Raw genomic sequence first — 43707 nt, 5'->3', positions numbered from 1 at the left:
CACGGAAGTTAAGCGCTTCAGCGCCGAAAGTAGTTGGGGGTCTCCCCCTGTGAGGATAGGACGTTGCCAGGCCAACGCGAAAGACGATCAAGCATCCGCTTGATCGTCTCTTTTTGTATATAAGTCGCATCTATTTCGGATAGGAAGGTTGCCTATATGACTCGAAAACCTAAACATAATCCTTTCACATTTATGGAAACATTGGAGCAACATGTACGCGAAGATCGTGTCTCTTTTCATGTACCTGGTCATCACAATGGAACAGTAAGAGATGAGAAACTTCCGACTGTATTCCAAAAAATAATGCCATACGATTTAACAGAACTCGGACACTTGGATGATTTACACCATGCTGAAGGTATTATTCTAGAAGGAGAGAGGGCACTAGGATCTCTTTATCAAAGTAAAAGTAAATGGTTAGTGAATGGGTCAACGGCGGGAAACTGGAGTCTGTTGGCAGCAACTGTGAAACGGGGAGAACGAGTATATGTACAACGTAATTCCCACAAATCCGTGTGGAACGCCATTGAGTGGCTCGGTTTAGAACCCATTTTACTCACTCCTGAATTAGATAGGGGGAGCAGTTTACCGACTGTCGTCGCATTAGAAACAATTCAAGATGCTGTCACGCAGTACCCAGGTGGGAAGGCCCTCCTACTGACATCTCCTACTTATTACGGAGATATGGCAAACATCCCGGAGATCAGTGCTTATTTGCGTCCGTTGCATATTCCTCTCTTAGTTGATGAAGCACATGGCGCTCATTTGATTCATCCTACATTTCCAAAGCGATCCGCTATTTTCGAAGGAGCTAGCGCCGTTGTCCAGTCTGCTCATAAAACCCTTCCAGCGCTCACGATGGGTGCTTGGGTCCACTATAAGGAAGAGATTAATGAGAAACGTTTATTTCATGCACTCTCTTCTTTTCAAACGTCTAGTCCGTCTTATTTGATTATGGCTTCACTCGATTACGCTAGAGAGTATCTCGAAAATTTGAGTGAACGAGATTGGACACATATTCAAAAAAGTCATTTCGCATTCATCATGGAAATGAGACGAGCTGGCTTTTCAATCAAAGTGGGCGATGATTTTACCAAAATGACCGTGCTGACATATCCGAAAAATGGTCTCATCTTTAGTCAACATTTGGCGTCAATCGGTATTGATACGGAACTAGCTGCAGAAGATCATGTGTTATTCTGCCTGCCGTTAAGGGAATTAAAAAGCCAAGAGATTCAACATTGGGTAAAACTGATTAAAAATGCATCACAACATGTCCCGCTCATTGTCGAAGATGAAACAATCTATCCTTACCCGATGACAGAACGTGTTTCGGTGTTGAATGCTATTTCAGATGATGCAGATATCATTCGCAAATCATTTGAACAAGCAATAGGAGCCGTCGCTGCAGAAACTGTTATCCCTTATCCACCAGGAATTCCGTGGATACTAAGAGGAGAAGTCATCACACACGAGAAAATTAGAGTATTGAATGAATGGATTTCACTAGGACGGAACCTGCAAGCGAGTAGGCATGTTATGATGAAACAAATTGATGTTATCGTAGAGGAGTTTTAATCGTGAAAGGTATGTTTATTACTGTAGAAGGTCCCGACGGTTCGGGGAAAACCACGCAGTTGCAATTGTTAGTTCGTTCATTGACTGAAAAAGGATACGAAGTAGTCGTCACTCGAGAACCAGGAGGGACCAAAGTCGGAAACAGTATTCGAGAGGTCTTATTATCACCAGAACATGATGAAATGACTCCACGCGTCGAGATGATGCTGTATGCCGCGTCCCGTGCCCAAAACATCGATCAAGTGATTCGACCTGCTCTTAAACGAGGGGCGATTGTTGTGTGTGATCGATTTGTCGATGCCTCGATTGCCTATCAAGGATATGGACTCCAATATGATTTGAATCAAATTCTATCACTGAACGAGTGGGCAACGGCCGGGATTAAACCCGATTTGACTTTCCTCTTTGATTTGACCCCTGATCAAGCGAGCCGTCGCATGAAAGATCGAGGTCAATTAGACCGTATCGAGAGCCGAGATGAGTCTTTCCATCAACGCGTATACGATGGGTTCAAAAAAATATTAGAACAACATCCGGATCGGATGGTTCGTATCGATGCGAACGCTACAATTGAAATGATTCAAGATGAAGTGTTAGATATTACGTTAGAACGATTAAATGAAAGAGGAGTGACGCAATGATGAAGATGGTAATCGCGATTGTACATGATAAGGACAGTGCTCGGTTGTCAGATGCTTTAATCGAAGAGGACTTCCGCGCAACAAAATTAGCCACAACGGGAGGCTTTTTGAAAGAAGGTAACACAACGTTCATGATTGGTGTACCAAAAGAAAGGTTAGACGATTTGCTCGCGCTAATCAAATCGAATTGCTCGAGCCGAGATCAAATGATCACGCCGATTTCACCGATGGGCGGTCATGCTGATTCATATATTCCGTATCCGGTAGAAGTACAAGTTGGCGGAGCGACTGTGTTCGTCTTGCCGATTGAAGGATTCCATCAGTTTTAATGGGAACGGTCACGAATATGAGCTTTCAAGAGTTAGCGAAATCTCAAACGGTTATCGCCAAAGTGATTGAAAATTCGATTGTCGCTCAAAAGGTGGGTCACGCCTATATTTTCTCAGGAGATTATGAACCTTATTTAATTGAGACGGCGCAACTGTTTGCAAAATCCCTTTTTTGCGAGTCGCCTGACGGAGTAGAGCCGTGTGGCAGTTGTCGAAACTGTAGACGGATGGATTCGGGGAACCTCGTCGACTATATGGAAGTGGAACCGGATGGGGCCAGTATCAAAAAAGAACAAGTTCAACAATTGTTGAGCGACTTGTCGCTACGTGGAGCAGAAGGGGACCGTCAAATATATGTCATTCATCAAGCGCATAAAATGACACCTCAGGCGGCCAACAGTCTCTTAAAATTTTTCGAAGAACCGGGCATTGGGAAACTGGCCATCTTGGTCACGACCCAGCCGCAACTCTTATTACCAACCATTCGCTCGCGGGCTCAGCATTTAGTGTTTCGACCGATTGATCGAGAACGACTTGTGGAAACGTTGGTCGCAGACGTGCAATGTACGAGCGATTTAGCACGTCTTGCTTTAGAGACATATCCAAAATTCGAAGACGCCCGTGAGGCACTTCACAACGACTGGTTTGTACAGGCGTATGGGCTAGTGGTACAATTAGTTGAAGTGTTGACAAAACGCCAGCAAGAATTGCTTTTATTCGCCCAAGAAAAATGGTTCGGTCATTTTAAAGGGCGGAATGAATTGCGAGTCGGTCTCGAGCTGTTCGGAAATTGGTTGGAGCAAGCGCTCCACTTCAAAGTGCGAACAGACTATGTTCCGGAGTTGTTTACGAAAGAACAAGCGCTATATACCGCGTTTGTAAAAGATCGTCCGGTTCATAAAATCGTCCATGCTATTGAATCTGTCCATGAGGCGATTCGACGGCTTGAGGCAAACGTCAATCCTCAATTAACGTTCGAACGGTTAACGTTCGATTTGCAGAAAGGATAGGAGAGCGTGCTTGAAGTAGTCGGAGTCCGTTTTAAAGAAGCGGGAAAAATCTATTACTTTTCACCAGGCGAAGCAACGCTTGAACGTGGAGACCATGTCATCGTAGAGACGGTACGAGGCATCGAATACGGTGAAGTCGTCCAAGTTGGTAAGCAACTGGGTGAAGACGAAGTAGTATTGCCGTTAAAGACAATCCTTCGTGTCGCCGATCAAAAAGATGCCGAAATCGTTCAAGACAATCGATTGGCAGCATTTGACGCTCACGCCGTCTGTGAAGAAAAAATTCGTGAACATCGACTTGAAATGAAGTTAGTAGATGTTGAGTATACATTTGATCGTAATAAAGTCATCTTTTATTTCACGGCAGAGGGGCGCGTTGATTTTCGGGAACTCGTCAAAGATTTAGCAAGTGTGTTTCGCACCCGGATCGAACTCCGTCAAATTGGAGTTCGGGACGAAGCGAAACTGCTGAGCGGAATCGGGCCTTGTGGTCGTGTGTTGTGTTGCTCCTCGTTTTTAGGGGAATTTGAGCCGGTATCGATTAAGATGGCCAAGGATCAGAACTTATCCTTGAATCCGAATAAAATCTCCGGTGTGTGTGGTCGTCTCATGTGCTGTCTGAAATACGAGAATGATACGTATGAAGAATTGAAGCGGGATTTACCAGACGTCGGAAAACGAATCAAAATTCCAGAAGGTGACGGACGTGTCATCGGTCTCAATATCTTGGATCAATTGATTCAAGTCGAGTTGAATGATCGGACCCGTGTTGTGACGTATACAATCGACGAGCTCGTCGAGGTCGGTGCAGTCAAACGAAAACCGTCGAAACAGTGATGGGGTGCTGAGCAGTGGAAAGAATGGATAAAAAGGAAGTCATGATGCGGGTCGATGCGATCGAGCAACAAATGCAATTGTTGACGGAGCATTTAGGGGTGCTCAAAGAGCAACTCGCCTATTTGCTCGAAGAAAACCAACACATGTATCTCGAAAACCATCATTTGCGTGAAAAAGTGGAGCAACTTGCAGAAGTCGAGACGCCTGATGGGGATCCCCAAATTGCGTTGTCCGGAAAAGGACAGAACAATCTGGCGGCGCTATACCAAGAAGGATTTCACATTTGTAATTTGCATTATGGACAAGTTAGAAAAGACGGAGACTGTCTCTTCTGCATGTCGATGCTAAATAAACATTAATAAGGGGCGATAGACGGGGGTATTCCCGTCCGTCGCCTTTGTACGTTATGTAGGAGGGAAATGGCGTGACTGTTAAACAAGGTGAACGTCTTGATGATTTGTTAGGGCGTCCCGGCAAGATCATTCAAAGTGATGACGTTTTTTCATTTTCATTGGATGCCGTATTACTCGCCGAATTTGTATGGGTGCCGATTCAAAAAGGGAAGCTCGTCGATTTGTGCGCCGGCACGGGGGCGATTCCGCTCTTTTTATCATATCGAACGAAAGGGACGGTCACGGGTGTTGAAATCCAGCCTCGCCTCGTCGACATGGCCAATCGCAGCATTGCCATCAATGAGTTGGACGAGAGGCTCCACATCGTTGAAGGGGACGTGAAAACCGCTGCAAGTCGATTAGGACATGCCCGTTATGATGTTGTCACGTGCAATCCCCCTTATTTTTTGGCGAACGAGACATCGTTACGCAATCAAAATGAACATCATACGATTGCACGCCATGAAGTCCTTTGCACTCTAGAAGATTGTATTCGTTCAGCCAGTCAACTCGTCAAACCGGGTGGGAAAGTGGCCTTCGTCCATCGTCCAGAACGATTACTCGACATTCTGACGCTCATGCGGGCGTATCGGATTGAACCAAAGCGAATGCAACTCGTTTATCCGAAGCAAGGTCGAGACGCGAACACATTGTTAATAGAGGGGTCGAAAGATGGAAAAGCAGGGCTCACAATCTTACCTCCGTTTATCGTTTATGAGGAAGATGACACGTATACGAGCGACATGCGGGCAATCCTCGATGCGTAAGCACTTTGCCTATATTCTCGAGTGCAACGATGGCACGTACTATACCGGATATACGACGGATGTGGATAAGCGGATGGAAGTGCATAACAACGGAAAAGGTGCGAAATATACACGGGCTCGTCTCCCGGTGACGTTGCGATATGTCAGGTCGTTTGCGACCAAACGCGAAGCCATGCAGTACGAATGGTCCATCAAACAACTCACGCGGGCTCAAAAACAGCAATTGATGGAGGGAACGAGTAATGAACTCACAGAAAAGTTACCAGACTGATGGGCCCACGCTCTATGTTGTGCCGACGCCGATTGGAAATTTAGAAGACATGACGTATCGGGCGGTTCGAATTTTAGGAGAAGTCGATTTGATTGCGGCTGAAGACACGCGCCAAACGATGAAACTCTGTCGCCATTTCGGCATTGAGACGAAACTGGTCAGCTACCATGAGCATAATAAGCACGTGAGTGGCCCTCGCTTAATCGAAGATATCGAGGCGGGCAAGTCGGTCGCCGTGGTCTCAGACGCTGGCATGCCGGGTATCTCAGACCCTGGGAGTGACCTCGTGAGGTTGGCCATTCAAGCGAGGCTCCCCGTCGTCGTACTCCCTGGAGCGAACGCAGCATTGACGGCTCTTGTCGCCTCTGGTCTTGCGACCGAGCGGTTTTTGTATTATGGATTCTTGCCCCGTAAAAAGAAAGAGCGCCTCGATGTGTTGTCATCCTTACAATATGAACCGGGCACTATCATTTTTTATGAAGCGCCACATCGGTTAAAAGAGATGCTGACCGGGATTCAAGACGTGTTCGGCAACCGGCAACTTGTTCTCGGACGAGAGTTGACGAAAACGTTTGAAGAGTTTTTACGAGGGACGGTAGAAGAAGCGTTGGTCTGGTGCGAAGGCGAAGTACGCGGCGAATTCGTCGTCATGGTGGAAGGATCGACGGAAGCGGCACCGACACACGATTGGTGGGAGGCACTATCGCCCCTCGAGCACGTCGACCGTTACATTGAAGATGGCTTAAAACCGAACGCTGCCATTAAACAAGCCGCTAAAGAGCGGGGTCTGTCACGGAGTGAAGTGTATGACGCGTATCATCAAGTCGACAAAAAAGAGTAAGCAAGGAATCCCTTGCTTACTCTTCGCTATAGTAGTTTTCGAGCATGTTTTTCAACTCGACGAGAACGCGTTGTGCGCCTTCTGGTGAAAGGATCAATTTACCGTCAGCCAACTTGAAGTTGTCATCCGATACTTCGCCCGTCACTTGGCAAGTCATGTTCGGTTTGTATTTTTTCAACACGATTTGATCGTTGTCGACGTAGATTTCAAGTGCATCTTTCTCAGCGATCCCAAGTGTGCGGCGCAATTCGATTGGAATGACGACACGACCGAGCTCATCAACTTTCCGTACGATACCTGTAGATTTCATTTTGTGTTTCCTCCTCCAATGGTGTCGAAATCTCTTGGTGACATGAGTCGTCAAAATTCGACAATGTTACTACAGCAAAAAGCATACTAAACTTTCCAATTGTAGTCAACTGCTTACTATTGGAAATCTACATTTTCGAAAAATGACGATGTAGGAGCGATATATACCTAAAATTCCCCGAAAGTTAGGACCTGAAACAAAGAAAGGGTTTTTTTGGAACATATTTTATGAGATAACAACAAAAAAATTCCAAACAATTGGTTTGGAAATTCTTTTGTCGAACCGTGTATAATGGAAATTGCAAATGTCGAAAGGATGGAGAACATACAATGGCGAAGCCTACTTTTTATATTACGACTCCGATTTACTATCCGAGTGCCAAACTACACATCGGTCACGCTTATACGACGGTGGCCGGCGATGCGATCGCGCGCTATAAGCGTTTGAAAGGTTTTGACGTTCGTTATTTGACTGGGACGGATGAACACGGTCAAAAAATTCAAGAAAAAGCGAAAGAAGCCGGTGTGACACCGCAAGCGTTCGTGGATGAAGTTGTCAAAGACATCAAAGTGTTATGGGACCGTCTCGAAATCTCATATGATGACTACATCCGTACAACAGACGCACGCCACAAAGCTGTCGTCGAGCATGTGTTCGAGACGCTTCTTAAAAATGATGATATTTATCTCGGAGAGTATGAAGGTTGGTACTCGATTCCTGATGAGACGTATTATACGGAGTCTCAGCTCATCGACGGGAAGAGCCCGGACAGCGGCCACCCAGTCGAACTCGTACGCGAAGAGTGTTACTTCTTCCGTCTCAGCAAGTATGCGGATCGTTTGATCGAGTACTTCGAGTCGCACCCTGACTTCATCTTGCCAGAATCGCGCAAAACGGAGATGATCAACAACTTCTTGAAGCCGGGTCTTCAAGACTTGGCTGTCTCACGGACGACGTTTGACTGGGGTGTACAAGTCCCATCGAACCCGAAGCATGTCGTATACGTATGGGTCGATGCCCTTACGAACTATATCTCTGCCCTCGGCTACGGGTCGGACAACGACGAGTTGTTCAACCGCTATTGGCCAGCCGACGTCCATTTGGTCGGAAAAGAGATCGTCCGGTTCCATACAATCATTTGGCCAGCGTTGCTCATGGCGCTTGACCTCCCGTTACCGAAACAAGTTTTCGCACATGGTTGGTTGCTCATGAAAGACGGCAAAATGTCGAAATCAAAAGGCAACGTGGTCGACCCGATTCCACTGATCGACCGATACGGACTCGACTCGCTCCGCTACTATCTTCTTCGTGAAGTTCCATTCGGGGCAGACGGCACGTTCACACCGGAAGCATTCGTTGATCGCTTGAACTTTGATCTTGCGAACGACCTCGGGAACCTGCTCAACCGGACCGTGGCCATGATTAAGAAGTATTTTGATGGTGAAATTCCTGCTTATGCGGGCAATGTAACGGAATTCGATGCCTCATTGCTTCAAGTCGTCAACGAGACGAAAGCGAAGACGGAAGCGGCTATGGAACACATGGAGTTTTCGGTAGCGCTCACAAGCATTTGGCAACTCGTCAGCCGTGCCAACAAATACATTGATGAGACGCAACCGTGGGTTCTCGCGAAGGACGAAACGAAGCATGACGAACTGGCGTCGGTGATGACTCACCTCGCCGGCGTCCTCCGTCACGTCGCGGTGATGATTCAGCCGTTCATGACACGGGCGCCGAAAGAGATGTTCCGTCAGCTCGGTCTCGAAGGAAAAGATATGTCATGGGAAGCGCTCGATACGTTCGCAGCCTTCGATGGAGCCGTCGTCACAGACGGGACACCGATTTTCCCGCGTCGTGACGTCAAAGAAGAAGTCGATGCGATTCAAGAAATGATGCGTCAAGCGTCGCAAGCTCGTGTCGAAGAAGCCGAAGCGGAAGCGGGCGACGTCGAAGATGAGGACATGCGTCCGGAAATCACGATTGACGTCTTTGACCAAGTCGAGTTCCGCGTCGGCCAAATCGTCGAAGCCGATAAAATCAAGAAGGCGAAGAAGTTGTTGAAACTTCAAGTCGATCTTGGCGGGGAGACGCGTCAAATCGTCTCGGGTATCGCGGAATGGTATACGCCGGAAGACTTGGTTGGCAAGAAAGTCATCGTTGTCGCCAACTTGAAGCCGGTCAAACTGCGTGGCGAATTGTCACAAGGGATGATTTTAGCGGCTGATAAAGACGGCAAGCTTGAACTTGCGACCGTATCTGAGAATATGCCGAACGGGGCCATCGTCAAATAATCGTTTGGGGGAGACTTCGGTCTCCCTCTTTGTCTATACAAGGAGGAACCATCATGTTGATTGATACACACACACATATCAATGCCGAACAGTTCAATGAAGACGTCGAAGCGACGATTGAACGGGCTCGTGCTGCGGGCGTTTCCCCGATGCTCGTCGTCGGGTTCGACAATCCGACCATCACGCGTGCCATCGAGCTCGCGGAAACGTATGAAGACATTTACGCGATCGTCGGCTGGCACCCGGTCGACGCCGTCGATTGCACGGAGGCCGATTTGGCAAGAATCGAGATATTGATGGATCATCCGAAAGTGATGGCGCTCGGGGAGATCGGGCTCGACTATCATTGGGACAAATCACCTAAAGATGTCCAACAGCGCGTGTTCCGGCAACAAATCGCCATCGCGAAACGGACGAATATGCCGATCGTGATTCACAATCGGGAAGCGACCGCCGACGTACTCGATATTTTAGAGGAAGAACACGCCGAAGAGGTCGGTGGTGTGTTCCATAGTTACAGCATGTCCGTCGAACTGTTGGAGCGCTGTCTGCGTTTGAACTTCTATATTTCTCTTGGGGGACCGGTGACGTTCAAGAATGCGAAAGTACCGAAAGCGGTGGCACAACAAGTCCCGCTCGATCGACTCCTCGTAGAGACAGACTGTCCGTATTTAACGCCGACGCCGTTCCGTGGCAAGCGGAACGAACCGGCTTACGTCACGTATGTCGCCGAAGAGATTGCATCGCTACGTGACATGTCTTACGACGCACTTGCTGAGGCGACGACCGCTAATGCGAAGCGCCTGTTCCGTCTCCCATGATGTTCAGACGGATCGTGTTAAGCGTCGGCGTCGTGGCCACCGCTGTGTTCGCCTATATGGCGATGCAACCAGAACCTGTCACCATCATCGATGACGGAGTGACGATGGTGCATGAGAGTCGGGGCGAGTCGGTGTTAGATGTGCTTGAAGAGACGGGGATTGTCGTTGACGAGTCAGACGTCGTGACGCCGGCTTTGAGTGCGGATATCCCGCTCGACCGAGTTATTCAGATTGAGCGGGCCCGTACCGTCTCGCTACAAATTGGTTACGGACAAATCGAAACGGTTGAGACGCGTGAACGGACTGTCGAAGACGTGTTGCTTCGTTATGGAGTGAGTGTCCGTGACGGGGACGATGTGTACCCGGGCGTCCGTACCCCGATTACATCGGGTATGACCATCCGGTATCAGCCTGTCGTCGCACTCGATGTCATTGTCGGCGCTGAGGCGAAGACGGTTCATACGATGGCTCAAACTGTCGAGCAGGCGCTACAGGAGGCGAATGTGACGGTTTCTGACAAGGATACTGTCGAACCGGCTCTGGCGACACCAGTGCGAGACGGGATGACAATCACGGTCAACGTGAGTCGAGACGTCGTGCAGTATGAGAATCGACTCATCCCATTTGAAATCGTCAGAGAAGAGGACGACACGCTTGCGCTCGGAGAAACCGAGGTTGTTCAAGTCGGTGTCCCTGGACTCGAACGGACGCGGTATGCACTGACAGTGGAAAATGGTACAATTACAAATCGGACCGAAACAAGCGTGGAAACGCTGCGAACCGTGCGCCCTCAAATCATAAAACTTGGAACGAGAATCGTAGCTGAACCAGAGGCGAATCAAGAGACCGAGCAAGAACAAGAGGAGACGGCAACGACCGAACCGTCGAGCCCGTTTCGAGAGGAAGCAGAGATTAAAATCGAAGAGACGCCTCGAGCCGAGGACGTCTTAGATTTCACCTCTGCGAAACAGCTTCTCGTCGAGGCGACGGCGTATACGAACAATGCGGAAGATACGATCACGTTTGACGGCAGGGTACTGACGCGCAGCGGTTATGATGTGACGGACACGATTCTGTATGAAGGCATGCGAATCATTGCAGTCGATCCAGCCATCATCCCGCTCGGCACACGCGTGTACGTTGAAGGGTTTGGGATGGCGATTGCCTTAGATACAGGCAGTGCCATCAAAGGCAATAAAATCGATGTGATGATGGATTCGAAAGAAGAGGCAGTGACGTTTGGGCGTCAGCCACTCACGATTTGGGTCATCCCCAAGCAAGAAGAGAAAGAAGGAACTGATGATGCGTGAAAAGATACAAGAAGTGATTGTCGTCGAAGGTCGAGACGACACGACGCGGCTACAAGAAGTGTATGACGTCGATACGATTGAGACGAACGGGTCGGCCGTTTCGAAGCAAACAATCGAGCGAATCAAACGTGCCCAAGAGACACGGGGCGTGATTATTTTGACGGACCCGGATTATCCGGGTGACCGAATCCGGGCCATCGTCGAGGAGCAAGTCAAAGGGTGCAAGCATGCCTATCTCCCTCGAGCCGAAGCGAAAGACAAGCGCGGTAAAATCGGGGTCGAGCATGCTTCTCCAGCGACGATTCGCCGTGTGCTCGAAGCGTTGTATGAACAGCGGGTTGAGACGGACATGCCGCTCGTCACCCGTCAGATGGTGCTCGAAGCTGATTTGATTGGCGGACCAGACGCGGCGCGGCGGCGCAAACGACTCGGGGTGTTACTTCGCATTGGTGAACCGAACGCGAAACAGTTTGTGAAACGAGTGGAAGCGTTACGGGTCACGATTGAAGAATGGGAACGAGCACTGGCTCAGTTAGAGGAGGAAAATCATTGAAAGACATCGCCACAATTCAACGCACGAAATCAATTCTAGAACGTCACGGCTTCTCGTTTAAAAAGTCGCTTGGACAGAACTTTTTAATCGATTTAAATATTTTGAATAAAATCGTAGACGCCGCGGAGCTAAGTGAAGCGAGCGGGGTGCTCGAAATCGGTCCCGGTATCGGGTCATTGACGGAACAGTCTGCCAAGCGGGCTAAAAAGGTCGTCGCCCTCGAAATCGACCAACGTCTGCTTCCGATTTTGGAAGACACGATGTCTCCTTATCCACACGTGCATGTCATCCACGGCGATGCGCTCGAACTCGATATTCAATCCATCGTCGAGCGTGAGTTTTTCAGTCAAGGTATCGAAGACATCTCGGTCGTGGCGAACTTGCCGTATTACGTGACGACGCCAATCATCATGCGTTTACTGGAAAGCCAAATCAAGTTCCGTTCACTCGTCATGATGATTCAAAAAGAAGTTGCCGAGCGGATCGGAGCGAAGCCTGGGACAAAAGCATACGGCTCTCTCTCGATTGCAATTCAGTATTACGCAGAGGCGAACGTGAGCTTTATCGTCCCGAAAAGTGTGTTCATGCCGGCGCCGAACGTCGATTCAGCGGTCATCACGTTGAAAATGCGCCCCAAACCGGCGGTCGACGTGAAGGATGAAGCCTTCTTCTTTGAGATTGCCCGTGCCAGTTTCGCGCAACGTCGGAAAACGATTTTGAATAACTTGACGAATCACCTGGGCAAAGATAAAAAAATGGAAATCGAACGTCTCTTGGGTGAGGCTGAAATCGATCCAAAACGGCGAGGCGAAACGCTTTCGCTTGAAGAGTTTGCACGGTTAGCGGACACAATTTTACCACTTAAAAACAGTTGACGACCGGATAGCGAATCGATATAATATTAATCTTTATTTTCATTTCTGAATGTGTTATACTTGTAACAGTGAGGTGAAGCGTATGCCAAAGACGTTGCAAGAAATCAGACAGAAACTCGAATCGCATGTTGGAGAACGATTGACGTTGAAAGCAAACGGCGGTCGTAAGAAAGTCGTTACTCGGTTTGGAACGCTCGTTGAGACGTATCCCGCGGTGTTCGTCGTCAAATTGGATGAAGACCATCATAACGTGGAACGTGTCTCATATAGCTACGCTGATGTCCTAACGGATACAGTTAAAATTGAATTCAGCAATTGAACGATAAATGAGAGGCGGATGCATTGGCAGCTGCTTCTTTTTTTGTGCGCTCGTTTACGGTACAATGGCGAACAGGAGATACATGGGAAGGGTGAACGATATGCGCACGATCAGTGTGAAAGCGCCGGCAAAAATCAATTTGACGCTTGACGTCCTTGGGAAGCGGGCAGATGGCTATCATGAAGTAGAAATGGTAATGACGACAGTGGATTTATCGGATCGACTGGAATTGACCGTCCTTGATACAGACGAGATTCGGATTCAATCTGAACATGCCTATGTGCCGAATGACCACCGGAACTTGGCGTATCGTGCAGCCGAGTTGTTGCGGAAGCGATTTGGCATCAAGCAAGGTGTCGAAATCGTATTGGATAAGCAGATTCCGGTCGCGGCAGGGCTAGCTGGCGGATCGAGTGACGCTGCCGCGACGCTTCGAGGTATGAACGACCTGTTCGACCTCGGCCTGTCGTTAGAAGAGTTGGCCGAACTTGGGGCCGCCGTCGGATCGGACGTATCGTTTTGTGTCATGGGGGGAACAGCCATCGCGCGCGGACGCGGTGAACAGTTAGAGACAATCCCGTCACCGCCACCGTGTTACGTCGTCTTGGCGAAACCGAAAATCGGGGTATCGACGGCCGACGTCTATCGCGCGGTAGAGATGGAGAAGATTGTGCATCCAAACACCGAGGCTATGGTCACGGCGATTCGTGATCGTGATTTTGATGGTATCTGTTCAAACTTAGGCAATGCCCTTGAGGCGGTCACGCTCGAACTTCATCCGGAAGTTCGCCAAATCAAAGAAACGATGCTCCACTGCGGAGCGGATGGGGTGCTCATGAGTGGAAGTGGTCCGACCGTATTCGCACTAATTGAGCATGAACAAAAAGCACATCGTGTCTATAACGGGCTGAAAGGATTTTGTCCTGAAGTGTTCGTCGTTCGGATTCTCGGCAAAAAACATTGAACAAAGACGAATGAGAATGATATATTCTGTTTAGAACATTCGTCTATTATTGAAGAAGTGAAGGGGAATCCGTATGAAAATTCGTAGAAGTGGTCGTCTCGTTGATATGACCCGTTATTTGCTGGACCATCCGCACCAGCTCGTCTCGTTATCGATGTTTTCGAGCCGTTATAAAGCAGCCAAGTCATCCATCAGTGAAGATTTGGTCATTGTCAGTGAAATGTTGGCCCACGATGGCACGGGTAAACTGGTCACGGTGCCAGGAGCGGCCGGTGGCGTCATGTTCATCCCAGGGTGGAGCAAAGACAAGTCGCTCTCGATGATCGACGGGCTATGTGAACAGTTGTCGAAGCCAGAACGGTTGCTCCCAGGAGGTTATCTCTATTTGACAGACGTCCTCGGTAACCCGCGTCAAGTGAAGCCGATGGGCCAAGTCTTCGCCTCGGTGTTCGCTGATCGGAAAGTCGATGTCGTCATGACGATTGCGACGAAAGGGATTCCGCTCGCCTACGCTGTAGCCGAGCAACTCGGGGTACCGTTTGTCATCGTTCGGTCCGATAGTCGTGTCACCGAAGGTTCGACCGTGAGTATCAACTACGTCTCCGGTTCGTCGAAGGCGATTCGCACGATGGCGCTCGCGCGTCGCAGTTTGCCACGTGGCGCGAACGTGCTGTTGATTGACGATTTCATGAAAGCTGGCGGAACGATTCGCGGAATGATGAGTCTCTTGAACGAGTTCGAAGCGAACCTTGCCGGTGTCGGCGTACTTATGGAAGCAGAAGGCGCCGAGAAGAAAATGGTGAGCGAATACGTCAGTTTAATGAAATTGACGAACGTCGACTCGGATGAAGGTCTCGTCACGATTTCGCGTGGAAACGTCGAACAGTTCTTAAAGTGATTGGCAAAAAATTGATTTCGTTTTATGATGAAAGGGTATAAGATTCGTACGAAGTCAATCGGTTCGCTTGGAATCATCTCAGCCTTTTAGAAAGTACACCACGGTCCAGACAACGATGAAAAGGGGATGCGAAACATGCAGATCACAGACGTAAAAATTCGCAAAGTCGCGACGGAAGGTAGAATGAAGGCACTGGCCTCCATTACACTCGACCACGAATTTGTGGTACACGACCTTCGAATCATTGAAGGGAGTACCGGTCTGTTCGTAGCGATGCCGAGCAAGCGGACGCCAGAAGGGATTTTCCGTGACATTGCTCACCCGATTAATGGAGATATGCGTCAGAAAGTCGAGGCTGCCGTTTTAGAGGCGTACGGTCAAGAGGACGTCGCCATCGCCGAGACGCAAGCCCAATATAATGCCATGAACGAGTAATATTTGACAGCGGATGGGGATCCTTCCGCTGCCTTTTTACGTTTCATTGGTTACGAATAGGTACAACGGTTGAAACCGCGTCATGGTTTCGATATAGTAGATACGGTGTAAATAAGGTTTGAATGTATAAAAAACCGAACATTTGAGTATATTACAGTCGATATGAGATAGGAGCGAATCAAGAATGGATCGTTTTGCAGTCATTTTGGCAGCAGGTAAAGGGACGCGCATGAAGTCGAAGCTTTATAAAGTACTTCATCCGGTCCTTGGAAAACCGATGGTCGAACACGTCGTCGATCAACTCGACAAAATCGGGGTCAGTCGTCAAATCGTCATCGTCGGCCATGGGGCTGAAGCGGTACAAGAGACGTTGGGCTCACGCGTGGAGTATGCGGTCCAAGAACAACAGCTCGGTACGGGCCATGCGGTACAGATGGCAGAAGCTGAACTCGCAGGCAAACCTGGCGCGACGCTCGTCGTTTGCGGCGATACACCGCTATTGACAGCGGAAACGCTCGAGGCGTTGTTGGCCCATCACGAGGCGCAACAGGCAAAAGTGACCGTGTTGACTGCGATTGCTGATGATGCGACTGGATATGGCCGCGTCATCCGCGGGGAAGACGGAAATGTCACAAAAGTCGTCGAGCATAAAGATGCGTCTGACACTGAACTAGAGATTCGTGAAATCAACACCGGAACGTACGTGTTCGATAACGAGCTCTTGTTTGATGCATTGAAGCAAGTCGGGAACAACAACGCTCAAGGCGAGTACTACTTGCCGGACGTCATCTCGATTGCGAAAGAAGCAGGCGAAGTCGTGGCAGCACACACGGCGCCGACATTCGATGAAACGATCGGCGTCAACGATCGTGTCGCTCTCTCACAAGCTGAAGCGGTCATGCGCAAGCGGACGAACGAACGCCTCATGCGTGAAGGTGTCACATTCATGGATGCAGCTTCGACATACATCTCACCAGATGCCGTCATCAGTTCGGATACGATCATCTATCCAGGGACGGTCATTCTCGGGAAAACGATTATCGGTTCAGAGTGCGTGATTGGTCCAAATTCAGATATCCGCAATAGCGTCATCGAAGACGGTGCGACGGTTCGTCAATCGGTCGTAAGTGACAGCCGTGTCGGAACTGAAGCACAGGTCGGGCCGTTCGCCCACCTTCGTCAACAAGCAGTCCTCGGCGCGAATACGCGCGTCGGTAACTTCGTGGAAATCAAAAAATCAACGTTCGGAGACGGTGCGAAAGCATCACATCTCAGCTATATCGGAGATGCTTCGATCGGGGAACGCGTCAACCTCGGCTGTGGCTCGATCACGGTCAACTATGACGGCAAGAACAAGTTCGAAACGGTCGTCGAAGCCGATGCATTCGTCGGCTGCAATGTGAACTTGATCGCTCCGGTGAAAGTCGGAAAAGGCTCAATCGTAGCAGCCGGTTCGACGATCACGGATGACGTTCCTGAAGAGGCGCTTGCGATCGCACGCGAACGCCAAACGAATAAAGAAGGTTACACGAAACGATAAGTTGCTGCCTATTATTATGGAAAACGATGGAGGAGAATCCTAAACATGTCTACTGTATATGAACGTGAAATTCGCCTATTTAGCTTAAACTCAAACCGCCCACTCGCCGAAGAGATTGCCAAGGAAATTGGCATCCCGCTCAGCGATTGCCAAGTGAAGCGGTTTAGCGACGGAGAACTTTACATCAACATCGAGGAGAGCGTGCGAGGCGATGATGTGTACATCATTCAATCGACGAGCTCACCGGTGAACGAAACGCTCATGGAGTTACTCGTCATGATCGATGCGTTGAAACGAGCATCGGTTCGGACGATTAACGTGGTCATGCCATACTACGGTTACGCTCGCCAAGACCGCAAGGCGCGCTCACGTGAGCCGATCACAGCGAAACTTGTCGCTGATTTATTGACGGTTGCAGGTGCCACGCGTTTAATCACGATGGACTTGCATGCTGCTCAAATCCAAGGTTTCTTCAATATCCCAGTAGACCAATTATTAGGTGTTCCACTCATCTCGACGTATTTTGAGACAGATGAATTTAAAGCGAAAGACATTGTCGTCGTTTCACCGGACCACGGTGGCGTCACGCGTGCCCGTAAGCTTGCCGAACGCTTGAAGGCTCCAATCGCCATCATCGACAAGCGTCGTCCTGAAGCGAACGTGGCTGAAGTCATGAACATCGTTGGCAGCGTTGAAGGCAAGACGGCCATCTTGATCGATGACATCATCGATACAGCTGGAACAATCACGCTCGCGGCCGATGCCATCGTCCAAGCTGGTGCAAAAGAAGTGTACGCCTCGTGTACACACCCAGTGTTATCTGGACCGGCGATGGAACGGATCGACAACTCGTCAATCAAGGAACTTGTTGTCTTGAACACGATCGATTTAGAAGGTCGCGAATGTTCAAGCAAAATCAAGCAGATGTCGGTTGCCCGTTTGCTTGGAGAAGCGATCATGCGTGTCCACGAGCACAAATCGGTGAGCACACTGTTCGATTAAAAAAACGAGGCCCGAAGGCGTTCGCCTTTGGGCTTTTTTGTTCAGGAGGAATAAGATGAAATGTATCGTCGGCCTCGGGAATCCAGGCAAAAAGTATGAGATGACCCGTCACAACGTCGGATTTTTGGCGATTGATCGCCTTGCCGACAAGCATGGGATCAAACTCGATGAAGCCAAGTTTAAAGCATTGATTGGAACGGGAAGAATCAATGGAGAACGTGTCGTCCTCGTCAAACCGCTCACGTATATGAATTTATCAGGCGAGTCGGTCCGTCCGATTTTAGATTATTATAAGATTGAGATTGACGACTTGCTCGTCATTTATGATGACTTGGACATGGTCCCAGGAAAGCTGCGGTTCCGTCCGAAAGGCAGTGCCGGCGGACATAACGGCATCAAGTCGTTGATTCAGCATTTAGGCACACAAGACTTTAAACGTCTGAAACTGGGGATTGGCCGTCCGCCGCATCCGATTAAAGTGGTCGATTGGGTGCTTATGAACTACCGTAAAGAAGACATGCCAGAATTAAATGATACGCTCGATCAAGCTGTGTCCGCCGCAACCGATTTTGTGGATACTGAATGGATTGCGCTCATGAATCGATATAACTAAAGGGTCAACGTACCCTTTTTTGTCGTATGAGGTGGAGGAAAACAAATGAATGCTCTAGAGAAATTCATGGTGACGTTACCTGAGACGAACGTGATTCGGGAGCGGTTGCCAAAAGTCGATCGACAACTCGTCACCGGATTGACAACAAGTGCCAAGGCGCTTGTATTGGCGGGTTTGGCGAAAAATTCGCCAAGACGTCTCGTCGTCGTCACGCATAACATGTATCAAGCACAAAAAATGTACGATCAACTCGAGTCGCTCATCGGTCCGAGCAAAACGTTGCTTTATCCGATTGATGAGACGCTCGCTGGCGAACTATCCCTCACATCGAGCCCAGAATTGCTTGCCGCTCGGATTGAGGCTCGGACACGTCTCCTTGACGAAACGGGAGGCGTCCTTGTCGTGCCGCTCGGTGGCTTGCGCCGTTATATCCCGAACCCGTCAGACTGGCAAACGAGTCATCATCACATCAAACCTGGACAAGAGCTCGATTTAAAGCCGTTCGCCGAGACGCTCATCACGCTCGGTTATGAACGGACGGCCACCGTGACGGCACCGGGTGAATTCTCCGTCCGCGGCAGTATTTTAGACGTCTATCCGCTCACGGCAGCGCGCCCGTATCGCATCGATTTGTTCGACACCGAAGTCGATTCCATCTTTACGTTTGATGCCGAGACGCAGCGTTCGCTAGGTGTCGTCGGCGAAGCGGTCATCCCACCCGCCACCGAGTTCATCGCCTCACGCGACCAGTTGCAGCAGGCCGGACAAGCACTCGAACGTCAATATGAGCGGACGCTTTCGCTCATTGAGACCGAGACGATCCGGCAAGCGCTCGAGGACGGAATCGCCCGGGACATCGAACAGTTCGGTCGAGGCGAGGTTCCTGAAAAAGTTGGGAAGTACACACCGCTCCTGTATAGCTCGACGCTCCTCGATTATGTTGGGGCGGAAGCGGTGTTGATGTTAGATGAAGTGGCACGGATTGAAGATGCTGCCGACGTGCAAGACCGCGAAGAAGCGGAATGGTTCTCGTCGCTCATCGAACGAGGGGAATCGGTCAGCAACTACACGCTCGCCGTCCCGATGCATAAAGTATTCCGTACGTTGAAGCAAGTCGCGTTCTCCTTGTTGCCGTCACGACGGTCCGGAATTCCGGAGACGAACACGGTCCACCTCAGCTGTCGCCCGCTCCCGGCGTTTCATGGCCAGATGCACTTATTGAAACAAGAAGTCGAACGGTGGCAACAAGGTGACCATCGCATCGTCTTCTTGGCAGGGGATCAAACACGGGCCGATAAAGTGGTGGAGTTGCTTGACGATTATGGAATCTCATCCACGTTCACAAATGTGGACGGTGAGCTGTTGCCGCGTCACGTCCATGTCATGATCGGACAAATCGAAGGCGGCTTTGAACTCTCGACGAGCCGTCTCGTCGTCGTTTCCGAAGAAGAACTGTTCAAGCGCGTCACGAAGCGGAAACGTCAGACGAAGAATTTGACGAACGCCGAACGGATTAAAAGTTACCAAGAATTGAAGCCGAACGACCATGTCGTCCACATCCATCACGGAATCGGGAAGTACCTAGGCATCAAGACGATTGAAGTCGGCGGCATTCATCAAGACTACTTACATCTCGTCTATGCCGGCGACGATGCGCTGTACGTCCCCGTCGATCAAATCGATCTCGTTCAAAAGTATGTCGGGACCGAAGGTAAAGAGCCGAAGATTTACAAACTCGGCGGAACCGAGTGGAAGAAGGTCAAATCGAAAGTCGCCAAATCGGTGGAAGACATCGCCGATGAACTGATCAAGCTGTACGCGGCGCGTGAAGCGTCCGTCGGCTATGCGTTCCCAGGTGATGACGAAGAGATGAGCCAGTTCGAAAGCTCGTTCCCGTACGCAGAGACAGAAGACCAAGTCCGCTCCATCGCCGAAATCAAAGCGGACATGGAACGGTCGCGGCCAATGGACCGTCTCCTTTGCGGCGATGTCGGTTACGGCAAGACGGAAGTGGCGATTCGAGCCGCGTTCAAAGCCGTGCTCGCCGGGAAGCAAGTCGCGTTCCTTGTGCCGACGACCGTGCTGGCGCAACAACATTACGAGACGATGCTCGAACGGTTCAGTGAATTTCCAATCAACGTCTCTGTCATGAGCCGCTTTCGCTCGAAAAGCGAGATGGCGGCGACGAAAAAAGGCTTGAAAGAAGGGACGATTGACGTCGTCGTCGGGACGCACCGCGTCTTGTCGAAAGATGTGACGTTCGCCGATCTCGGTCTCGTCATCATTGATGAAGAGCAGCGGTTCGGGGTCAAACATAAGGAACGACTCAAGCAGTTGAAGACGAATATCGACGTCTTGACGCTGACGGCGACACCGATTCCGCGGACACTCCATATGTCGATGATCGGCATCCGAGACTTGTCGGTACTCGAGACGCCGCCAGAGAACCGCTACCCGGTGCAGACGTACGTCATGGAATACGATGGTATTGTCTTGCGGGAAGCACTTGAGCGCGAACTCGCACGAGGCGGACAGGCATTCTTCCTCTACAACCGCGTCGAAGGCATCGAGCGGAAGGCAGAAGAGATTCGCGCTTTGTTACCGGAGGCACGCATTGCGACGGCACACGGTCGGATGACCGAGACAGAACTCGAGAGCCAGCTCATCAGTTTCCTAGAAGGGGAAGCGGATGTGCTCGTCTCGACGACGATCATCGAGACCGGCATCGATATCCCGAACGTGAACACACTCATCGTTCACGATGCGGACAAGATGGGGCTGTCACAGCTGTATCAGTTGCGCGGACGTGTCGGTCGTTCCAACCGGATCGCCTACGCCTACTTCACGTATCGGAAAGACAAGCGTTTGACCGAGGTCGCGGAGAGCCGGCTACAGGCCATTAAAGAGTTCACGGAGCTCGGGAGCGGGTTCAAGATTGCGATGCGCGACTTATCGATTCGCGGCGCCGGAAATCTGCTCGGGGCCCAACAGTCCGGGTTCATTGATTCGGTCGGATTCGACTTATACTCACAAATGTTGTCTGAAGCCATCGAGGAACGGAAAGACCGGATGCGCGGACAGGCGAAACAAGTCGTCTTCAAACCGGAAATCGCGTTCCAAGCGGATGCGTATATTCCGGACGACTATTTATCGGACAGCGAATTGAAAATCGAGATGTACAAACGCTTTAAGTATGTCGATACACCAGAAGCGTTGTTCGCCCTCCAGGACGAGTTGATTGAACGGTTCGGCGAATTCCCGGAACCGGTCGCGCTCCTCATCCAACTGACGCGTCTGCGCATCTATGGCGAGATGGCGAAAGTGGCGCGCATCAAACAGTCTCCGGGCCGCATCGAGATGGTATTGTCGCTCGAATCGACGACGGCGCTCGACGTGCCGTCATTCATGGAATGGACGATGCCGCTCGGTCGGAAACTCGGTGTCGGACAAGACAACGGTGCCCTCAAATTGTCGCTCAGTGGCCGCATGCCGGTCGTCGAACTGTTGAACGATGCCGATACGGTGCTTGAGGAGCTCGTGAAGAGGTTGGCGCATGCGGTCGCCAAGTAAGTTTGCGACCGGCGTCGTCTTATTTGCGCTCGCGGGCTATCTTTCAAAGTTCATCAGTTTCGCTTACCGAGTGCCTTACCAAAATATCGCCGGAGACTTCGGGTTGTATGCCTATCAGACGGTGTATCCATTTGCCGCGATCGTCGCTTCGCTCGGCATGTATGCGATGCCGGTCGTGATTGCCAAAATCGGTGTCGGGGCACATGGACCGAGGCGAAAGCTCGAAGTGTTATGGGGCAGTTTTTACGCCTTGCTCGGTTTAGCCGTCATCCTTGTCGTCACGATGTGGATGCTAGCACCGGTCATCGCCCGTCTCCTCGGGGACATGGAACTCGCACCGACGCTGCGGATCATCAGCCTGAGTTATTTACTCATGCCGGCTTTGGCGGTGCTCCGCGGTTCGTTTCAGGCCGTCGATGACTTGCGGCCGAGTGCGATTTCTCAAGTGCTCGAGAACCTCGTTCGCGTCACGGTCTTACTCGTCGCCTTGTTGATTGGCGTTCGCTTCGGTCAAGATGCCTATACACTCAGTCGATACGCGTATGGGGCGACGCTCGTCGGAGGTGTCATCGCCATCGTCATCTTGTCATTATGGGCGAAGCAGTTACGGCTCGTACCGGTACAACCCACGACGTTGCGGTCTGTCCTTCGAATCTTACTGACGACGGGGTTTGCCGTCGGTTTCGCCTCGCTCGGGATTTTATGGATGCAACTCGTCGACTCGTTCACGATTGTCAATCTGATGGGCGGGGATTATGCGGCGAAAGTCGGCAAAGGGGTATTTGACCGAGGCTATCCGCTCGTTCAATTCGCGATTCTTTTCACGACGGCGCTCGGAATGGCAAACGTCCCGAACTTGGTGCGGCATTATCGTGCCGGTCGTATCGAAGCGACCTCTTCCGGACTCAGTTCGATGATTCGCGTGACGACAACGGTCGCCGCTGCGGCCACAATCGGCTTGATGGGTGTCATGTTCCCGTTGAATGTCGCGCTATTTGAGAACGCGGCCGGGACGACAGCGCTCGTCTTGCTCTCGACGAGTACGTTCGCCGCGTCGCTTGCCGTGGCGAGCATGACATGTCTACAGGCGATTGATCGGGAACGCACAGCTGCTGTCGGTATGATTCTCGCCATCTGCGTGAAGCTCGGCAGCAACTTGTGGCTCGTCCCTTCCTATGGCATCGCCGGGGCTGCCCTCGGGACCTCGATTGCCTTTTTAGCGATGGCCGCGTTCAATTTCAATCGGCTCGATCAAATCATCCCGCTCGGCATGCTCCGGTTTCGACATTATGGACGTCTCGTCAAAACGGTGGCGCCGATGGGCGTCATCTTGCTCGGCTTGAACGTCATGGCGCTGGATGGCCTGACGCATCGTCTCGATGCCCTCATCTGGCTCGTCTTCATGCTCGTGCTCGGTGCCGGCATTTATGTCTGGCGGTTATGGAAAGAACAAATTTTGACGATAGAAGAATGGGAAATGATTCCGTTCGGAGGTCGTCTCATCAATCTGCTAGAAAAAAAGGAGAACTGATATGAGTTACGGAATTACGGTCGTCGGCCTCGGGTCTGGCGAACTTGATCAACTACCGCTCGGTGTCTATCGTCATTTGAAGCAGCAACCGCTCGTTTGGTTGCGCACGAAAGAACACCCTGTCGTCAGCGAACTTGAGGCGGAAGGCGTGACGTTCGAATCGTTTGATGCGATTTACGAAGCGAGTGACACGTTCGAGGACGTCTACCGACAAATCGTTGAGACGTTGCTTGAAAAGAGTGAAGAGCTAGCCATCACCTATGCCGTACCGGGACATCCGTTCGTGGCGGAGCGGACGGTCGAACTGCTCGTCGAACAAGGTGCGGACGTCACGTTCCTCGGCGGTCAGAGCTTTTTGGACGCTATGTTCCAAGCCCTCCGCATCGATCCAATCAACGGCTTCCAATTACTCGATGCGACGGCGCTCGATGTCGAACGGATTCAAGTGACCCAACACGTATTGATTGGTCAAGTGTATGACGGATTCGTGGCCGGAGACGTGAAAGTCCAATTAATGGAACGATATCCGGATGAGCATATCGTCAAACTCGTGACAGCCGCTGGGACAAAACATGAGCGGGTCAGTGAAATCCCGCTCTATGAGATGGACCGCGTGGCAGAAGTCGACAACTTGACGACGCTCTATGTGCCGCCGTTGACGGACGAGACGCATTTGGCGCGCGAATTTTCGACGCTGAAGCACATCATTGCGACGCTCCGCGGTCCGGACGGCTGCCCGTGGGACCGGAAACAGACGCATGAGTCGCTCCGTAAATATTTGCTCGAAGAAGCGTACGAATTGATTGAAGCAATCGATACGGAAGACGATGATGCGATTGTCGAAGAGCTCGGTGATGTGTTGCTTCAAGTCATGCTCCACGCCCAAATCGGAGCGGACGAAGGCTATTTTGATATTCGAGACGTCATTGGCACCGTCAGTGAGAAGATGGTCCGCCGTCATCCTCATGTGTTTGGGGATGTGACGGTCGATGATGCCGATGAAGTGGTGACGAATTGGAATGCGATTAAACAAGTGGAAAAAGGGGAAAAGAGAAAATCGCAGCTAGATGGAGTTCTCATGACGCAACCTGGTTTGATGCGGGCCGAGCAATTGCAGAAAAAAGCTGCACAAGTCGGTTTCGAATGGGACGATGTTCAAGGTGCGTTCGAGAAATTGGAAGAAGAACTCCACGAGTGGAGAAGTCAGCCTGAAGATGAACGAGAACTTGGGGATGTCCTCTTCTCAATCGTCAACGTGGCGCGCTATTTCAAGTTGAACGCCGAGCAGGCGCTCGAACGAACCAATCAAAAATTTAAGAGACGATTCGAATACATTGAAGCGAACGGCTCCCTCGAAGAGATGACGCTCGAAGAGATGGATCGGCTCTGGGATGAAGCGAAGGAGAAGGGATTATGAGACTAGACAAGTTTTTGAAAGTATCCCGCTTGATTAAGCGGCGTACGTTGGCGAAAGAAGTCGCCGACCAAGGCCGGATTCAATTGAACGGACAAGTAGCGAAAGCGAGCACCGACGTCAAAGTCGGTGATGAGTTACAAATTCGATTCGGGAATAAGCTCGTCACGGTCGTCATTGACTCGATTGCCGAGTATGCCCGCAAAGAGGATGCGAAAGAAATGTACCGCTTGCTCAAAGAAGAAAAGGTGAACAGTGGTACGGAAGCGTAAAAAAAAGGTATACTGAACGTAACAGGACAGGAGGAAGGTGATTCGATGAATGGACGTAACCCGATGGAACGCAAACAGCGGATTCGGGCTCTTGATGAACGGAGAGAACAGCTGGAAAAAGAACAGAACCGGCGACGTATCCATCTTCGACGCCGCCTGGCTGCGGCCTCACTTCTCTTTTTGTTAATGGTTGTCTTCATCGGTCAAAGTTACTTCTCGAAAGTCGGATATGTGTCCGAGCAAGAACGGAAACAAAATGAAGCGCAAGTCGAACTTCGGGAAACGAAGGACGAACAATCAGAACTGAAAGAGCAGGTCGAGCGTTTACAAGACGAAGAATACATCGCCAATCTAGCGCGCAACGAGCTGTTGTTCTCGAAAGATGGCGAGATTATTTTTTACTTCTCACCAGAGGAATAAGTGGGTTCGTTGACCGTTGACGAATCGACTCGTATAATTGTAGGGAATCAATCAAAAAAAGGAGTACATTATTTTATGTCAATTGAAGTAGGAAGCAAGGTACAAGGTAAGGTTACAGGGATTACGCATTTCGGAGCGTTCGTAGAACTTCCAAATGGCAAAACGGGTTTGGTGCACATCAGTGAAGTGGCAGATTCTTACGTCAAAGACATCAATGAAGTGCTAACGGTCGGTCAAGAAGTGACGGTCAAAATCTTGAACGTCGAAACAGATGGCAAAATCGGGTTGTCTATCAAAAAGGCCGTCGATCGCCCTGTCAGTGAACGTCCAGAGCGTCCAGCCGGCGAGCGTTTCTCTCGTGGCCCACGCCCAGGCGGCCCGGGTCAAGGCGGCCCACGCCCAGGTGGTCCAGGACAAGGTGGCCCACGCGGTGGCGGCGGTCCACGCGGTGGCGGTCCACGTGGTGGTGGCGGCGGACGTCGTGAAGTACGCCGTGAGCCAGAAACGTTCGATACGTTGATGAGCAAGTTCTTGAAAGACAGCGACGAGCGCTTGACGACGTTAAAACGTCAAACCGACTCAAAACGCGGTGGACGTGGAGCCAAGCGCGGGTAACCCTTCGTAAACCATCAGCTTCTACTCGTAACGATAGACGGTCTTCCTCAAGAAGACGACGAACCACAGACTTTTATAGTCTGTGGTTTTTTTTTGATTCTTTTTTGTTATGAAAAATAACTAAAAAGGGTTGCATTTTTTCGAGGAAGCGAGCACAATAGGGAACATGAAAAAATAGTTATGTTTTATAAGTGAAAGGTGAGAATGAAAATGAATGGATGGAAACTGTGGTTGGCGGAATGGAGAAGCATCGGGAAGAATCCTCGGGTCTGGGTCCCGATTTTCGCGGTCGCACTCGTGCCGCTCATGTATGCCGGGATGTTCTTATGGGCGTTTTGGGATCCGTATGGACAGATGAAAGACTTGCCGGTGGCGATCGTGAACGAAGACCAGGGAGCGACGTTCGACGGGGAGCAACTTGCCGTCGGGGACGAACTCGTAGAGAAGTTAAAGACGTCTGAGGCGTTCGAATTTATCGAGACGACGAAACAAGAAGCTGAGTCAGGATTGAACGATCATGACTATTACATGGCGATTGAGATTCCGGCAAACTTCTCAGAAAAAGCGACGACGGCGCTCAGCGAACAACCTGAGAAGCTCGAACTCAAATATATTGCCAATGAATCGTATAACTTTTTAGCGGCTCAAATCGGCGGTTCCGCGATGGAGCAAGTGAAAGGTGAACTGTCGACCGAAGTCGCGAAACAGTACGTCAGTGCGATGCGTGACGGGATTCAAGATGCCGCTGCTGGACTCGATGAAGCGGCGGCTGGGGCGGGAAAACTAGCAGATGGATCGCAGACGGCCGAACAGGGGGCGACCCAATTGGCCGACGGGACCGCATTGCTCGCTTCAAAACAACAAGAATTGGCTGACGGGGCGAGTCGGCTGAATGAAGGTGTGGCCCAACTCGAGACAGGGACGACGGAGTTGGCGAAGGGAAGCCAGCAAGTTTATGCAGGTAGCGCCGCCTTATCAGACGGGGCACGTCAAGTGAATGACGGGGCGTCTGCCCTTCAAGACGGAACGAGCCAACTTGTCGAAGGGACAGACACGTTCGCCTCGAAGTTGGAGGAATTGCACAGCGGGACGGCTTCTCTCAATCAAGGCGTTCAACAACTCGCGGCCGGGATTCAGCGTTCGAAGGACGGCAGTGAGCAATTGAGTGCCGGTTCAAATGAATTGGCGGCCGCGATGACGGCGGCGAAAGAAGGGAATGCCGCCTTGATGGCAGGAGAGACGGAACTCGTGGCCGGAATCGGTCAGATGAAGACAGAAGTGTTGGCCAGTCAAGATCAGTTGATGACCCAGCTGTCAGCACTCGCCGAGGCAGGGCAACCTGCTTCACCAGAGATGCTACAGGCGATTGTGGCCCAATTGGCGGAAGGTCAAACAGCGACAGCCGCTGGATTCGATGCACTGTCCGCGGGAGCGACGCGTGTGAAAGAAGGACAGGCCGCGCTCGGTGACGGATTGACGCAAGCAGAGGCTGGTGCCAATGAACTCGCTTCGGGACTGGTGACGTTACGTGACGGACAAGCTGAACTCGCAAGCGGGGCACAGGCGTTGGCGGATGGGTCGACCCAAGTGGAACAAGGGGCGCAAACGGCAGCCGTGAGTTCGAAAGAGTTGGCTTCGGCAAGCAATCGCTTAAACGCCGGCGTCGGAGCGTTGAAAGACGGGACCGCCGAACTCGCGTCCGGCAGTACGCAGTTGACCGAGGCGACGGGCGCCTTGTCAGAGGGGAGTTCGAAACTCGCAGACGGGGCGAAGAGCGCCGGCGCGGGCACGAATACACTCGCGAACGGGGCTGTACGTTTGGCAGAGGGCGGTAAAGACCTCCAGTCAGGTAGCGACCAGCTCGCAGACGGAGTGTCCGAACTTGCGGCGGGTAACAGCAAGTTACGGGACGCGCTCGCCGATGGGGCCGAAGCGGCCGCGATCGACATCCGAGACGATAACGTCGACATGATGGCCGGACCGGTCACGGTCGTCAACGAATCGATTCACAAGGTCCCGAACTACGGAACGGGTTTTGCACCGTACTTCATGTCACTCGGACTATTCGTCGGGGCGCTCTTGCTCTCGATCGTCTATCCGCTGTACGATCCGGCTGGAAAACCGAAACGCAGCCTGTCATGGCTCGTCTCAAAATCAGGTGTGTTGCTCGTTATCGGATTTATTCAAGCGCTCGTCTTGGATGTGGCGATGGTCATGTTGCTCGGACTTGAAGTCGAGGCGCCGCTCCAGTTCTTCGGATTCAGTTGGCTCGTCAGCATCACGTTCCTCTTAATCGTGCAGCTACTCGTCACGACGCTCGGAAATCCGGGCCGTTTCGTAGCCATCGTCTTATTGATCCTTCAATTGACGACGTCGGCTGGAACGTTCCCGCTCGAACTGATTCCGAGCGCCCTCCAACCGTTTAACGCCTGGTTGCCGATGACATACACCGTATCGGGCTATAAAGAAATCTTGTCAGCGGACGGCTGGAGCTACCTGCAACAAGCAATCATCTATTTGGCGTTCGTCTCAACCGCTTGCTTCTTCCTGCTATGGGGATATTTCCGCATCGCTTGGAAGAAAAAATATCGGCTGACGACGTCAGAAGCGTGATGCACAACGAACTGAAAATCGTGTATAGTGGATAAGACGACACTATACACGATTTTTTTGTGAAAAAACTTTAAAAAAAGAATTGACACTGGCGTGGGTACTGGTTATTATAGAAAATGTGCTTAGGACACAACAATAACATGGCGGTGTAGCTCAGCTGGCTAGAGCGTACGGTTCATACCCGTGAGGTCGTGGGTTCGACTCCCTCCGCCGCTACCATTTTATTTAGGCCCGTTGGTCAAGCGGTTAAGACACCGCCCTTTCACGGCGGTAACACGGGTTCGAATCCCGTACGGGTCACTTACCTAAGCGAAAAGAAGCCATCTCACTCGAGATGGCTTCTTTTGTTATATCAAGGAGGCGGACGGATGACGAGAGTATTGGTTGCCGTGTCCGGTGGAATCGATTCGGTCGTCTTGTTGGATCGGGTCATTCGGAACGGTATGGAAGTGGGCGTGGCCCATGTCCATCATGGACTGCGTCCCGAGTCGGATGAAGAGTATGAATTTGTGCGACGTTTGGCCGACAAGTACGACGTGCCATTTCATGGCAAACGGCTCGCTTTCCCGAACGGCGGTTCGCAGGCGAGTTACCGGACGGCACGATATGCGTTCTTTGAACAGGTTATGCAGAAGTTCGACTATACACAACTGATGACGGCCCATCACGCGGATGACCAACTCGAGACCGTCCTCATTCAACTGCAGCGTAACGTCGTCGAAGTGACGGGGATTCCTGAGCGTCGTCCGTTCGCAGGAGGAGAACTCGTTCGTCCGCTCTTATCGGAACCGAAGCGGGAACTGATTGCCTATGCCAAACGATACGGACTTGAATGGAGAGAGGATGCGAGCAACGCCACGACCGAATATTTGCGCAATCAAGTGCGGCATCAGATCGTGCCCCAGCTCCTCGCGTCGCAACCGGATCTTGTTCAAGTTGTGAGCGAAACAGCTCGGCATCAACGCGAATTGTGGCGGACCCGCTACCGACAGATGGAGAATTGGATCCAGGACAACGTGCGACTCGAGATGAAAGCGTTTCACGTGAAATCGGATAACTTGATGTGTCTAAATCCTGTCGAACGATACACCGTCGGGCGCCTGCTATCAATGCGCTACGGGGTAGAGGTGGGGACCGCGATCGACCGTCTGTTAACGAGTGCCCAAGGTTCTGGCCACTTCGACTTAGAGGGGTCATGGGGCCTGCGGAAACAAGACGGGCTCTTATCGTTACAGGCAACTGGTCAATCGCTCCTAGCCCCACACAAACAAGTGGTAACGACCTTCCCAGCGCATGTAGTGTTCGGGACTTCATTATTCTCACTAGACGTTGAGGATGATACGGACGGCATCCCGCTCGAGGCGATCGAGTTGCCGTTGATCATCCGCTCTGTCGAGGCTGGGGACGCGATGAAACTGTCCATCGGGACGAAAAAAGTCGCCCGCATCTTCATTGACGCGAAGATTCCGCGAGAAAAACGGCCTTTTGTCCCATTGGTAGTTGACGCAACGGGACGGATTATCGCTATAGTAGGGGTAAGAGTTTCCGATTTTCCGGATAAGTCGGGTGCGATGTGCCCACGATTAATGGTAAAATGATGATTGTGTCGGATAAGAAAGAGGAGGATTTTAAGATGTCATTAATGAACGATATGGAGAAAGTACTGATTTCAAGCGAAGAGATTCAAGGTAAAGTGAAAGAACTCGCTACAACACTTAGCGAAGAATATAAAGAAGAGTTTCCACTCCTCGTCTGCGTGTTAAAAGGTGCGATGCCATTCATGTCAGACCTCGTCAAAGAAATGGACATCCATTTAGAAATGGATTTCATGGACGTGTCGACGTACCATGGCGGAACGTCATCGACGGGTGAAGTTAAAATTGAGAAAGATTTAAATACATCTGTAGAAGGACGCGACATCTTGATTGTAGAAGATATCATTGATAGTGGACTCACGCTCGGCTATCTCGTCGACCTGCTCAAGTACCGCAAAGCCAAATCGGTTAAAATCGTGACGCTTCTCGATAAACCGACGGGCCGCAAGAACGGATTGTCGGCAGATTATAGCGGTTTCGTTATTCCGCACGAGTTTGTTGTCGGCTATGGTCTCGATTACGAAGAGAAATATCGTAACCTTCCGTACGTCGGTGTGCTCAAGCCGAGCATTTACGGGGGCTAACGTTTTTCTTTTGAAAATGCGTCGTGTTAAGATAAAAGAAATACCCAAAGTATACACATATACTGAATGGGCGAGAACATCGTTTCTCGGAATAGGAGGCAGAGAATGAATCGTGCAGTGAAAAACACCTTAGTTTTCGGTGTGATTTTCCTAGCCTTGATCTTGTTCCTTCAATATTTACAAAACCCGAATAGCCAGAGCGAGACGCTCACGTATTCGAAGTTCTTGGAATATGTGGAAGAAGGTCGGATTGAAACGGCAACCGTACAAGAAATTCCGGGAGCCATCTCAATTACAGGAGATCTAACAGGAGACGAAGATCAGCGTTTTGAAACGAATATCCCGGCCAACGAGGCCGAATACGCCGAAGTGCTCTCGTCACTTCGCGCGGATACCGACATCCAAATCGAAGAAGCAGAGTCGAGTGGTAGCTGGTTCAGCATCGTATTCGCGATCTTACCGTTCATCATCATCTTCATCTTATTCTTCTTCTTGCTCAACCAAGCCCAAGGTGGCGGTGGTGGCGGTCGTGTGATGAACTTCGGGAAATCGAAGGCCAAACTATACGACCAAGAGAAGCGCCGTGTGACGTTTGAAGACGTTGCCGGAGCGGATGAAGAGAAGCAAGAGCTCATCGAAGTCGTTGAATTCTTGAAAGACCCACGTAAGTTCTCGAAACTCGGGGCACGGATTCCGAAAGGTGTCTTGCTTGTCGGTCCTCCGGGAACTGGTAAAACATTGCTCGCTCGTGCAGCTGCAGGAGAAGCCGGTGTACCGTTCTTCTCAATCTCAGGTTCTGACTTCGTCGAAATGTTCGTCGGTGTCGGGGCGTCACGTGTACGTGACTTGTTCGAGAATGCGAAAAAGAACGCACCGTGTATCATCTTTATCGATGAAATCGATGCGGTCGGACGTCAACGTGGCGCTGGCCTCGGTGGTGGACATGACGAGCGTGAACAAACGCTTAACCAACTTCTTGTCGAGATGGATGGATTCAGTGACAACGAAGGGATCATCATGATTGCCGCGACGAACCGTCCGGATATTCTTGACCCGGCCCTTCTTCGCCCAGGTCGATTTGACCGTCAAATCACGGTTGATCGTCCGGATGTTAAAGGCCGTGAAGCAGTCCTCAAAGTTCACGCCCGCAACAAGCCACTTGATTCGACAGTCGACTTGAAGTCGATTGCGCAGCGGACACCTGGATTCTCAGGTGCTGACCTTGAAAACTTATTGAACGAAGCGGCGCTCGTCGCAGCCCGGTCTGACCGTTCAGCGGTATCAGTCGTGGATGTCGAGGAAGCGATTGACCGCGTCATCGCCGGTCCTTCTAAGAAGAGCCGTGTCATCTCGGAGAAAGAACGACAAATCGTCGCCTATCATGAAGCGGGTCATACGATTATCGGGATTGAACTTGAGAATGCAGATGAAGTGCATAAAGTGACGATCGTTCCTCGCGGTAACGCAGGCGGCTATGTCGTCATGCTTCCAAAAGAAGATCGCTACTTCATGACGAAACCTGAGCTTGAAGATAAAATCGTCGGTCTCCTCGGGGGCCGCGTGGCGGAAGACGTCATCTTCGGTGAAGTGTCAACAGGAGCAAGCAATGATTTCCAACGTGCGACTGGTATCGCCCGGAAGATGGTCATGGATTACGGGATGAGCGACAAGCTCGGGCCGCTCCAACTTGGGTCAAACCATGGTGGACAAGTCTTCCTTGGCCGTGACTTCCAAACGGAACAGAACTACTCGGATGCGATTGCACAAGACATCGACCTCGAGATTCGTGATATCATCAACCGTTGTTACGCGAAAGCGAAACAAATCTTGACGGATCGTAGAGACGATCTCGAACTCGTCGCGAAGACGTTGCTCGAAGTCGAGACGCTCGATTCGAAACAGATTCGTCACTTGATTAAGACGCGCGAATATCTTCCGCACGAACCGGAAGAGCCGTCTCAACCATCGAAAGATGATGCAAGCGACGAAGCGAAGAAAGATGAGGCGGCCGTCAAGCACGGACAAGTCATCGATCAGCCTGGAGTCGTTCAAGAAGCGAAGCCGGATGTTGTCCCTGAAGGCGATAAGCCGGAAGCGACACCGACGGAACGCCCGAACAACGAATCACGGTAAGTGTAAGAGACGAATGCCCTAAACAAGGCATTCGTCTTTTTTCGTGTTATAATTCGAGCGAACTGTAATTGACAACAAAGTGAGGAACGCTATCATGATTTTAGTGATTGATGTTGGGAATACAAATATTGTCCTTGGGATGTATGACGGCGAGACACTCGTCCATCATTGGCGCATCTCGACAGACCGCACGAAAACGACCGATGAATACGGCATGCTCGTGAAATCACTGTTCGATCATTCGAACGTCTCATTCGATCAGATTGACGGTGTGATTCTGTCTTCGGTCGTTCCGCCGGTCATCTTTCCGCTCGAGCAGATGTCGCAGCGCTACTTTAACGTCCGACCGATTGTCGTCGGTCCCGGCGTAAAAACCGGTCTCGACATTCATGTTGATAATCCGCGTGAAGTCGGAGCGGACCGCATCGTCAACGCGGTTGCTGGAATTGCCAAGTATGATGGACCGCTCATCATCGTCGATTTCGGAACGGCGACGACGTACTGCTATATTGATGAGAACCGCCGTTATCACGGAGGCATCATTTCACCGGGGATCATGATTTCGGTCGAGGCGCTCTATCAACGGGCGGCCAAGCTGCCGCGCATCGAGCTCGCGACACCGCCTACGGTCGTTGGGAAAAATACAATTCAAGCGATGCAGTCCGGGACGTATTACGGCTATGTCGCACAAGTCGATGGCATTGTCGGTCGTATGAAGCGTGAAGTCGGAGAAGCGACCGTGATTGCCACGGGCGGTCTCGCGCGTTTGATTAGCGAGCATGCAGAGACGATTGATGTCGTCGATTCATTTTTGACGCTCGATGGGCTTCGTCTCATCTATGAGCGCAACCAGAAATAAACTTAAAGGAGTTACTCGATATGATTCAACCAGAACAACAAGCATTACTTGACCAAATGAAAGCCGATTACCTCGTCCGTGCCCTCGGGTTCAACGGGGAAGTCCGCGCGTTTGCCGTCCGGACGACGAAAACGATCTTTGAAACGCAACTCCGTCACCAGACGACACCGGTCGCTTCAGCAGCGCTCGGTCGCACGATGACGATCGGGACGATGATCGGTGCGATGCAAAAAGGCGCCGCTCGCGTGACGCTCAAAGTCGAAGGCGATGGACCGATTGGGAAAATCATCGTCGATGCCGATACGGCGGGAGACGTGCGCGGTTACGTGTCACATCCTCGTGTCGAAGGCGGCACGTTTGTGAATGATCACGGTTTGACGAAGTTGAAAGTCGGTGAAGCCGTCGGACGCGGGACGATCTCGGTCATTAAAGACCTCGGTTTGAAAGACTTTGTCGGCGGCTCGTCTGAGATTCAAACGGGTGAGATTAGCGAAGACTTCACGTACTACTTTGCGACGTCAGAACAAGTACCGTCAGTCGTCGGTGCGGGTGTGCTCGTCCTTCCAGAAGATGAATCGATTCTTGCGGCCGGTGGCATTATCGTTCAATTGATGCCGGATGCGTCAGAAGAGACGATTCAAGCGCTTGAACAGGCGCTCAAGACGTTCCCGCCAGTGTCGGTCCTCATCGGTGAAGAGAAAACACCGGAAGAAATGCTCCATATGCTCCTTGGCGACAGCCTCGAAGTGTTGGATCAAAAACCGGTTCAATTTAATTGCACATGTGGCCGCGACCGTATGGAAAGCGCGATTATCGGGCTCGGTGCCGAAGAGATTCGTCACATGATTGAAGAGGATGGCGGCGCTGAAGCGGTTTGTCACTTCTGCGGCGAGAAATACCACTTCTCGGCGGAACAATTAGAAACGATGAAACAACAAGCACGTTGACCGCTTTACTCCAAATTGCATATTTTGAATCTGATAGGGTATGATTACAATATCGGAATAGTCGGAATTATGGAGGAGGAAATGAAATGCGTATCGTAGATTCAGTAACAGACTTGATTGGAAAGACACCGATTGTGAAGTTGAATGGATTGACTGGCGCTGAAGATGCCACGGTTTACTTGAAATTGGAGTATATGAACCCGGGCTCTAGCGTAAAAGACCGGATTGCGCTCGCGATGATTGAAGCGGCTGAACGAGAAGGGGTCTTGAAACCAGGAGATACGATTATCGAACCGACCAGTGGGAACACGGGAATCGGTCTCGCCATGGTCAGTGCGGCCAAAGGCTATAAAGCGATTTTGGTCATGCCGGAAACGATGAGCATGGAACGTCGCAATTTGCTTCGTGGCTACGGTGCCGAACTCATTTTGACGCCGGGTCCTGAAGGGATGGGCGGAGCGATTCGCCGTGCGACGGAAGAGGCTGAACAAAACGGTTATTTCCTCCCGCAGCAGTTTAACAATGAAGCTAACCCGAACGTGCACGAGATGACGACAGGACCTGAAATCGTCGACGCGTTCGATGCGTCAGGCCTTCAAGTCGATGCGTTCATCGCCGGCGTCGGGACAGGTGGAACAATCACGGGAGCGGGTAAAGTGTTGAAAGCCCACTATCCGAACGTTCAAATCCTAGCGGTCGAACCGGTCGATTCACCGGTCTTGTCGGGTGGTAAACCAGGCCCGCATAAAATCCAAGGGATCGGGGCCGGGTTCATCCCGTCGATTCTAGATACGGAGATTTATGAAGGTGTCCTTCAAATCACGACCGATCAGGCGTTCGAATACGCACGTCTTGCGGCCAAAACGAACGGCGTGCTCGGAGGCATCTCATCTGGGGCGGCGATCGCAGCGGCTGTCGATACGGCGAAACGTCTCGGCAAAGGGAAAAACGTGCTGGCAATCATCCCGTCAAACGGAGAACGCTACCTCAGCACACCGCTCTATCAATTCGATGAAGAATCAGATAGCGTACGCTCGTAAACAAACGGCAGTTACCGGGAGACAACTTCTTTCGGTAACTGCCTTTTCTTGTGTACAATTAAAGGCATGAATCAGTGGAACGGGGGAATGTGGCGTGAGACAAACAGCGTTCAAAACCATGAGTATGACAAAAGAGAAGATGTACGACACATATATGACATTGACGGAAGGGAAGAAGCATTATGCGTGGTTAGAGAGCGGACGCGTCGGCCGCTATACAATGGCCGGGATTGAACCGTTCGCTACGCTTCACGTGAAAGATGGGGTCGGAACGTTCGAGACATCAGAGGCGACGGAAACACTTTACGGTGACCCGCTCGACATCGTCGAAACAATCCGGACCCGGTACGCCACCGAGCGGCCAGCTGGCGCTCCCCCGTTTTTTGGCGGGATGATCGGCTATGTAAGCTATGACGTAGCCCGAACGCTCGAACGTTTACCGCGGCAAGCGGCAGACGATTTGGCGACACCGGACGTCTCGTTCTTGCTGTTCGATGAAGTAGCGGTCTTCGATGAAGAAGAATCACTTTTATATATGCTCGTTACGACGGACAATCAGTTAGAAGTGAAACTCGATCGCTTTGTCGCCCTCTGGCACACCGAGACGCACTATTCGTTCCCACAGGTCGCGAGCGGAACGCTCGAACGTTCACGTTCATTGTCACAAGAGAATTTCGTGACGGCGGTGCAAAAGATTCAAGACTACATCGTCGAGGGCGATGTGTTCCAAGTGAACTTGAGCGTCCGGCAGTCGGAACCGCTACTCGCACACCCGCGTCACATCTACGACACGCTCCGGAAAGTGAACCCTTCACCGTATATGGGTTATTTCGTTGACGGTTCGCTCACGATGGTGTCGGCTTCGCCGGAACTGTTGCTCGAGAAACATGGCGCCGCCATCTCGACCCGCCCGATTGCTGGGACGAGACCACGAGGACGAGATGAGGCGGAAGATCTGGAACTGGCTCGGACGCTGCTCGATAATGAGAAAGAGCGGGCCGAACACGTCATGCTCGTCGACCTTGAACGAAACGACTTGGGCAAAGTCGCGGCTTACGGGACAGTGCATGTCGATGAGCTGATGGTCATCGAGAAGTACTCGCACGTCCAACATATCGTCTCGAACGTGCGCGGTTTGATGCGGGACGGCATATCGGGAGCCGAAGCACTCGGCGCGATGTTCCCGGGCGGCACCATCACCGGGGCACCGAAAATCCGGACGATGGAAATCATCGAAGAACTCGAACCGGTCCGACGCGGGATTTATACCGGCTCATACGGCTGGCTTAGTTGGGATGATGACCTCGTGTTCAACATCACGATTCGGACGATGGTCGTCAAGGACGGAATCGCCCATGTTCAGGCTGGTGCCGGGATTGTGATTGATTCGGATCCTGAAGCGGAGTACGCCGAATCACTTTCCAAGGCGAAAGCGCTATGGACGGCGAAAGAAAGGACGGAGACGACGGTATGATTTTACTCATCGATAACTATGACTCGTTCACATACAATTTAGTTCAATACTTTGGGGAGCTCGGTGAACAACTCGTCGTCCGTCGTAACGATGACATCACAATCGAGGAAATTGAAGCGCTCGCCCCAAGTTATCTCGTCATTTCGCCTGGTCCGTGCACACCGAGTGAGGCGGGTATCAGCATCGATGCGATTCAGGCGTTTGCCGGTCGCATCCCAATTCTTGGCGTCTGTCTCGGACATCAAGCGATTGCTCAAGCGTTCGGCGGAAAAGTCGTCCATGCCGAGCGGCTCATGCATGGCAAGACGTCAGCGATTCAACATGACGGAAACACGCTGTTTAACGGCATCCCGCAACAGACAATCGTGACACGCTACCATTCGCTCGCGGTTGAACGAGATGCGTTACCGTCGTGCTTGAAAGTCACGGCCGAGACGAGCCTGGGAGAGATTATGGCACTCCGGCATGAAACGTTACCGATTGAAGGGGTGCAGTTTCATCCGGAAGCGATTTTGACAGAACACGGCAAAGACATGATTCGTAATTTCGTCGAGGTGTATCGTCATGTGGCTTTGGCATAACGGCGAACTGCGAGGCAGCTCTGAAGTAACGATTCCGGTGGAAGATCACGGATTTTTATATGGGATGGGCCTATTCGAGACGTTTCGAACGTTCAATGGCACCCCGTTCTTGTTTGATCTTCACTGGGAACGTCTCGAAAAGAGCTTAGCAGAACTATGGATCGACCTTCCTTACACGAAACAAGAAATCGAACAGGCGATTCAAGATGTCGTTCGTCAAAACGGGACCCCGAACCTGTATGTGCGCTTGAACGTGTCCGCGGGGGTGGCGCCACTTGGACTCTACGACGGACGCTACACTCGTCCGAACGTGACACTGCTCGTCAAGCCGTTACCGGAATCGTTCCAGCCCACGGAAAAACGGCTGGAAGCCATCCCGTTTCCGAGAAGTCGGCCCGAAGCAGCATTCCGCTTAAAATCCCATCATTATATGAACAATATATTAGGGAAGCGCATGCTCGTTGATCGGGAGGCGGAAGGACTGTTCGCCGATGACTCAGGACATGTCGTAGAAGGGCTTGTCTCGAATATCTTCTGGGTCGAAGCTGACCAACTTTGGACGACGCCGCTCGCGACGGGACCTCTGGCTGGGGTCACGCGACGTTGGGTGATGGATACGTTTGATGTGAAGGAACGTGATGTGACGTTTGCTGAACTTACACAGGCAGACGAGATTTGGTTGACCAATTCGGTTCAACAGATTGCTCCGGTCACAGACTATGCCGGGAACAGTTATCCAGGAAAAGACGGGGCAAAATTTAAAGCATGTTGGTCTGTCTTATTGCATGCGATTGAGAGGGAAGAAACGCGATGACAAAAATCATGGGAATTTTAAATGTGACACCGGATTCGTTTTCGGACGGAGGACGGTATACGGCGCTCGAACAGGCGGTCGCTCACGCCAAGCAACTCGTTCAAGACGGAGCGGACGCGATTGATATCGGCGGGGAATCGACACGGCCGGGAGCCCGGTTCGTCTCGGCGGAAGAAGAAATCGAGCGAGTCGTTCCTGTCATTCGTCAACTGAAGCAAGAGCTCGACGTGCTCATCTCGATCGATACGTACAAACCGGTGGTGGCAAAGGCAGCATTAGAAGCCGGGGCCGATATCATCAATGACGTCTGGGGCTCGAAGTGGGGCGATCAATCGATGGCACAAGTGGCACGGGCGTTTAACGTTCCCATCATCTTGATGCACAATCGCGACAATCGAAATTATGGCCATTTCATTGAGGAGGTCGTCGGTGACTTGTATGAATCGATTGAAATCGCTCAAGCGGCAGGTGTGCCGGATGAGATGATTTGGTTAGACCCGGGAATCGGCTTTGCGAAAGACTATGCGCAAAACATGGAGTTGATGAATCGACTCGATGTGATCACGAACCTCGGTTATCCGGTGTTACTCGGAACGTCGCGGAAATCATTTATCGGGCAAGCGCTTGATTTACCGACCGAAGAACGACTGGAAGGGACACTGGCGACGACGTGTCTAGGCATCATGAAAGGCTGTGCGTGGATTCGGGTCCATGACGTACGAGAGAATAAACGAGCGTCACTCATGATGGACGCGATGCTGGGAGGCGGACAAATTGGATAAGATGTTTGTGAATGGGATGCGTTTTTACGGCTATCACGGTGTGTTTGCAGAAGAGAATCGACTCGGTCAACGGTTTAACATCGATTTGATGTGTGAGTTGGATTTGGCGCCGGCTGGACAATCGGATGATTTATCAGACGGGGTCAGCTACGCCGGTCTCTATCAATTGACGGAAGACATCGTCACCGGGGAGCCAGTCAATCTACTTGAGGCGCTAGGCGAGCGCATTACGACGGCTGTTTTGGCCCACAGCGACAAGATTCAAAGCGTCACCGTCAAAGTGATCAAGCCGGACCCGCCCATCCCGGGTCATTATGACTCAGTCGCAATTGAGATGACACGGAGACGGAACGTATGATGTACGTAGCGCTGGGCTCGAACATTGGGGAGCGTGCCAACTATCTGGCAGAAGCGATTCAAGCGATGGCGGTAAACGGTCTTCAGGTGACGAAAGAGTCATCCGTATATGAGACGGCACCGGTCGGATACACAGATCAGCCATCCTTCTATAATATGGTCGTCGAAGTCGAGCCGTCGCTTTCTGCGGAAGCAGCCTTGCTTCAACTCCAACAGATTGAACGGGATCTAGGGAGAGAACGACTATTCAAGAATGGACCGCGTACAATCGACCTTGACATCTTGGTCTATAACAGCGAAGATATACAATCGAAGCAGTTAACTGTTCCGCATCCACGGATGCATGAACGCGCTTTTGTCCTTGCCCCGTTCGCGGAGATTGCTCCGGCGGTCGAGGTAAAGGGAATGACGGTGCGGGCGTTGCTAGAAGCCCTTCCTGCGTCGGAACGACAAGATGTCGTCCGTCTCGGGCCGTTACAATCATTAGTCAGCTCGGTTTAACGTTAGCAAAGGAAGTGGAGAAGTGTCAGGGTTCAAAATTGGTAACATCGATATAAAGAACCGCGCCGTCCTTGCCCCGATGGCCGGAGTGACAAACCCTGCGTTTCGTTTGATCGCTAAAGAATTTGGCGCGGGACTCGTCTGTGCTGAAATGGTCAGCGATAAAGGGATTTTATTGGAGAACGCAAGAACGCTCCGGATGCTGTACGTCGATGAACGGGAAAAGCCGCTCAGCCTTCAAATTTTCGGCGGTTCGAAAGATACACTCGTCAGAGCGGCCCAGTACGTAGATCAAAACACGAATGCGGACATCATCGATATCAATATGGGTTGCCCGGTCCCAAAAGTCACGAAGTGTGAGGCGGGTGCCAAATGGTTGCTTGACCCGGACAAAGTTTACGAGATGGTGAACGCCGTCTCGAATGCGGTGGATAAGCCGGTCACGGTCAAAATGCGCCTCGGTTGGGACGAAGACCATATTTATATTCTCGACAATGTTCGGGCGGCTCAATCCGGAGGAGCGGCGGCGATTGCGATTCATGGTCGTACGCGGTCTCAACAATATGAAGGAACCGCAAACTGGGATTGGATTGGCGAAGCCAAGAAGATTGCGACGGTTCCGATTATCGGTAACGGCGATATCTCGACACCTCAAGAAGCAAAACATGCGATTGATCACTATGGTGTCGATGCCGTCATGATCGGGCGGGCAGCGCTTGGTAACCCATGGATGCTGTATCAAACGGTGCAGTATTTGGAGACGGGTGATCTTCCGCCAGAACCAGCGGCGCGTGAAAAAATCGACATCTGTATGTTGCACCTCGATCGCTTGATTGCCATCAAAGGAGAAGTGACGGCCGTTCGCGAGATGCGTCAACATGCGGCGTGGTACTTGAAAGGGTTGAAAGGCAGCGGCCCGGTTCGGAAGCAAATCAACGAAACGGAATCGCGAGATGCTTTTGGCATCGTGTTGTATCATTTTGTGGAACAGCTCGAGCGACAAATGCAAGAAGTGTGAACTAGTGAAAAAAATTGATTTGTGGTAAGCTTGTTTGGCGAAAAAGTGAACCACACAAGCAAACGGTTTAGGCTGTGCTGTTGGCCGTGAGGCTGACAGTTTTTTATTAGACATCCCCAATACGTATAGAGGAGTGAATGGAGTAGTGAGTCACGAGTTGGAAATGAATGACCAAATGCAGGTTCGGTTTGAAAAAATGACCGAGATGCGTGAACAAGGGCTTGACCCGTTCGGACGTCGGTTCGAACGTTCTGCCCACGCCGGTGAATTACATGAACAATATGAGGCAATTGAAAAAGAAGCCTTGGCCGAACAAGACGTCGAAGTGACGCTTGCCGGACGAATCATGACGAAACGTGGAAAAGGGAAAGTCTTCTTTGCCCACATCCAAGACGTCACAGGACAAATCCAAATCTACGTGCGTAAAAATGACGTAGGTGACGAACCGTTCGATTTATTCAAATCATCTGACCTTGGTGACATCGTCGGGGTGAAAGGGAAGCTGTTCAAGACGAACGTCGGCGAATTGTCGATTCATGTTGAAGAGTTCGAACTCTTAACAAAAGCACTTCGTCCGCTTCCTGATAAATATCATGGCTTAAAAGATGTTGAGCAACGCTATCGTCAACGTTATTTGGATTTAATTACGAATAACGATTCGCGTCAAACGTTTATTCTGCGTAGCCGGATCATCTCGGAAATTCGGAATTTCTTGAACCATCGCGGTTACTTGGAAGTCGAAACGCCGATGTTGCATACAATCGCAGGTGGAGCGGCGGCCCGTCCGTTCTTGACGCACCATAATGCACTTGATATGGAATTATATATGCGGATCGCCATCGAGCTTCATTTGAAGCGCTTGATTGTCGGTGGTCTCGAGCGCGTGTATGAGATTGGCCGTGTCTTCCGTAATGAAGGGATCTCAACACGTCATAACCCAGAGTTCACGATGATTGAATTGTATGAAGCGTATGCGGACTATAATGACATCATGGATTTGACAGAAGAACTCGTAGCTCACGTAGCCCAAGAAGTTCTTGGCACGACGGACGTTCAATATGGAGAAGATACGATTCATTTGGCTGTCGGTTGGAAACGTGCGCACATGGTCGACTTGGTTAAAGAAGAAACAGGCGTCGATTTCTGGCAACAGATGTCTGATGAAGATGCACGGGCGCTTGCAAAAGAGCACGGTGTCGAGATTCAAGACCATATGACATTCGGTCACATCGTCAATGAATTCTTTGAGCAGAAAGTCGAAGAAACATTGTTACAACCGACGTTTGTCACCGGTCACCCTGTCGAAGTATCGCCATTGGCGAAAAAGAACGATACAGATCCACGCTTCACGGATCGATTTGAATTGTTCATCGTTCGTCGTGAACATGCTAACGCCTTCACGGAATTGAATGATCCGATTGATCAGCGTGAGCGTTTCGAAGCTCAACTTCTTGAGAAAGAAGCAGGGAATGACGAAGCCCATGAATTGGATAACGATTTCCTTGAGGCACTCGAATACGGAATGCCGCCAACGGGCGGTCTTGGAATCGGAATCGATCGCCTCGTCATGTTGTTGACGAATGCACCATCGATTCGTGATGTTCTATTGTTCCCGACGATGAGACACCAACAGTAAAGAATCATTTTAACCTCTCGTTCTTACAGACGAGAGGTTTTTCTATGGAGAATGTTGCCGGTTTAAAGAGACTAAAAACTTTTTTAGAAAAACTTTTGCAAAAAGTCTTGCGTTCTATTTAGGGATGCGGTAAAGTAATAAACGTTGCCGCTGATGGCAGCGGAAAAGAATAAAAAAAGTGGTTGACAACTGTGTCGATGACTTGTATTATTTTAAGAGTCGCCAATGAGCGACAAACGAACTTTGAAAACTGAACGATGAGGCAAAAAAAGTTTTACAATTTTTGAATGAAGCGCAAGCTTCGTCATTTTTAAAGAGCTATATCAAATTCTTTGGAGAGTTTGATCCTGGCTC

43 protein-coding genes and 2 tRNA genes are annotated in these 43707 nt (G+C 50.9%); 44 read left to right on the top strand and 1 reads right to left on the bottom strand.

Features of this window, described 5'->3' with window-relative positions; translation table 11 throughout:
• The first annotated feature begins 156 nt into the window (after nucleotides 1–156).
• The 9 genes from KNP95_RS15235 to rsmI all read left to right on the top strand — a co-directional run bounded on the left by KNP95_RS15235 (nucleotide 157) and on the right by rsmI (nucleotide 6666).
• On the top strand, nucleotides 157–1578 hold the full coding sequence (locus tag KNP95_RS15235; protein WP_251136311.1) for an aminotransferase class I/II-fold pyridoxal phosphate-dependent enzyme: 1422 nt from the start codon (nucleotides 157–159) through the stop codon (nucleotides 1576–1578).
• Nucleotides 1579–1580: 2 nt separating this feature from the next.
• Nucleotides 1581–2219, top strand: coding sequence for a dTMP kinase (gene tmk / locus KNP95_RS15230; RefSeq protein ID WP_029594396.1), 639 nt, complete (start codon nucleotides 1581–1583; stop codon nucleotides 2217–2219).
• Entirely contained in the window at nucleotides 2219–2548 is a 330-nt protein-coding gene (locus KNP95_RS15225; RefSeq protein WP_029594397.1) for a cyclic-di-AMP receptor, read from the top strand. The genes tmk and KNP95_RS15225 overlap by 1 nt, the downstream gene beginning before the upstream one ends.
• The gene (locus KNP95_RS15220) at nucleotides 2548–3558 is read left to right on the top strand and encodes a DNA polymerase III subunit delta' (protein WP_353049001.1); all 1011 of its coding nucleotides are present in this window, start codon (nucleotides 2548–2550) and stop codon (nucleotides 3556–3558) included. Before KNP95_RS15225 ends, KNP95_RS15220 begins: the two co-directional genes overlap by 1 nt.
• Before the next feature lie 6 nt (nucleotides 3559–3564).
• Complete coding sequence (locus KNP95_RS15215) at nucleotides 3565–4395, top strand: PSP1 domain-containing protein (protein ID WP_021065761.1); 831 nt, start codon at nucleotides 3565–3567, stop codon at nucleotides 4393–4395.
• A 23-nt stretch (nucleotides 4396–4418) separates the two neighbouring features.
• Nucleotides 4419–4754: a DNA replication initiation control protein YabA gene (gene yabA, locus KNP95_RS15210; protein WP_021065760.1), complete on the top strand. Its 336-nt coding sequence runs from the start codon at nucleotides 4419–4421 to the stop codon at nucleotides 4752–4754.
• A gap of 65 nt (nucleotides 4755–4819) precedes the next feature.
• Nucleotides 4820–5554, top strand: a complete 735-nt coding sequence (locus KNP95_RS15205; protein WP_021065759.1) for a tRNA1(Val) (adenine(37)-N6)-methyltransferase — start codon at nucleotides 4820–4822, stop codon at nucleotides 5552–5554.
• Entirely contained in the window at nucleotides 5547–5825 is a 279-nt protein-coding gene (locus KNP95_RS15200; RefSeq protein WP_021065758.1) for a GIY-YIG nuclease family protein, read from the top strand. The genes KNP95_RS15205 and KNP95_RS15200 overlap by 8 nt, the downstream gene beginning before the upstream one ends.
• On the top strand, nucleotides 5797–6666 hold the full coding sequence (gene rsmI / locus KNP95_RS15195; protein ID WP_021065757.1) for a 16S rRNA (cytidine(1402)-2'-O)-methyltransferase: 870 nt from the start codon (nucleotides 5797–5799) through the stop codon (nucleotides 6664–6666). The genes KNP95_RS15200 and rsmI overlap by 29 nt, the downstream gene beginning before the upstream one ends.
• 16 nt (nucleotides 6667–6682) lie before the next feature.
• Here the strand turns inward: rsmI and KNP95_RS15190 are convergent, their stop codons facing one another.
• The gene (locus KNP95_RS15190; RefSeq protein ID WP_012727742.1) at nucleotides 6683–6976 is read right to left on the bottom strand and encodes a transition state genes transcriptional regulator AbrB; all 294 of its coding nucleotides are present in this window, start codon (nucleotides 6974–6976) and stop codon (nucleotides 6683–6685) included.
• Between the two features lie 329 nt (nucleotides 6977–7305).
• On the opposite strand from KNP95_RS15190, the gene metG reads away from it, so the two are divergent.
• The 35 genes from metG (at nucleotide 7306) to lysS (ending at nucleotide 43353) form a co-directional block, all read left to right on the top strand.
• Nucleotides 7306–9267, top strand: a complete 1962-nt coding sequence (metG, locus tag KNP95_RS15185; RefSeq protein WP_214838191.1) for a methionine--tRNA ligase — start codon at nucleotides 7306–7308, stop codon at nucleotides 9265–9267.
• A 53-nt stretch (nucleotides 9268–9320) separates the two neighbouring features.
• Nucleotides 9321–10088 (top strand): TatD family hydrolase, encoded by a 768-nt coding sequence (locus tag KNP95_RS15180; protein ID WP_214838188.1) that lies wholly within the window; start codon nucleotides 9321–9323, stop codon nucleotides 10086–10088.
• Nucleotides 10089–10102: 14 nt separating this feature from the next.
• Nucleotides 10103–11398, top strand: coding sequence for a ubiquitin-like domain-containing protein (locus tag KNP95_RS15175; RefSeq protein WP_353049000.1), 1296 nt, complete (start codon nucleotides 10103–10105; stop codon nucleotides 11396–11398).
• On the top strand, nucleotides 11391–11951 hold the full coding sequence (gene rnmV / locus KNP95_RS15170; protein WP_021065753.1) for a ribonuclease M5: 561 nt from the start codon (nucleotides 11391–11393) through the stop codon (nucleotides 11949–11951). Before KNP95_RS15175 ends, rnmV begins: the two co-directional genes overlap by 8 nt.
• A complete protein-coding gene (gene rsmA, locus KNP95_RS15165) occupies nucleotides 11948–12826 on the top strand; it encodes a 16S rRNA (adenine(1518)-N(6)/adenine(1519)-N(6))-dimethyltransferase RsmA (protein ID WP_214838182.1) in 879 nt (292 codons plus the stop codon). The genes rnmV and rsmA overlap by 4 nt, the downstream gene beginning before the upstream one ends.
• An 82-nt stretch (nucleotides 12827–12908) precedes the next feature.
• Nucleotides 12909–13145, top strand: coding sequence for a Veg family protein (locus KNP95_RS15160; RefSeq protein WP_021065751.1), 237 nt, complete (start codon nucleotides 12909–12911; stop codon nucleotides 13143–13145).
• A 100-nt stretch (nucleotides 13146–13245) separates the two neighbouring features.
• Entirely contained in the window at nucleotides 13246–14109 is an 864-nt protein-coding gene (ispE, locus tag KNP95_RS15155) for a 4-(cytidine 5'-diphospho)-2-C-methyl-D-erythritol kinase (RefSeq protein ID WP_034796941.1), read from the top strand.
• Between the two features lie 73 nt (nucleotides 14110–14182).
• The gene (purR, locus tag KNP95_RS15150; protein WP_021065749.1) at nucleotides 14183–15007 is read left to right on the top strand and encodes a pur operon repressor; all 825 of its coding nucleotides are present in this window, start codon (nucleotides 14183–14185) and stop codon (nucleotides 15005–15007) included.
• Between the two features lie 135 nt (nucleotides 15008–15142).
• Nucleotides 15143–15442: a septation regulator SpoVG gene (gene spoVG / locus KNP95_RS15145; protein WP_021065748.1), complete on the top strand. Its 300-nt coding sequence runs from the start codon at nucleotides 15143–15145 to the stop codon at nucleotides 15440–15442.
• 184 nt (nucleotides 15443–15626) lie between these two features.
• The gene (glmU, locus tag KNP95_RS15140) at nucleotides 15627–16982 is read left to right on the top strand and encodes a bifunctional UDP-N-acetylglucosamine diphosphorylase/glucosamine-1-phosphate N-acetyltransferase GlmU (protein ID WP_214838179.1); all 1356 of its coding nucleotides are present in this window, start codon (nucleotides 15627–15629) and stop codon (nucleotides 16980–16982) included.
• Nucleotides 16983–17027: 45 nt separating this feature from the next.
• On the top strand, nucleotides 17028–17984 hold the full coding sequence (locus KNP95_RS15135; RefSeq protein ID WP_021065746.1) for a ribose-phosphate diphosphokinase: 957 nt from the start codon (nucleotides 17028–17030) through the stop codon (nucleotides 17982–17984).
• Between the two features lie 55 nt (nucleotides 17985–18039).
• Nucleotides 18040–18597, top strand: coding sequence for an aminoacyl-tRNA hydrolase (gene pth, locus KNP95_RS15130; RefSeq protein WP_058765144.1), 558 nt, complete (start codon nucleotides 18040–18042; stop codon nucleotides 18595–18597).
• A 45-nt stretch (nucleotides 18598–18642) separates the two neighbouring features.
• On the top strand, nucleotides 18643–22167 hold the full coding sequence (gene mfd / locus KNP95_RS15125; protein ID WP_214838176.1) for a transcription-repair coupling factor: 3525 nt from the start codon (nucleotides 18643–18645) through the stop codon (nucleotides 22165–22167).
• On the top strand, nucleotides 22151–23698 hold the full coding sequence (locus KNP95_RS15120) for a polysaccharide biosynthesis protein (protein ID WP_214838173.1): 1548 nt from the start codon (nucleotides 22151–22153) through the stop codon (nucleotides 23696–23698). The genes mfd and KNP95_RS15120 overlap by 17 nt, the downstream gene beginning before the upstream one ends.
• A 1-nt stretch (nucleotide 23699) precedes the next feature.
• Entirely contained in the window at nucleotides 23700–25115 is a 1416-nt protein-coding gene (yabN, locus tag KNP95_RS15115; protein WP_021065742.1) for a bifunctional methyltransferase/pyrophosphohydrolase YabN, read from the top strand.
• Complete coding sequence (locus KNP95_RS15110) at nucleotides 25112–25384, top strand: RNA-binding S4 domain-containing protein (RefSeq protein ID WP_214838170.1); 273 nt, start codon at nucleotides 25112–25114, stop codon at nucleotides 25382–25384. The genes yabN and KNP95_RS15110 overlap by 4 nt, the downstream gene beginning before the upstream one ends.
• A 45-nt stretch (nucleotides 25385–25429) precedes the next feature.
• The gene (locus tag KNP95_RS15105; RefSeq protein ID WP_021065740.1) at nucleotides 25430–25804 is read left to right on the top strand and encodes an FtsB family cell division protein; all 375 of its coding nucleotides are present in this window, start codon (nucleotides 25430–25432) and stop codon (nucleotides 25802–25804) included.
• Nucleotides 25805–25879: 75 nt separating this feature from the next.
• Entirely contained in the window at nucleotides 25880–26419 is a 540-nt protein-coding gene (locus KNP95_RS15100; RefSeq protein WP_021065739.1) for a S1 domain-containing RNA-binding protein, read from the top strand.
• A gap of 210 nt (nucleotides 26420–26629) precedes the next feature.
• The gene (locus KNP95_RS15095; protein ID WP_214838167.1) at nucleotides 26630–29032 is read left to right on the top strand and encodes a YhgE/Pip domain-containing protein; all 2403 of its coding nucleotides are present in this window, start codon (nucleotides 26630–26632) and stop codon (nucleotides 29030–29032) included.
• A gap of 142 nt (nucleotides 29033–29174) precedes the next feature.
• Nucleotides 29175–29251 (top strand) — tRNA-Met (locus KNP95_RS15090).
• 9 nt (nucleotides 29252–29260) lie between these two features.
• Nucleotides 29261–29332, top strand: a tRNA-Glu gene (locus KNP95_RS15085).
• A 68-nt stretch (nucleotides 29333–29400) separates the two neighbouring features.
• A complete protein-coding gene (gene tilS / locus KNP95_RS15080) occupies nucleotides 29401–30630 on the top strand; it encodes a tRNA lysidine(34) synthetase TilS (RefSeq protein WP_058765137.1) in 1230 nt (409 codons plus the stop codon).
• Nucleotides 30631–30665: 35 nt separating this feature from the next.
• Nucleotides 30666–31211, top strand: a complete 546-nt coding sequence (gene hpt / locus KNP95_RS15075; RefSeq protein ID WP_021068188.1) for a hypoxanthine phosphoribosyltransferase — start codon at nucleotides 30666–30668, stop codon at nucleotides 31209–31211.
• A 105-nt stretch (nucleotides 31212–31316) separates the two neighbouring features.
• On the top strand, nucleotides 31317–33344 hold the full coding sequence (gene ftsH, locus KNP95_RS15070) for an ATP-dependent zinc metalloprotease FtsH (protein WP_214838164.1): 2028 nt from the start codon (nucleotides 31317–31319) through the stop codon (nucleotides 33342–33344).
• 94 nt (nucleotides 33345–33438) lie between these two features.
• The gene (locus tag KNP95_RS15065; protein WP_021068190.1) at nucleotides 33439–34203 is read left to right on the top strand and encodes a type III pantothenate kinase; all 765 of its coding nucleotides are present in this window, start codon (nucleotides 33439–33441) and stop codon (nucleotides 34201–34203) included.
• Nucleotides 34204–34223: 20 nt separating this feature from the next.
• A complete protein-coding gene (gene hslO, locus KNP95_RS15060) occupies nucleotides 34224–35150 on the top strand; it encodes an Hsp33 family molecular chaperone HslO (RefSeq protein WP_051627654.1) in 927 nt (308 codons plus the stop codon).
• A gap of 86 nt (nucleotides 35151–35236) precedes the next feature.
• Nucleotides 35237–36190, top strand: coding sequence for a cysteine synthase A (gene cysK / locus KNP95_RS15055; protein ID WP_021068192.1), 954 nt, complete (start codon nucleotides 35237–35239; stop codon nucleotides 36188–36190).
• 94 nt (nucleotides 36191–36284) lie between these two features.
• Nucleotides 36285–37664, top strand: a complete 1380-nt coding sequence (locus KNP95_RS15050) for an anthranilate synthase component I family protein (RefSeq protein ID WP_214838161.1) — start codon at nucleotides 36285–36287, stop codon at nucleotides 37662–37664.
• Entirely contained in the window at nucleotides 37661–38245 is a 585-nt protein-coding gene (pabA, locus tag KNP95_RS15045; RefSeq protein ID WP_029594412.1) for an aminodeoxychorismate/anthranilate synthase component II, read from the top strand. Before KNP95_RS15050 ends, pabA begins: the two co-directional genes overlap by 4 nt.
• Nucleotides 38229–39059: an aminotransferase class IV gene (locus KNP95_RS15040; protein ID WP_029594413.1), complete on the top strand. Its 831-nt coding sequence runs from the start codon at nucleotides 38229–38231 to the stop codon at nucleotides 39057–39059. Before pabA ends, KNP95_RS15040 begins: the two co-directional genes overlap by 17 nt.
• On the top strand, nucleotides 39056–39841 hold the full coding sequence (gene folP, locus KNP95_RS15035) for a dihydropteroate synthase (RefSeq protein WP_021068196.1): 786 nt from the start codon (nucleotides 39056–39058) through the stop codon (nucleotides 39839–39841). Before KNP95_RS15040 ends, folP begins: the two co-directional genes overlap by 4 nt.
• Nucleotides 39834–40199: a dihydroneopterin aldolase gene (gene folB / locus KNP95_RS15030; RefSeq protein ID WP_021068197.1), complete on the top strand. Its 366-nt coding sequence runs from the start codon at nucleotides 39834–39836 to the stop codon at nucleotides 40197–40199. The genes folP and folB overlap by 8 nt, the downstream gene beginning before the upstream one ends.
• A complete protein-coding gene (gene folK / locus KNP95_RS15025) occupies nucleotides 40196–40699 on the top strand; it encodes a 2-amino-4-hydroxy-6-hydroxymethyldihydropteridine diphosphokinase (RefSeq protein WP_021068198.1) in 504 nt (167 codons plus the stop codon). The genes folB and folK overlap by 4 nt, the downstream gene beginning before the upstream one ends.
• Before the next feature lie 79 nt (nucleotides 40700–40778).
• Nucleotides 40779–41717: a tRNA dihydrouridine synthase DusB gene (gene dusB, locus KNP95_RS15020; protein ID WP_051627769.1), complete on the top strand. Its 939-nt coding sequence runs from the start codon at nucleotides 40779–40781 to the stop codon at nucleotides 41715–41717.
• A 145-nt stretch (nucleotides 41718–41862) separates the two neighbouring features.
• Nucleotides 41863–43353 carry a lysine--tRNA ligase gene (lysS, locus tag KNP95_RS15015; RefSeq protein ID WP_021068200.1) on the top strand — a complete coding sequence of 497 codons (1491 nt, stop codon included), beginning with the start codon at nucleotides 41863–41865 and terminating at the stop codon, nucleotides 43351–43353.
• Nucleotides 43354–43707 lie beyond the last annotated feature (354 nt).

Origin of the sequence: Exiguobacterium sp. s36 (assembly GCF_018618345.1) — a bacterium.
GTDB lineage: Bacteria > Bacillota > Bacilli > Exiguobacteriales > Exiguobacteriaceae > Exiguobacterium > Exiguobacterium chiriqhucha.
This window is presented reverse-complemented; position numbering and strand designations above follow the sequence as displayed.

Coding starts and splice junctions, on each gene's coding strand:
- pabA (WP_029594412.1), top strand. CDS start 37,661: ATGATTTTACTCATCGATAACTATGACTCGTTCACATACAATTTAGTT.
- cysK (WP_021068192.1), top strand. CDS start 35,237: ATGCGTATCGTAGATTCAGTAACAGACTTGATTGGAAAGACACCGATT.
- purR (WP_021065749.1), top strand. CDS start 14,183: ATGAAAATTCGTAGAAGTGGTCGTCTCGTTGATATGACCCGTTATTTG.
- KNP95_RS15095 (WP_214838167.1), top strand. CDS start 26,630: ATGAATGGATGGAAACTGTGGTTGGCGGAATGGAGAAGCATCGGGAAG.
- yabA (WP_021065760.1), top strand. CDS start 4,419: ATGGATAAAAAGGAAGTCATGATGCGGGTCGATGCGATCGAGCAACAA.
- rsmI (WP_021065757.1), top strand. CDS start 5,797: ATGAACTCACAGAAAAGTTACCAGACTGATGGGCCCACGCTCTATGTT.
- KNP95_RS15190 (WP_012727742.1), bottom strand. CDS start 6,976: ATGAAATCTACAGGTATCGTACGGAAAGTTGATGAGCTCGGTCGTGTC.
- KNP95_RS15065 (WP_021068190.1), top strand. CDS start 33,439: ATGATTTTAGTGATTGATGTTGGGAATACAAATATTGTCCTTGGGATG.
- KNP95_RS15225 (WP_029594397.1), top strand. CDS start 2,219: ATGAAGATGGTAATCGCGATTGTACATGATAAGGACAGTGCTCGGTTG.
- spoVG (WP_021065748.1), top strand. CDS start 15,143: ATGCAGATCACAGACGTAAAAATTCGCAAAGTCGCGACGGAAGGTAGA.
- rnmV (WP_021065753.1), top strand. CDS start 11,391: ATGCGTGAAAAGATACAAGAAGTGATTGTCGTCGAAGGTCGAGACGAC.
- tilS (WP_058765137.1), top strand. CDS start 29,401: ATGACGAGAGTATTGGTTGCCGTGTCCGGTGGAATCGATTCGGTCGTC.
- metG (WP_214838191.1), top strand. CDS start 7,306: ATGGCGAAGCCTACTTTTTATATTACGACTCCGATTTACTATCCGAGT.
- glmU (WP_214838179.1), top strand. CDS start 15,627: ATGGATCGTTTTGCAGTCATTTTGGCAGCAGGTAAAGGGACGCGCATG.
- KNP95_RS15100 (WP_021065739.1), top strand. CDS start 25,880: ATGTCAATTGAAGTAGGAAGCAAGGTACAAGGTAAGGTTACAGGGATT.
- KNP95_RS15160 (WP_021065751.1), top strand. CDS start 12,909: ATGCCAAAGACGTTGCAAGAAATCAGACAGAAACTCGAATCGCATGTT.
- folP (WP_021068196.1), top strand. CDS start 39,056: ATGACAAAAATCATGGGAATTTTAAATGTGACACCGGATTCGTTTTCG.
- KNP95_RS15110 (WP_214838170.1), top strand. CDS start 25,112: ATGAGACTAGACAAGTTTTTGAAAGTATCCCGCTTGATTAAGCGGCGT.
- ftsH (WP_214838164.1), top strand. CDS start 31,317: ATGAATCGTGCAGTGAAAAACACCTTAGTTTTCGGTGTGATTTTCCTA.
- pth (WP_058765144.1), top strand. CDS start 18,040: ATGAAATGTATCGTCGGCCTCGGGAATCCAGGCAAAAAGTATGAGATG.
- hpt (WP_021068188.1), top strand. CDS start 30,666: ATGTCATTAATGAACGATATGGAGAAAGTACTGATTTCAAGCGAAGAG.
- KNP95_RS15040 (WP_029594413.1), top strand. CDS start 38,229: ATGTGGCTTTGGCATAACGGCGAACTGCGAGGCAGCTCTGAAGTAACG.
- yabN (WP_021065742.1), top strand. CDS start 23,700: ATGAGTTACGGAATTACGGTCGTCGGCCTCGGGTCTGGCGAACTTGAT.
- folK (WP_021068198.1), top strand. CDS start 40,196: ATGATGTACGTAGCGCTGGGCTCGAACATTGGGGAGCGTGCCAACTAT.
- mfd (WP_214838176.1), top strand. CDS start 18,643: ATGAATGCTCTAGAGAAATTCATGGTGACGTTACCTGAGACGAACGTG.
- hslO (WP_051627654.1), top strand. CDS start 34,224: ATGATTCAACCAGAACAACAAGCATTACTTGACCAAATGAAAGCCGAT.
- KNP95_RS15135 (WP_021065746.1), top strand. CDS start 17,028: ATGTCTACTGTATATGAACGTGAAATTCGCCTATTTAGCTTAAACTCA.
- KNP95_RS15200 (WP_021065758.1), top strand. CDS start 5,547: ATGCGTAAGCACTTTGCCTATATTCTCGAGTGCAACGATGGCACGTAC.
- KNP95_RS15235 (WP_251136311.1), top strand. CDS start 157: ATGACTCGAAAACCTAAACATAATCCTTTCACATTTATGGAAACATTG.
- KNP95_RS15120 (WP_214838173.1), top strand. CDS start 22,151: ATGCGGTCGCCAAGTAAGTTTGCGACCGGCGTCGTCTTATTTGCGCTC.
- KNP95_RS15180 (WP_214838188.1), top strand. CDS start 9,321: ATGTTGATTGATACACACACACATATCAATGCCGAACAGTTCAATGAA.
- KNP95_RS15105 (WP_021065740.1), top strand. CDS start 25,430: ATGAATGGACGTAACCCGATGGAACGCAAACAGCGGATTCGGGCTCTT.
- ispE (WP_034796941.1), top strand. CDS start 13,246: ATGCGCACGATCAGTGTGAAAGCGCCGGCAAAAATCAATTTGACGCTT.
- KNP95_RS15220 (WP_353049001.1), top strand. CDS start 2,548: ATGGGAACGGTCACGAATATGAGCTTTCAAGAGTTAGCGAAATCTCAA.
- dusB (WP_051627769.1), top strand. CDS start 40,779: ATGGCCGGAGTGACAAACCCTGCGTTTCGTTTGATCGCTAAAGAATTT.